This is a genomic window from Cnuella takakiae, assembly GCF_001953305.1.
Classification (GTDB): domain Bacteria; phylum Bacteroidota; class Bacteroidia; order Chitinophagales; family Chitinophagaceae; genus Flavisolibacter; species Flavisolibacter takakiae.
Genome location: NZ_MTFE01000010.1, coordinates 3,431,477 through 3,473,301 on the forward strand (window position 1 = coordinate 3,431,477; position 41,825 = coordinate 3,473,301).

The window sequence follows — 41,825 nt, forward strand, 5'->3', positions numbered from 1 at the left end:
CAGTACTACTTTCAGGGGATCGAATACTACCATGCGGCGCAGGGCAATTTTGTTCAGGTGTTCGCGAACACAAAACTCAAGCAAACCTACATCCACAATATTTTCCCGCTTGGCTATACCCACACGGTCGCAGAAATCGCGGAAGGCCTCGGGGGTATACCCACGGCGGCGCATACCACTGATGGTAGGCATCCGGGGATCGTCCCATCCGTCTACATGCTTATCGTTTACCAGTTGGAGCAGTTTGCGTTTGCTCATCACCGTATAGGTAAGGTTGCGGCGGGCAAACTCGTACTGGTGTGAAGGAAAGATTTCCAGTTTTTCAATAAACCAATCGTACAGCTCGCGGTGGGGCACAAACTCCAGCGTACAAATAGAGTGGGTTACATGTTCGATGCTATCGCTTTGGCCATGTGCAAAATCGTACATGGGGTAAATGCACCATGCATCGCCGGTACGGTGGTGATGGGCATGCTTGATGCGGTAAATAATAGGATCGCGCATCAGCATATTGGGGTGCGCCATATCGATACGGGCACGCAACACTTTTTCGCCGTCCTTGTATTTGCCGGCACGCATTTCCGAAAATAGCCGGAGGTTCTCCTCAATGCTGCGGTTGCGGTAGGGGCTGTCCTTACCGGGTTCGGTATGCGAACCTTTGAGGCTGGCGATTTCTTCTGCCGAGAGGTCGTCAACGTACGCAAAGCCCTTTTCAATCAGTTTTACGGCAAAGCCATACAGCTGCTCAAAATAATCAGAAGCATAGAGCTCATTTTTCCATTCAAAACCCAGCCAGGCCACATCCTGCTTGATGCTTTCCACGTATTCCGTTTCTTCCGTTACAGGGTTGGTATCGTCAAAACGCAGGTTGGTATAACCGCCAAAACGCTTGCTCAATCCAAAGTTGAGACAGATGCTGGTGGCATGGCCAATATGGAGGTAACCGTTGGGTTCGGGCGGAAAGCGGGTAACAATTGACTGGTATTTCCCGCTCTTCAGGTCGGCTTCGATGATTTCTTCTATGAAATTGAGGCTTTTCTCTTCGCTCATAATGTTCTGTTGGGCGTGCAAAGATAGGTCTTTGGCCTTTCGTGCCGTTCACCTTAACCGGCACACAAAAGCTGTATATCCCTAATAGTGGCCAGAAAAATAAACCCAATCAGGGTATATAAAAATACCCATTAGGCAATGCAACATGTAACGCACACACATTTATTAAGCAAAAATTTAATTATTAACCCTTAGCTCCTGCAAGTGCAAGCACCCATTTGTCCGATATTATGCCGCTTTTTTATAAAGTGTTTTCCTTACCAAAGTACATTCGTATCAGTTCCAATAAACCTATTGATAATGCCAAAGTTCAACATTCTGAACACCTTAGGACCTACCCTCCTGTGCTTAACATCTTTGATATTTGCAGCTCCCGCAAATGCCCAACTTAAAGTGGGCGACAATCCTACCAGCATTCATAAATCCAGCATCCTGGAACTGGAAAGTAACCGGCAGGGGTTATTACTGCCGCGCCTCTCCGATACTGCCGCCATCAATACGCTTACGCCACCCAATGGTATGCTGATCTATCTGACTTCAGATAACAGCCTCCGCATTCGTAGTGCAGGAGCCTGGAAGAAGCTGGCCAATATGACCGAAGCATCCGCAAACTGGTCGTTGGTAGGTAATGAAGGCACCGATCCTGCTACACAATTCCTGGGAACCAAAGACAACCAGCCTCTTACCATCAAAACAAATAATACAACACGCATGGTTGTGAATGCCAATGGTAATGTAGGGATTGGTACCGCTTCTCCAAGTGCAACCTTAAATGTTGATGGTACCGTCAAGCTGGAGAACCTGGCTGCAGGCACCACCGAGCAGGAAGTATTGGTAATTGATGCCAATGGTTCGGTACTTCGCCGCTCCCTTCCTTCCTCCGCATTTGAAAATGCCATCAAAGCCATCAATAGCATCCAAACCCAATCCATCAGTCTTACCGCTGCTGCAAGCACTACCTATAATACCGTTACAGTAACCAATACGGCAGCCGATAGCACCATTGCCATTTACCTGCCTGTACAGGATGGCCAAAACCAATCAAACAAGCCATATGGTTTGCTAACCTATGCCGACTGGCAAAAAATTGAAAGTGCCGTACAGGATGTTCAGGCCGGGGCAGTAGCTAGCCAGTCGAACGCAAACGGCATCAGCATAACTACCAATGGTACCACCCGCACCATTCAGTTGCATCCCGCCGATGCTACCAATGCTGGTGTTGTGACCACTTCAGCCCAAACACTTGCGGGTACCAAAACATTCCAGGATGGCATTATTTTGAACAATCCACTGACCCTTTACAATACCAACAGTAATACCTCTGCTGATTCAGTTCTGGTAATAAATAATGGCGTAGTAGAAACAAGAAAAGTTAGCGCTGCAGCATTTGGCGATGCCATTCGGAGCATCAATGGCAATACAGAGGCAGCCCAGACGCTTGCTTTTGGCACCACTGGTACCGACCTTAATATTGCAACTGCGGGAGGCAATACCATCAACCTGAATGTTCCCTCGGCCTCTGCCTCGGCAAGAGGTGTGGTAACCACCGCCACCCAAACCTTTGCCGGTGAAAAAACCTTTCAGGACAATTTTGCCGCCGCCGCCAAGGCAATGGTAGGCAGCACGGGTGCAGCCAACAGCACCATTCAGGTTGCCGGCTCAATGGCACTGGCCATCCGCACTATTACCGCAGATGCAACCGCCGCCGATTCCGACAATACCATTTTGGCCAATACTTCGAGCGGTCCAATCACCCTTACGTTGCCTGCCGCAACCAACATGACTGGCCGTATCTACAGCATTAAAAAAATTGGCAATGGAGGTATTGACAATGCGCTGACCATCACTCCTACGGGTGCCACCATCGATGGCGGCAACAATCTTATCATTTACAACGACTGGACCTTTGTAACCCTCCAAACCGATGGTACCAACTGGTACATCATCAAGAAATAAGCATCGTGGCAGAAAGCCATCCGGTTGATTTCTGTTATCCTGGAAAAACCATAGAAGCAATGTTGCGCACAATCATTTTGTTTAGCTCCCTGCTGATGGCATTCGCAAATAATGTTTGCGCCCAGCAGCTATCGCTTGGCAATGCACCTGCCCGCCTGACCAAATCGGCGGTGCTGGAGCTTAGCGCCGAAAACCAGGGTCTGCTTCTGCCGCGCCTTACTGATACCATCGCCATCAACAACCTCAATCCCCCTGATGGCATGGTCATCTTTTTTGTTCCTACAAAAGAGTTGATGATCCGGGGAAACAATAGCTGGTCTTCATTGGTTATGGCCGGAAGCCTCGCCAATTACTGGTCGGTGAATGGCAACACCTTGGGTAGCCAAAGCTGGCTGGGAACCACGGATAATTATGCGCTACCATTTATTACCAATAACCTGGAACGCATGCGGCTAACCTCGGCAGGCCGACTGGGAGTTGGGACTACCACACCTGGCAGCGTACTCCATGTGTTTGGCACCAATCCGCTAAGTTTGACGGGTGTACAGGCCGGCACTACAAGCAACAGCGACAGTATTTTGAGCATCAATAATGGCTTAGTGCAAAAACTCCCTATTGGCAGTTTCCAGGCGCCGATTAGTGGGACCGGGTTTGTAAAAGCTGCCGGCACCGCACTGAGCTACGATAACAATAGTTACACGGTAGCCAACCCTTCGATTACTGCGGGTACCAAAACAAAGATCACTTATGACAGCAAAGGCCTGGTAACCAGCGGCACCGATGCCAGTACCACGGATATTGCGGAGGGCACCAACCTCTACTTTAATGAGGGTAGGGTACGGAGCACTCTGCTTTCCGGACTTTCCACAAGTGTGAGTAGCCCTGTTACGGGCACCGACAACCTGTTAAACGGCATTGGTAAACTGCAGGGACAAATCAATACCCTCAACAATGCCGGCTTCCTTACCGGTAATCAGACCATCACGCTTTCCGGCGATGTTACCGGAAGCGGTACCACGGCTATCAGTACGACCATCCGGAACAGTGCTGTTACATATGCCAAGATGCAGAACGTTTCTGCAACCAACCGCCTGCTGGGACGCGCTTCAACAGGCGCGGGCCTGGTAGAGGAAATCACCATTGGTTCTGGTTTGAGCCTGTCGGGTACTACCCTGTCGGTAAACCCTTCCACCCAATGGAACACTACGGGTAATAGCGGCACAACCTGGAATAATAACTTCCTGGGCACTACCGATGCTTCCGGATGGAGGCTGCGCACCAATAACCAGCAACGTATGGTTGTGGACAGCATCGGGCGCATGGGAATAGGCCTTCCCGACCCGACAACGGTACTTTCCCTGCGCGACACACTGGAAATCCGAAGAACAGGTGCTGTTTCTGCCCTCCTGTTTTCGCAGACGGCAGGTACCGGCGATTTCCGGATTGGCGCTGATGGGGGTGATATATTCTGGCAGGGTGGCGGCAACCGCAACCTGCAAATGGGTGCCTTCTGGGGCATTGTGCTCCAGGGCGACCGGCAAACCGCGAGCTTTCCTGGATTTTCCCCCGGAACAACCGGAATCAATGTCTCCATTCCTTCCGCTAGGGCAAGCAATATTCCACTTATGATTCAAGGCGTCGGCACCCAGGGCGCAAACCTCACCGAATGGCGCAACGCATCAAACGCTGCCATGAGCGTGGTGAACCCTTCAGGCTTCCTCGGCATTGGCACCTCAAATCCTACCTCGCTGCTCCATGTATTTGGCACCAACCCATTGCGCCTAAATGGGGTCCAGGTGGGCGGCATGACCACAGCCGACAGCGTGTTGACCATCCGGAATGGAGTAGTACAGAAGCTGCCCGTGGGCTCTTTTGCCAGCAGTAATAACCTGTGGAGCACCACAGGAAACGCAGGTACCGGGTGGGCGACAAACTTTATAGGCACTACTGATAATAATGGATTCCGGGTGCGCACCAATAACACCCACAGGATGGTGATTGACAGTCTTGGTAATGTGGGTATTGGCACTGCCCCGGCTTTTGACGCATTGAGCCCGGAAAAATTGCTGGTGGATGCCGGCTCCAGCACCTATACGCCCATACTGGCAACAGGTGACTATAATGGCTATTTCCAGGTGAATGTCCAAAACAATAATGGCGGAACAAGGGCCAGCTCCGACCTGGTAGCTACCGCCAATAATGGTACGGAAACCACCAATTTTGTAAATCTTGGCATTAATGGTTCGGGTTATGTATACCAAAACGGCAGCCCCATTGAAACCGGAAAGGCCAATGATGGCTACCTGCTTTCGGCCGGGCAGGACCTGTATATAGTAAACAACAACGCAGCAAAAGACATCATTGTACTTACAGGGGGCACAGCGTCTACCAATGAGTCGATGCGGGTAACAGCCAGCGGCCGGGTAGGAATTGGCACATCGGCACCCGCAACCGGTACCAAGCTGGATGTAAATGGTGCGGTCAAGCTGGGAGCAAAAGGAACAACCATTTCCAACGTCATGGCTTTTGAGGGTACAATTACCAATGGTACCACCATTACTGCTGGAAACTTTGCCGATTTTACTTATACCCTTCCTACGACAAATACACTTGCAGCAGCAAAGGGTGTTGTTTCCGTTTCGCCGGCTTTCGATCTTCCTTCCGGACTCAGCATCGCGTTTGCAAGGGTTATATCCACCACGCAGTTGAAGATCCGCATTCAAAATATCAATTCAACCACCGCCCAAACAATCAATGGTGGCAGCAAACTTTATATTTCTGTAGTTGATTTTTAATGCGGGCATTTACCATTTATACCAGCCTTTTCCTGATCTCCCTACTTTTTGGCAGGGGGGCCAAGGCCCAACCGGGAATCTACATTCCTGAAGGCGCCCAGGTATTTCTGGCTTCAGACACGGCATCCTTTTTTGCCGATGTAGTGTTACGAGGGAATTTAGGCATTGGCAGGAATGGGGTAGTGAATTTTACTGGAAGGCAATGGTTAAACTATGCCGATGCCCGCATCTCGGATGCTAACAGGAAAACCAACGATTCGGGAGGCAATAGCGGCAGCATCCGTTTTGCAGCAACCCTTTGGCGGCAGCAACTGTCGGGAGGATTCAATGCCGCTACCCAGCGGGGACCTGTTTTGGCACAACTTATATTGAGCAATCCGCTAGGGGTTAATCTGTTGGAATCGGCAACAAAAGTTGCCCACACACTTGAACTGCAGCGCGGCCTCTTTTACCTCAACGGGCAAACTTTTGTGATGGGTCATAAGCAACCCGGTAGCATTAAAGGTTATGACGAGGAGCACTTCCTGGTAACGGGTGATGCCCCAGGTTCAGGCACGCTGGTGCGGGAGGGACTGCAAAACCGGTTGGGGCCTGTGGTTTTTCCTTTAGGAACAGGTAAGGGGGGCTATGCTCCTCTTGCCGTCCGCCTGCTGAGCGATGAGCCAGACGACTTTGCCGCATCCTTATTCAACCAGGTTCGCTCCAATGGGGTAAATGGTTTTATCCTTTTCGAGCAAACGGTTAATAAAACATGGGAATTGGGCAAGTTGAACCGGCCAGGTATAGATGCCGTACAGGTTAGCCTACAGCACCAACTGCGCGACGGAGGGGACGATTATTTGCGCAACCAGGAAAGGGCTTTTGTATCCTTATATAAAAATAATAACTGGGATACCGTTTCTCCCTCCCTGGCAAGTAAGGGTGTCCTTGTAAGCGGCAAGCCGCTGGCAAATGCCGCAACACATACCAGGGTACTTGTTAATGGCATTGGGGAGGCTACCTATTTTACCAAAATGGCCCTTCCTGATACCACACGCAGGATGGCCCTTGACCTATATGGCTATCGCATTGATGCCGGCCACACCCATATTGGCTGGGGTGTGCAACCGGAAAGAAATGTGCACAGCTATATCGTGCAAAGATGGTTTTCCAACAACAGTTCCCGGGTTGCGGTGGATACGCTGGCTTCAAAGGCTTCCAACAGGTTTTCCAACAATCACCTGTATTACCAAACCACCGATAACAACAATTATCCAGGCATCACTTACTACCAATTGCGTATTCGCTATTTAGACGGGTCGGAAGGTTATAGTGAAGTCATTGCCATTGCAGGAATTGCAGGTCAATTGGATATGCACTTATGGCCCAACCCAACACCGGATTACACTTACCTGAGCATCAGCACGGCAATGCCTGTAAAAAATCTGGTAATCTGGGATATGTTAGGGCAAAAGCTGTATGAAGAGGATATTGCCGGCCGACGAATTATCAGGCTGAACCTGAAACCTTTTGCCCAAACCATGTTCGTAGTAGGCATCATCAGTCCTGCCGGCAAATTGCTGGCTTCTGAAAAGGTGATCAGGCAAATCCAGTAAGGTAATGCCTTGCATAGCGGTAAAAGGTCAGAACAACAGGTAACCAGAGCATTGGTGCTTTCGTTCAGGTACTCACTATTTGATCGCCAAACTTTGTAAATACCATCTTTTGAAATTTGCCTTATTAGCCGGCAATACGACCATTCAACCGGAAATAGAAATGAGACATCCTGATCATATTGACGCTTTGGTTTATTTAAGCCTTTCTATCCTTTAATTCCTGTTTATTTTTGCAGGGCAATGATGAAGACAGGCAAGCAAGGTGTTGCAGATTGGATTTTGGTACTGCTTTTTTTGATTTCACCCTTTACCCCCGCCTTGGCCCAGAAAGTCATCAAGGGCAATATCAGGGAAGCACAGAGCGGCGAAACCATCCCATTTGCATCCATTCGTTTTAAGGCTTCGGGCTCCGGAATGCTCGCCGATTCGGCAGGTAGTTTTATGCTGCGCCTGTCGCAATGGCCCAAGGACACCTTGGAGATAACCTCTGTAGGCTTCCAGGACTACCGCTATTTTGTTGACCCGGCACAGGTTGTGGGCGATACGCTTTTCCTCAACATCCGCATGATTGAAGGGCGGTTCAATACCGGCGTGACGGTAAGGGCAAAAGGAAACCGTGGACTGTGGATGTGGCGACGAATAGTACAGCACAAGGCCCAGAACGACCGCTATCGTTTTCGCAACTTCGGCTACGAGTTGTACAACAAGCTGGAACTGGACATCAAAAACGTGAACAAGGAAAAGCTATCCGACAGCCGTATGCTGCGGAAGTTCCAGTTCATCTTCGACCAGATAGATACATCCGAAGGGGCGGCCTACCTGCCCGCTTATCTTACCGAGGCATTGTCGGATTATTATTATTCCAAAGAACCCCTGCGTCGCCGCGAAGTATTTAAGGCCACCAAGACACTTGGTTTTAAAAATGAAAGCGTTTCCAAGTTGCTGGGCGGCATGGACCAGAATGTAAACTTCTATAACAACTTTATTCCTGTTTTCGATAAGCAATTTGTAAGCCCCATCTCAGACAATGGCGATGCTTATTACACCTATAAAATTGCAGATACCCAGTACGTGGCCGGCCGCAGGCTGGTGCATTTTTTCTTTACACCGAAACGCAAGGGCGAAAACACTTTTGAAGGCGATTGCTGGGTTCAGGATACCAGCTTTGCCATCCAGAAGATGAACCTCCGGTTATCGAAGGAAGCCAATATCAATTTCCTCCACAAAATGAACCTGATACAGGAATACCAGCTGATCAACGACAGCACCTGGTTCCTGTCCCGGGACAAGTGGGTGATAGATGTGGCGCCTTTTGGCAAAAACAACCTTTCCTTTATCGGCCGGAAAACAACTACCTACCGCAACGTGGTAGTGAACGATGCTTACGTGGATGCGGAACTAGCTAAAAACAAGGTGCTGGAAGAATCGGTACTACCCGAGGTGGCCGCAGAAAAGCCGGATAGCTTCTGGATCGAAAGCCGCCACGAGGAGCTCACCAAATCGGAACAGGGCATCTACAATATGGTGGACTCGCTGATGAACATGCCGCAGTATAAAACCTATAGAAATACTCTCTACTTCCTGACGGTGGGATACAAAAACATCGGCAATTACGAAATCGGCCCCTGGTTTAACTGGCTTAGCTACAACAGCTACGAAGGTTTCCGCACCCGCTTCGACCTGGGCACCAACACCCGCTTCAGCAAGCAGGTGTACCTGCACGGATACCTGGCTTATGGCTTTACCGACAGGCAGGTAAAGTTCCAGGCAGACGGACGCTACCTTTTTAAACGCAACCCACGCCGCCAACTATACCTCTCCTGGCGCAGGGATATCGATTTCGGGCAGAACTATTACGGGGATATAACACAGGACAACATATTTGCACTGGCCATCCGCAAGCAAGGAGTACCCATCAAGTTTATCAGCATAGAAGACAAACGTGCCGAATACACCCATGGCTGGCGCAACGGTTTTGCCGTTTCCCTTTCAGGCGTACATAAAACCTTTAATCCCCTGCGCAACCTGCCACCCAAGGAACAGTTCCTTAAAGATCCACAAGCCGACCTGTCTACCTTTGAGGCCGGTGTGCGCATCCGCTATGCTTACCTGGAACGTTTCCTGGAGTCTACCTTCAGCCGCATCAGCCTGGGCTCAGTCTATCCTATTGTTGATTTCCGCTATACCCGTGGCATTTCGGGTGTAGGCAATAGCGGGTACGACTATTCCAGGCTATTTCTTTCCGTTTCCGATTACGCCAAGGTGGCGCCGTTGGGCAATATTTATTACAACCTGTTTGCAGGCCGTACGTATGGTAACCTTCCTTATATACTACTGGATGTTGCGCCGGGCAACGAAATATATTATTACAACCGCAATGCCTTCAACCTGATGAATCGTTACGAGTACATTCAGGACCGGTATGCGGGTGCTTTCTTTGAACACAATTATGGAACAGGCCTGTTCCGGTTCCTGCCTATTACCCGCAAGCTCAAGCTTCGCCAATTGTGGACGGCTAAAGCCTTATGGGGCGGCTTATCGGAGGCCAATAAGGGGCTCAACTTCACCACCGGCCATCCATTCCGTTCTTTAGATGGCAAAACCTACCTGGAACTGGGTACCGGGGTGGACAATATTCTGAAAGTGCTCCGCCTTGATTTTGTTTGGAAAATTTTGCCCTGGGAAGTTAATACTGCTGCCCATCCCAGGTTTGGTGCTTTTGCCAGCTTCAAGGTCAATTTTTAAACAGACCGGCCAGTGCAGTTACATAGATGCGTGCATTAGCTATTATAGAAAGGATAATTCCGCAATGTATGTTTGGTAAGGAGGTAATTGTAAAAATTAGCCGCTGAGGAGCTTTATTTTGGAAGTATGAACAAGTGATTGAAGCAGGCCTTGTTTTGCCTTTTATCCCTGGTAGTACGGCAACCGATCTATAAAAGCGCCTTCTTAACGTCAGGTTGTTTTACATTTTCATTCCCATTATGAATCTGCAAACAATGCCCATGCAACATCAAACAGCCGAAACCAATGCCAACAGGTTAACCATTGCTTTATTCAGCATCTACCTGGCTGCCTTGTGTTGGATATTACTGCTTAAATTGGGCGTTAAGTTTTCGTACATGAATAACAGGCGGGTAAACCTGGTTCCTTTTCGCAACATACTACAAGACCATGGCAGGATCGCCAACAGTGAGATCCTCATGAATGTCTTGATCTTTGTTCCCCTGGGCTTATATGCAGGAATCCTGTTTTCCAGGTGGAGTTTTAAGAAGAAAGTCCTGTTCTTTTTCCTGGTAAGTTTTATTGTTGAAAGCCTGCAATATATCCTGGCCATTGGTTCGTTTGATGCTACGGATATTATCACCAATACCACCGGCGGCATCCTTGGTTTATTGACCTACATCATATTGGCCAAAACCTTAAACAACCGGTTTAAAGCACAAAAAGTCATCAACATAATTGCAGTCTTGGGAACCGTATTGATGGTCCTTTTTTTAGGCTTGCTGAAATTGAACATGCTCCCGGTAAGATACCAGTAAGTAATGGCTAGTTACCTACTGATACAGTACATAACTACCCTAAACAGCACCAATATTTTTCAAACCTGCGGAAAAAGGATCCTTTGATTTGGTAAGATGATCAAGGTTGGGTATACAGCAGGAAGGTTTTTTAAAGAAAGTTCTCTCCTGCTTTGCTTACACCTGTTTCTTTGGCGCTGTTTTTTCACTCTTTCCGGTAAATACCTGACCATGGAAAACAAACCTTTAAAGGCAGACCCACACGATCACCACAACCAATTACCAAAAGATGTACTGAACACCGCCCAGGACCCGGACTCTTTCCGTGATCCTTTAGAGGTGGAAAAAGAAAAGGACCCCAACATTGAAAGACTTACGCCACAGACAAACCGACAGGATCAGCTCCCTGGTAAAAAGGATGTATAGCAAAAAAGGATTCCAAATGGAATCCTTTTTTGTTGGCCTGTTTTCAAAATCAGGCGTTTGTATTGTTGCTGCTCACTTTTTTGTGGATCTCAACATTCTGGAAAAACGCACCGGTATTGTCATCGGCATATAAACCATAGGCATCTACCAGGGTTCCGCGGTGGCCATCGGTAGTTTCAATGGCATAAAGGATAGACATATCATCCGGATTGGATGGGCCCTCAAAGCGGAAAAAGTTGACGGCTTTCACTTCTTCGGGTTTGTACTTGCGGCCATTGCCATCATCGAGGCTCACCAGCCGGTCCTGTTCTACCCGGTATTGTTCGGTATATCCTTCCGACTCCAGGCGGTTCATACATTTCTGGAGATCGGTCATATACGTAGTTCTGTCGTTGGCTGCAGATGGTTCCATATTTCTCGTTTTATCATATATAGGCATAAGCTGTGCCAACCTGCTGTGCCTGTTTTTGTTGTTGAAAACTGCTTAATAAATTCAATCAAGCTGCCTCTTCCGCAGCTGCTTCCAGCACATTCTCTGTAGCAGGCACGGGGCTTTTCTTAACCCGGGCAATATCAATCGGGTCACCAAAAAGAAAAAACAGTTTACTCCGCCAGCCCTGGGCTTGTTTTATATCCTGCCACATCTCTTTGTACTCGTGGAAATTAATGTACAGCGGGTTGGCTTTGTCTTCAATATTGGAAGTAATGCCATACACGGGTTGCTCCGTCTCGGCTTGGTAGGTTCCAAACATGCGATCCCAAATGATAAAGGTGGCCCCGTAATTTTTGTTGATGTACAGCTCCTGCGAGCCATGGTGCACCCGGTGGTTGGAAGGGGTAGCAAAAATGTACTCGATGGCAGGATGCAATTTGCGGATATACTCGGTATGTACCCAAAACTGGAACAACACGGCAATCTGGTTCACCACGAAAAAGATAATGGGATGAAAACCGATCAGTGCCACCGGCAAAAAGAAGATCAGTTTCAAATGCTGCACCCAGCTAAGGCGGAAAGAAACGGTCAGGTTGTAAAACTCGCTACTATGGTGTACTACGTGGGTTGCCCACCAAAACCTTTGCTGGTGCGATATGCGGTGTGCCCAGTAGCTGCATAAATCGAATATGATGTAACAGGGAATAAAGGTCCACCAGTTAAAAGCCATCCGCCAGGGAAGGGCGTTGTACATCCCGATCACCAGGTAAAACAAGGAAACCTTCAGCAGGAAATTTATGATGACATTACCCACCCCAACACAGATGGAGCCAATGGTTTCTTTTTTATCGTACAGGTGCCGGTTTTGGCGGTACGAAATAAACCACTCCAACAGTACAAAGAAGAACATGATAGGCGCGGCCCAGATGATGATATTGGGCGAGCGGTCTTCAATTTCATGAATGAGGGATAAGGGTATTTCGGGCGCACCAAACAGAGGGCCGGAGAGCAGAGTCCACATGATTAAATATTATACGGGCTACCAATCAGAGGGTAAAGGTTTGATAATTATTGAGAAGGCACCCGCTGTAAGATAATATCCTTCAACTGGTGCAACAGAAATAAAATCAACAGCGGTTGTACCGGTCCCGTATATACTCTGCTACATCCTCCGGGTCGGCGCCTACTTCCTGAACTGCCCGCAATATGTCTTCCAGCGCGCAATCCAGCTTGCGGGAAAGCCGGCTCAGGGTATCTTCATCAATGTTGCGGCAGTTGTATCGGTCGGACAATGCAGGGGAATGGCTATGGTACATGGGTAAGGCTTTGCGCCTACTATGCTAAAATCATACCGCACAGGTTTGGGCAGCTGATCATCTGTATTGTTACAATGAGTTGGGCCCCAATACCCCCCTTCGGCTGGGTTCTTTACTGGTAAATAAAGAGGCAGCTATTTCAAATATTCCAAACACCAGGTGGGGCCAGAATACCAGGTCGGCAAATCCAAAAAGCCAAGGCGAAACCGCCAGCAAGATGCCGGCTCCCAGGTCAAGCTTCAGGTGGGTTGCCATAGAAAGCGTGCGAAATGCGCCCCACTCGTAATCGGTCCAGACACTATACACTACCATACCCGCACCCAACAGGAAGGGCACCCAAAAGTCGGCACCCATTTCAGTGGTCCACAAAAAGAAGGGCGAAAAGACGAGGGCAATTCCGGTAAGATAGTCCAGCAGACCATGAATTTTGGTGGGTAAAAATCGCATAAAAGAGGTTTTTTAGTTATTGATATGCTTACAACTTTCTGCAAGACAAGACTGTGAGGAAGGCCAAATTTCCTGCCACTAAAAACCTCAAGCAGCTTGCATGGCCTTAGTTTCCGCTTGGAGCACAGGAAGTACAGAACGGCCGAAATCAGAGATAAACAGTTCTTGTTCCCGGTTCACATTGTGCAGGATGATGCGTTCAAAACCCAGCGAGATATCGCTCCGGATCCACTCCAGGTGCTCCTCGAGGTCAGCGGAAATACGGACCATTTCTTTTACCTCATCTGGTTGTACAAAGGCTCCCACCGCATCAAATTGGGGCACCGTAGCCAAGTCGCCAAGCACTGTACCGGAAAATATATTTGTCCGCCACTGGTCGTGGGCACCTGCAAGGGCTTGCTCATAGCTCTTGTGATATGACAACTGGCATTTCAGGTACATGGGTTTACCTTCTCCCCCACCCTCCTTGAAAGCCTGTACCGTTCTTTTCAACTCTTCATAAGGTTTGTGGATGGTAATCATGCCATCTGCCCAACTGCCTGCCCACCGGGCGGTTTCTTCTGTAACGGCCGCGCAGAGTAAAAGGGGTTTCTGTTTAGGCAGGGTGTACAAACGGGCATTTTCTACTGTCACCCTTCCATGGTGGGTTACGGTTTCGCCCACCAGCAGCCGTCGCATTACCTGCACACATTCTTCCAGCCGTGCATTGCGTTCCTCCTTGATGGGCCACTTTTCGCCCGTTATGCTTTCGTTTAATGCCTCACCGCTGCCCAGTGAAATCCAGAACCGGCCGGGGAAAAGCTCACCAAGGGTGGCTACCGCTTGTGCCACCACTGCTGGATGGTACCGGTAGCCAGGAGTACAAACCACGCCGTAAGGCAGAGCCGTTGCCTGCATGGCGGCGCCCAGCCAGGCAAAAGAAAACCCGCTTTGGCCCTGCCGCTCGCTCCAGGGATGAAAATGATCAGAGGAATTGATGGCGCCAAAACCTGCTGACTCAGCCATTTGTGCCAACCGCAGCAGTTCGCTGGGTGCAAATTGTTCGTGTGATGCGTGGTAGCCTATTATTGCCATGAGGAGTGATAAATATTTATGAGGTTGATTCTTATTGGTCAAAAAAAGCAGTCCAGCATTAATTCCTGAAATTCTGGGTGATCATAAGGCCATAAAAGCCACCATCCAAAACAGCAATGCCCACCCTTCGGAAGGCAGGGTTGAGGATATTTGCACGGTGGCCGGGCGACTGCATCAGCCCGGTATGACAGCGGTTGAGGCTGGGCCCAAGGGCCAGGTTTTCGCCTGCTGTAATAAATGGCACCTTGAATTTGCGAATCCTATCCGCGGGGCTTAGGCCTTCGGGGTTGATATGGGCAAAATAGCCGCGGGTAAACATATCTTTCGAATGAGCCCTGGCAACAGGCAGCAACTGCGGATCAGCTTTCAGCGGCTGCAACCCCGCTTTTATCCGTTCCTCGTTAACCAGTTGCAACATTTCACGTTCCAATTCGGGACGGGCTGTTGCGGTTTTCACCTTAAAGGCAAGATCTACCGACTCGTGGCTGCCTTCGCCGGCAGGCATCCGTACCACTGCCTTACCCAAAGCATCCTTAAGGTTTGGGCTGAGCGACCGCTCCAGCCAACCTGCCTGTCGGCTAAGTGAAAGCGCCAGGGTACTGTTGCGTGCAGCATCGGTCAGCAGGCTTTTGATGGGCAGAGCCAGCAATAAGGCTGCTATAATGGTTGCCGAAATCCAACCCCGCAATATCCCAGGCAAGATGCCCAGGGCTTTGTTGATGCCGCTGGCATGTGCGCCGGGATCCACTTCCCGCAAAAAAGCGTGCAATAATGCCGACAAAAGCAGGTGCACCACCAAGACCGTAACCAGCAAGGCTACCGGTACTGACCAGGTACCCAGTGCAGGAATCCAGCGCTCAAGCAGTCCTACCGCCTCATCAAACAGGGATAATCCAATCAGCAGGCTGCCCAGCCAGGTGATCAGGGTTACCCACCCCTCTATAAAGCCCCGCCTGAACCCGCCGATTACAGAAAACAGCACAATGGCTCCAAGCAATATGTCAACGGTGTTCATCGCAACCTTTTTTCACAAGTACCAAGACAAAAAACATGCAATGCCTTGCTGGGGCCTATACACCCCAAATACCAGATCACCAGGAAACGAAGATTTTAAGTAAAACACAGCCAAAGGATCTTACCAACGGCAAAAAAAAACCGCACCGGCAGCGCCGGTGCGGATAAACAAAAGCGAACAGAACTGATTAATTGTTAGCGATCACCTGGGCGCCAAGAGCCTGTGCACCGGTACCGCCTACATTACCACGGGCAAAAACGGTGTAGATCTTTCCGGCAGTTACGGCCACATTGGGCAGGGCCAGCACCACGGTATTGGTTCCGGCAAGGCGTACCTCCAGGTTATAGGTTCCTGCGTCTACAGGAGTAAAGGCAGAAAGGGAAGTATTTGCCGACTGGTCGTTGAAGGCCCGGTTAGCAAAAAGTACAGGTCCGCCGGTTACGGCAATATCCACTGCCGGTGCATTGGGACTAAAATGCAGGAATCGAAGATGTGCTTTTCCAGCGGCAGGTGTTGCCAGGTTGTCTTCCAACACAGCAGCCTTTAATTTGCTGACACTGTCGATGGCAAAAACAGAGTACACTTTACCACCTTCAAAGTTGAGGTTGGCATCAATCACGTTTACATTGGTACCGGCAGGCGACACTTTTACATTATTGCTGCCTGCGTTAACTGCCACATACGGGGTATTGCTGGGAAAGGCCAATGCCTGGACGGCCACTTGGTTATTTACCCGGATATCAACTGCAGGAGCATCGGGGGAGGCATGCAACACCATTACACGGGGCGGAACGACTTCACCTTCGCCATTATCGGTTTTAGAACAGCTGGCGAGGGCGCCAAGGAAAAATGTAGCTAATGCCAAACGGAACATTGGTTTCATAAAAACAGGGTTTTGTAAGGGTGATACAATAGGTTCAACCTTTAAACAAGAAAATTCAAAATAAGTTTAATACCTGTGGAAAAGCGTTTATACCTGATTGGTATACGTAGGCATCTGCGCCTGATTACAATAAAAAAGGCCCCGCTGTAGCAGGGCCTTGTATACCAGAAGTAAGCTTTAGAGTTTGGGGGAGGTACCCGGCAGGATCATGCCTTTGAATGAAGGACCCACCAGTTGCTCGTTGGCATTGATGATCCGGGGATCTTCAATTACAGCAGGCTGACCTTTAGGTGCAATCCGGGGACCATAATTGCCGGTAGTGATATACTTAACCACGCTGGCTAGACAGCTTTCCGACAGGTCGCCCCAGTTTTTGTCAATGCCATCAGCCACCTGGCGGTCAACGGCAAATCCATCAAAATAGTTGCCCTGGCCAAGTTTATTGGTGCTGCGGGAAGATACCGGGAACACATACCAGTCCCCAACCGGTACCGCAAAATAACCTACCGGCTTGCCATAAGTATTGCTGGGACCAACAAGCTTAACATCCATATAGGGCTTCAGGTTATTGATCAGCAACTCGCTCGCCGATGCCGAGTTGTTCGATACAATTACAAAGAGGCGGGGCAAATTGAGACTACCTTCTTTCCGCACCAGGGTTGTCTGGTTGAAGCGGGCATATTTGTCGTTATACTTTTGCGTCATCAGCTCACCACCATTTGCCGAGGAAGGCAGCAGGTAACCTGCCAGCGAGTTTTGCAGCGACACATAACCACCCCCGTTATACCGGAGGTCTAATACCAGGTCGTTTACACCCTGGCTGGCAAAACGGCTGAAGCTTTGCTGGAAGCGGTTCTTAATGGCCGTAGTATCGCCCAGGAAGGAATTGAACACCAGGTAGCCGATCTTCTTGCCGCCGGTATTGTACACGGTGTCCAGCGCAACAGGCTGCTCCTGGTACTCGGTTGCAGCAAGGGTCAGATCGGTGGTGGTTCCATCAGGTTTTTCAAACCGGAACTGGGTATTGGTGCTCTCGTAAACGGCGCTCACAATAGCCTTTGAATTCGTACTCCGGATATTGTCATTGCCATTTAAGGCCACAATGCGCCAGCCTCGTTTAACGCCAGCCCTTCCGGCAGGGGAAAGCGGTTCTACATTGCGTACCCGCAGGTCGCCTTCTTTTAAGAAGAATACATTCAATCCAAAATCGCCGGCAATACCGGAGCTCACATTATCCCACTCGGTTTGCTTCACCGCAAAGCTCCACCGGTCCACTGCCTTGGAAAAACCGGGCTCTATGCTGTACTGCCTGATGGCGGTCATTAACTCAACCGGGCTGGCATAAGTGCGGGCCTGGAAGGTAGCGGGAATCTGGTTGTACCACAGGTACAGGTCACGGGAATAGAGCAGGGCCGTGTCTTTTATTTTATCGGCCTCCGAAACCGTGGGGGTGGTGGGAGTAGGTGTTGTTGGGTTAGCATTGGGGTCTTCCTGTTCTTTCTGGCAACCCACAAGGGTCATCAGTCCCAGGGCAAGGGGCAGGATCCACCGGCTTTTGTGTAGTATCATGTTGTGCAGGATAAATTTAAGTAAACCAAAAACGGCTTCTTTGCCCTTAAATTACAAACCAACCGCCATTTTGATCACCTTTAACTTTTTTCTCCCATCCACAAACCCCTGTACCCCTGCTTATGCTGGCACAAAATTGTTAGGTCTTCCGTTAAAAACATGAAAGAAGAACAAAACAACCAGCATCAGGAAAACCGTCATGGTGATCCAAGCCAGGGCCGGCAGGGTATTGACAAAGCACCCGGCGAAGAAACGCCCACCAACCCTGTGCAATTTGAACAGGATGCTTTCAAAGGGAAAAAAGTAGATGCCGACCCCGAGCAGGAATCGGACAAGCCGGCAGGACAGGAATCGATTTAAAGTAAGAGGGAATTGGTGATTCGAGATTGGTTTCGGGAGATTAAGAAATTGCTGTTGGGAAATGCACTTTTAATAGCGGCAGACTCACCGGCAAGAAAAGTAGTAAAGCCCTGTTGGCTTTGATGGTATCATCAGGGTTGGGCATTTACTACTGCTGCATCCTTTTTAATGCACCTTAAAAAAACAGGTGCATTCCTGGTTCCATTTGTCTTGAACCTAAACGGCACATATTCCTGAACCTGAAAAGGGATCGCCAATTCCCCATTTCCTTCTTTTCACTTTGAAGCAGCCGTTCAGCATTGACGAAATACTGGCCCGCATTGAGGCGGCCGTGCGCCCCTTTCCCAAGGCGGCGCTTTTTGAGCTGTATGAGCGGGGCTACCAATCGATTTTTGAACAACTGGTAGCTTGTATCATTTCCATCCGTACCCTGGATGAAACCACCATACCTGTTGCTCTGAAATTGTTTGGCCTTGCCCGTACACCTGCCGACCTGAAAGCCCTGCCTGAAGCACTACTCGAAACTTTGTTAATCGGCTCCACCTTTCCGGGACAAAAAGCCCAAACCCTGTTGCGAATTGCAGCTACGGCTTTGCAATTTTCTGGCGGCAACCTGCCGGCAAGCCCTGAAGTTCTTACCGGCATCAAAGGCGTAGGCCCCAAATGCGCAAACCTTGCATTAGGCATTACCGGCATGGTGCCTGCAATTGGGGTGGACATTCATGTGCACCGCGTTAGTAACCGCTGGGGCTATGTGCACACCAAAACGCCGGAACAAACCCTGGGTGTTTTAGAAGGCCAGCTTCCCTGCGAGCATTGGGTAACCATCAACCGGTTGCTGGTGCCTTTTGGCAAACATATCTGTACAGGCATACTCCCTCATTGCAGCACCTGCCCTGTGCTGGAATTTTGCCAGCAGGTAGGTGTAACCAGGCATCGATGAAGGTAAAACGGCAGTTGTTTTTTCGGGCAAAGCCACTTTCAGCATTTCCAGCAAAAGCCATTTTCAACCAAAAGTTTAAAGGTCCAATTTGCTGTAGCCACTTTCTTTGCAGCCAGGCAGCCACAGCAGCCTGCATCCTTACCCTTCACCAAACGAACCAACATGAAAAGACAACTCACCCAACTCCTGGAGCAATGGAACCTGCCCCCACTGGCCTGGAACCTGATCCTTTTGTTGCTGGCCTTAGTAACCGGGCTGGTGGTAAAAGGATTTCTATCCCTATTTATTCGTAAAAAGACAGAAGGCGAAGGCAACTACTCCCTGTTCCGCTCTATCAGCCGGCACCTTGGCCGCATTCTGGGCATTTTCCTGCCCTTGCTGGTACTCAACTTCCTATTACCCCTGATGGAAATGCCCCCTTCCATTCTGAACAGGGTAGCCAAACTGGTGGAAATTGGGCTGATCATTACCTTTTCTGCCCTGCTCATCCGGTCCATCAACGTGGTGCAGGACTTCGTGATGTACCGTTATGACTACACCAAGACCGACAACCTGAAAGAAAGGAAGATAAGAACCCAGTTACTTTACCTCCGCCAGGTGATTACCGGGTTTATCGTGCTGCTCACCATTGCGGCCATCTTGCTTTCTTTCGACACCATGCGCCGGCTGGGTGCGGGACTGCTTACCGGTGTGGGCATTGGTGGCATTGTTGTGGGCTTTGCCGCACAGCGCTCTCTGGCCAACCTGCTGGCGGGTTTCCAAATTGCGTTTACCCAGCCTATCCGCATTGATGATGTGGTGGTAGTAGAAGGGGAATGGGGAAGAGTGGAAGAAATCACCTTGACCTATGTAGTAGTGAGCATCTGGGACGAGCGCAGGCTGATACTACCCATCACCTATTTTATAGAAAAACCTTTTCAGAACTGGACACGCACTTCCTCGCAGATTATCGGAACCGTGTTTTTGTATGCCGATTACAATTTGCCCATGGATCCGCTGCGGGCGGAGTTGGACCGGCTGTTGGACAATCACCCTTTATGGGATAAGCGGGTTAAAGTGCTGCAGGTTACCAATACCACTGGCCAGCACATCGAGATCAGGATACTGGTAAGTGCAGCAAACTCGGGACAGGCTTTTGATCTTCGCTGTTTTGTACGCGAACAAATGGTGGCATTTATCAACCGGGAATTCCCGGGCAGCTTGCCCCGCACCCGTGGGGAGTTGGAAATGTCGCATGTAAACGATGACAACCAGGGAAATAGAAAAAAAGATGAGTTAAGTTAGCAAACATTAAAATTTTTCAACATTTTTATACCAAAGCTCAACTTTGGTGTCATGATTGCGGTGTAACGCATAAGCACCAGAAAACGCCATTTATAGCATTTTTTCCTCATCCGTAAGCGCAACCCACCCTGAAAACTTACTGGCACTTATTTGGCGTAAAGGGCTATATCATTTCTTAACCTACAAAATTGTAAGGATCATGGCTGAAAACCGAAACCAGGGTGCGGACAATGGAGGCCAAAAGGGCACTTCACGCCGCGGATTTGCTTCTATGGACCCACAGCGCCAACGTGAAATTGCCTCCGCAGGTGGCCGTGCTGCACACCGCCAGGGTGTAGCACACGAATGGAGCTCCGATGAGGCCCGTGAAGCTGGCCGTAAAGGAGGCCAGAACTCGCATGGTGGCGGCCGCCGCAACACCAACGGCGAGCGTGGCTCAGATCGCGAACGTTAACCAAACCAGACAGCAGAACTTGCTGAAGTGCGCCGGGCAACCAGCGCACTTTTTTTATTTACCAGTATATACCCGCACCCAGTCTGCAATGAGGGTTCCGGGTACAATCTGCGAAGGATCGGGGTTGCCAAAGAAAGCACCGCCAACAGCAAGGTTTAAAACAACCCGCTGACTTTTTCGGTACATATTCGGAATTAGCCCTCCCGATTTCACCTCGATAAGTTTTCCATCCAGGTAAAAAGAAAGGGTGCTTTTTTCCCAGATCAGCTCGTAAACATGCCAGCAGTCGGTAAGGCTGGAAGTTGTGGTGATATACCCTTCGGTATTGGCAGCCTGGTTTACACCAGCCCTGCGGCCATACCAGTAAGCAGTGGAAAACTTAAAGGGCTCATGGCCACGGGCTTCCATAATGTCTATTTCACCTTGTGTGGGCCAGGGATCGCCATAGCTCCAGAAGGCTGGCCACATGCCATACCCTGAAGGCAGTTTCAACCTTGCCACCATCCGAACTTTGGGTGTTGCAGGAGAGGCAGAAAAGCTGGTCTTAGATTCGATGCGACCCGAGGTAAACGCAAAATCCTTAGGTGTTGCATCAAAAGGTAAGGTGGGACCCTTAGCTGCTTCGCGCCGGGCAATGATGGATAATAGCCCACCTTCTGTTTGCAGGTTGGCAGCCTGGTACAATTGCAACTCGTAATTGTAGGCGCCACCATTCCAGATGTTCCACTTTTCTAACCCACCACTGAATTCGTCTGCAAATGCAAGGGTCCAACCGCCACTGAGCAGGCTTGCTTCTGTTGGATTGTAATCACAGTCGCCAACGGCAGCAATGAGGCCTGTACTGGCCACGGGTTTGTTTTTTGAAAGGGCGGTTTCAGGGGCCATGGTTTGGGGCTGTTGCAATTCTTTGGTGCAACTGAACAAACATAAGACGGCAAATGCAATGGAGGCGGTGCGGCAGGTAGTTGGCATGATGGCTTTTAATTAGGTGTGCCTACAAGATACAAGTGAAAAACAGCAAGGAAAAGCTTAGACGTTTAGTAATATACATCCTCACCAATTGCCCCGGCCAAACTACGGCTTTTGTTGCACCAAGGCGGATGCGTACCCATCAACTTGCAAAAAGAGAATGACTAGCTTCGCAGCATGGACATTGCAGCATTGTTGGAGCAACTGGCACAAATGGGCAGCGAAGCCAACCGGAAGGGTATGGCCCGTTTTGCCATCAATACGGAAAAGGCCTGGGGCATACCTGTGCACCGGTTGCGCAGCCTTGCCAAAACCATTGGTAAAGACCTGGAGCTCTCAGAAGCCTTATGGCAATCTGGATTTCACGAAGCGCGCCTCCTCTCCTTCTTTGTGCTGCCACCTGCAGCCTGTACACCCCAGCTTATGGCGGAGAGGCTGTCACAAATCAACAGCTGGGACCTTTGCGACCAGGCATGTGCCGTTTTTGCAACCCACCCTGAGGCACTTCAGATAGCAATGGTATGGTGTCAAAAGACAGCCGAATTTGAAAAAAGAGCAGGCTTTTCTTTAATGGCATGCGCAGCAGTACACCAAAAGAAAACAGCCGACAAAGCCTTGCTGCCCTTGCTAAACATCATTGAACAGCATGCTACCGACCCCAGGCGATATGTGTACAAGGCGGTGAATTGGGCTTTGCGGCAAATAGGAAAACGCAGTCTTTTCCTGAACGGGGCCGCAGTGCAATCAGCCTTTCGCATCCGCGAAATACCGGACAAAACAGCCCGCTGGATAGCTTCGGACGCACTTCGGGAATTGACCGGGACTGGTGTACAACTACGTTTGGCAGGAAAAAGCCAGGTGAAGCAAAATGCATCCATAGCGTAATTCTTCAGGAGATTAAAACCACCACCCGGTTTACTTCACGGCAATATCCTTCCAACCTTCAGCACGGATGAATTAACTTGCGGCCCCCTATGGATATTGGATTCACCTACCTGGTTTTATTGTGTGTGGCTGCGTTCTGCGCCGGTTTTGTGGATGCGATAGTGGGTGGCGGCGGACTGATTCAAACCCCGGCTGCCCTGGTGATCCTTCCCGGCCTGCCGGTAGTGAATGTCATTGGTTCGCTGAAGATTCCTGCTTTCAGTGGCACGGGCATAGCTACCGCCCAGTACCTTCGGAAGGTGGCAGTTCAATGGAAATTGATACTGCTTGTTTGCACCCTGGCCTTTTGCGCCTCCTTTGCAGGTTCGCAGGTGCTGACCCTGGTGCCCAACGATTTTATGAAACCGGTACTGCTGGTGGTGCTTTCGCTGGTAGCCGTTTATACTTACACCAAAAAATCATTTGGCCAGGCACAGCAAAAAAGCCTGGCGCCCGGCAAGGAAATGCTGGTGGCCGCGATATCCGCCATTTCCATTGGTTTTTACGATGGCTTTATTGGTCCCGGCACAGGATCCTTCCTCGTTCTGGCATTTGTTGGGCTCCTTCATTTCGACTTCCTGAAAGCTTCGGCACACGCCAAGCTGGTAAATTTGAGTACTAACCTGGGTTCTATTTTCCTGTTCCTGCTAAAAGGCAAGATCATCTGGGCCATTGCCCTGCCGATGGCCTGCGCCAATGCGCTGGGCGGTTTTGTAGGCGCACGGCTGGCTATTGCAAAAGGCAATGGCTTTATCCGCATCTTCTTCCTGCTGGTAGTTGTGGGCACCCTTTTGCGCTTTTTGTATGATGTAGTGAAATGAACCGTGGCCTTGTTGGTGCTTAAAAGCCGCAAGCGCAGTGCTCTTGCAAAAAGCAATTCAAGTACTTAGAAAGATGCAGTTTAACCTTTGCACATCACATTATGGCTAGCACAACTGCGCCCCCATTATGTTACCATCTTCTTTTTGTGAGTTGAATGATCACCTGCCCTGCTACCCTTGCAGCTTATAGCTGAAAGCTTGTGGCTAACTCTTCCTTAAAATGAAAACAGAATCCAGTAAAGCAGCCCCAACTAAGCACTGCTGAACATTAAATCCCCCTACCTTCGGCGCATTAACGAATAGCTTGTATGCAACAGATCACCGTAATAGGGGCCGGCACCATGGGTAACGGCATAGCCCATGTATTTGCACAAAATGGATTTGCCGTAACCCTGGTAGATGTATCAGAAGCACAGCTGCAAAAAGCCCTGCAAACCATAGGTAAAAACCTCGACCGGCAGGTAACCAAAGGAAGCCTGGAGCCGGCACAAAAAGAAAGCACGCTTCATAATATCCGCACCAATAGTTCGCTGGCGGCAGGTGTTGCTACTGCCAGCCTCGTAGTGGAAGCCGCCACCGAAAACATCGAACTCAAAAAGAATATCTTCCGGCAACTGGACGAACATGCGCCCAAGGAGTGCATCCTCGCGACCAACACTTCTTCCATTTCCATCACCCAAATTGCAGCCGTAACCCAAAGGCCCCGACAGGTAATTGGGATGCACTTTATGAACCCTGTGCCGGTGATGAAACTGGTGGAAATCATCAACGGTTATGCAACCGAGGCAAGCGTTACAGAACGCATTGTTGCCTTGAGCAAAGAACTGTGTAAAGTACCCTGCGTAGTAAACGATTATCCCGGTTTTATAGCCAACCGCATCCTGATGCCCATGATCAACGAAGCGATCTACAGCCTTTATGAAGGTGTGGCTGGAGTGGATGCCATTGATACGGTAATGAAGTTGGGTATGGCACATCCGATGGGGCCGCTCCAACTTGCAGATTTTATCGGCCTGGATGTTTGCCTTTCCATTTTGCGGGTGCTGCACGATGGGTTTGGCAATCCCAAATACGCTCCCTGTCCCCTGCTTGTGAACATGGTAACTGCAGGAAAGCTGGGCGCCAAAAGTGGTGAAGGCTTTTATACCTATACACCCGGCAGCAAGGAACTGGTGGTAAGTGAGAGGTTTAAATAAACACAACAACAAAGTACGGTTGCCAATTCCGCAGCATATTTTATGCTACTAGAAGTTGATAAAGGTCCAGGTATCACGAGTTTCCTTTTTAGCAGTTACATCATTAACTAAAAGCTTACAGGCCACAACCGAATATTGCCTTTCAAAAACTTACTGGCATATCAACCGTTGCAGGTTAATGCTATGATGTCGGTTTTGGGTAGAAATGAACTACGGGAGTAAGTACTTTATTCCTTTCCAGGAAATGATCCGCAATCGACCTCGGAATTACATTCACCCCAAAATTCATTTTTATGATGCAGGAACTCCCTCCTCCGATGCAGCTGATGCAACTCAGCTTTGCATTTATGGTATCCCGCTCCATCAGTGTTGCAGCCGAATTCTTTATTGCAGACAAACTAACAGAACGACCCAAAACAGCAACAGAGCTGGCTGGTGAAACAGGGCTGCATGCCCGGTCGCTGTACCGGATGCTCAGGGCCTGCGCCAGCTACGGTGTATTTGCCGAAGATGAGCAGGGGCGCTTTATGCTCACGCCCATGGCCGAACTGTTGCGCAGCGACCAGCCCGGCAACCTGCGGGCATTTACCGCCATGATGAACTCGGTTTGGCAATACCAATCCTGGGCTGAAATGGACCATGCGGTAAAAACAGGCCAACCTGCATTCGACAAGGTTTTTAGAATGCCCTTTTTTGAATTTTGTGAAAAAACGGAAAGAGCAGGCCGAGAGTTTAACGAGGCCATGACCAGCAATAGCGCCTATACCAGTGAAATTTTCCTGAACGCTTACAATTTTACGGGGTTTACTAAAGTAGTAGATGTTGGTGGCGGCCATGGCATTTTGCTGGCATCCCTGCTACAGCGCAATCCGCACCTCAGCGGCATACTCTACGAAATGCCCGCACTGGCCGCAGCAGCAAGTGAATTGATGCAGCAGTACAGTGTTGCCGACCGGTGTGAACAGGTAGGTGGAGATTTTTTTGCCTCAGTGCCCGAGGGGGGCGACCTATATATCTTAAAACACATCATCCACGACTGGAATGATGAACAGTGTACCCGCATCCTTTCCAATTGCCGCAAATCCATGAAGCAGGGCGGAAAGGTATTGGTAATAGAAATGGTGGTACCCGAAGGCAATACGCCTTCACTTGCCAAACTGCTGGACCTGCAAATGCTGGTGTGCCTGCCCGGCTGTGAACGTACAGAAACAGAATACAGGGCATTGTTCAAAAAAGGGGGTCTTTCTTTAAGCAGGATCCTGCCCATGCCCTCACCTTTCAGCATCATTGAAGCGGTGCCCATAGAAAACTATTCCGAAGAACCTTCCCTTGATTGGAAAGTGGAACCGCAAATGGGCTCAATGCAACCAACGGAACAATAAAAACAAAGGCCGCCAAACTGGGCGGCCTTTTTCATGCCCCTTTGCAGAAACTCCCTAACTTCCCGCCCCGGCCAAAAAGCCTACCTCCTGCCATGGCATTGCCCATACCTGAAATACGCACCGTAAACAGTACCCGCTATGTAACCCCTTTGCGGGAAGGCGGCTCCCTGCCCGCCATCGTGGAAGCTGATGATGGATTTTTGTATGCCCTTAAATTCCGGGGTGCCGGCCAGGGACTAAAAGCCCTGATTGCAGAACTGATCGGTGGCGAGCTGGCCCGCTTGCTGGGATTGAAAGTCCCGGAAATTGTTTTTGCGGAAGTTGATCCTGCCTTTGGCCGCACCGAACCAGATGAAGAAATCCAGGACCTCCTGAAAAGAAGTGCCGGACTCAACCTGGCCCTGCACTACCTCTCAGGCGCTATCACTTTCGATCCCGTGGTGACCAAGGTAGACCCTATGCTCGCATCCATCATTGTATGGCTTGACATCCTGATCACCAATGTGGACCGCACGGTGCGCAATACCAATATGCTGATGTGGCAAAAGGAACTCTGGCTGATTGACCATGGAGCCTCCCTGTATTTTCACCACAGCTGGGACAACTGGCAGGAACAGGCCTTGCGCCCTTTTGCCGCCATCAAAGATCATGTACTGCTGCCCAGGGCCAGTGTGCTGGATGCAGCCCACGAGCATTGCATGGCTGCCCTTAGCCCGGAACATATAAAAGAAATTGTCGCCCTTGTACCCGCAGCCTGGCTGGAGCAGCAGGGCGAAGATGCCGATGCCAACCGACAGGTATATATCGATTTTCTCACCACAAGGTTGCAACACGCCGCCAGTTTTGTAAAAGTAGCACAAGATGCAAGAGCAGCACTTATTTGAGTACGCCGTTATTCGCGTCGTACCCAAGGTGGAGCGCGAGGAGTTTATGAATGTGGGCGTCATTCTGTATTGTAAAAAACAACGTTACCTGCAGGCAAGGATACACCTCAACGAAGGTAGGCTGCAAACCTTTGCGCCCGCTCTCGACCTTGCCGAAATAACGGCCTACCTCGAAGCCTTATTGCGCATTACCCATGGTCAAAAGGAAGGCGGTCCCATTGCCATCCTGGATGCTGCGGCCCGCTTCCGCTGGCTTACTGCGGTGCGTAGTACGGTGGTACAAACTTCCCGGATTCACCCGGGCTTTTGTGCCCACCTGGAGGACAAACTAGCAAAGCTGCTGCTTGATTATTGCGGATAATGAAATCGATTAGCGGCTACGATTAAGTTAGTTTGCTAAAGAATTACTTCCAGCCATAAAGCAGGAAAGTAGGCAGGTTTGACTTTTATAATTAGCAGCCGACAAAGCAACATTTATACAATGCCTAAAGGGAGGATCTATAACCCAGCGGTGTTAGACAGCAACCTGCAAATGACACCTTTCCGGAGTTATATATACATCAGTGTTCAATTGCTTTTTTGCTATAGGAATGAAGCCCCTTTGATATGTGATCGTTCATGATCTTTTGGTCATTTTGATATTAGTGCTACTGCTCAAATGGAATAACCGTAATCCATACACGTATAAGTTATTACCCTAACACAAAGGCCAAGAAAAGGAAGAGCAACCCCTCTTTATGCACAAGCCACTAACCTAAGTTTGCTCATGTAGCAGAAAACTGTAATTTCCTGCTATGACCTTCCTCATTGTGCTTGCCTGCCTGCTCCTGCTGATCCTCTTAGTCAGCTGGGGCAAATTCAACCCCTTTCTCGCTTTGCTATTTACTGCCATTGCCGCCGGTCTGCTCCTAGGTATTCCGCCAGCTAAGCTGCCTGCATCCATACAAAAGGGTATCGGCGACACCTTGGGATCTATCGTGCTGATCATTTCCTTTGGCGCCATGCTGGGCAAACTGGTTTCCGATAGTGGTGCGGCCCAAAAAATGGCTGCCGTACTGGCTAAAGCTTTCGGTATTAACAACATCAACTGGGCGCTCCTGGTTACGGGTTTTGTGGTTGGCATTCCCATGTTTTACAACGTGGGTTTTGTTTTGCTGGTACCCCTGTTGTTTTCTATTACCTACCAATACCGTTTGCCCGTTGTATATGTAGGATTACCCATGCTGGCAGCGCTTTCTGTGATGCACGGATTTTTACCGCCCCATCCCTCCCCGGTAGCACTGGCAGCACAGTTTAATGCTTCGCTGGGCCTTACACTTATTTACGGGCTGATCATCGCCACACCTGCCGTACTGCTGGCGGGACCGCTCTTTGCCCGCACCCTAAAGGGCATGCAGGCAAAACCGCTCGAGAGCTTCCGGCCAAATGAGTTGCCTTCCGAACAACTCCCCGGCACCTTCAATGCTTTTATATCGGCACTGTTACCGGTGGTATTGCTTGCAGCTACAGCAGCCCTGCCCTACCTGCAGGTAAATGCGCCTGCGGCAAAAGGCTGGTTACAGTTCTTTAGCGATCCTACCATCCTTTTATTATTGTCTTTACTGATCGCACTCTATTCGTTGGGTATCGCCCAGGGCAAAAGCATCAAAACCGTGATGGTATCTTTTGCCGATGCCATGAAAGATGTTACGCCTTTATTGCTGATCATAGGCGGAGCAGGTGCCCTGAAGCAGGTATTGATAGATAGTGGGGTGAGCACACAGATAGCTGCTGGCATGAGCAATTTGAGCCTGCCGCCCCTGGTGCTGGGCTGGCTTATAGCAGCAATTATTCGCATTGCCGTAGGTTCGGCCACTGTTGCCGGCCTTACCGCTGCAGGCATCATCGCACCGCTGGTAACACAGGGGGGAGTTACCCCCGAACTAATGGTGCTTTCCGTTGGTGCTGGCAGCCTTGTTTGTTCGCACGTCAACGACTCTGGATTTTGGATGTACAAGGAATATTTCAACCTGAGCATCCGGGATACCTTTCGTTCCTGGACCCTGATGGAAACCATTGTGGCATTTGCAGGTTTGGGCGGGGTACTGGTGCTGGATAGGTTTGTATAGGAAAAATGGCTGGCAACTGCAGCATTTAAAAGGCAGAAATAACAAGGGCACGTAAATTCATTAAAACTATTGCTCATGCACCCACTTAAAATAGCCTCCGTACAATTTGAACACCGCAATGGCGACAAGGCCTATAACCTTGGGGTGATTGATAGCATTGCTGCAAAAGCCGCCGCTGAGGGTGCAGAAATGGTTTGCTTTCATGAGTGTTCCATTACCGGATATGCTTTTGCAAGAAAACTGAGCAGGGATGAATTGCTGGATATTGCAGAACCCATCCCGAATGGACCTTCTGTACAGCAACTCATTGCCATTGCACGGGCTCATGGGGTAGCCATACTTGCGGGCCTCTTTGAAACAGACGATACCGGCAAAATTTATAAAGGCTATGTATGTGTAGATGGCCACGGGCTCGTAGCGCAATACCGCAAACTGCACCCCTTCATCAATGCTCATATTACGCCCGGCGACCGCTATTGCGTGTTTGATTATAAAGGCTGGAAGTGCGGCATCCTGATTTGTTATGACAACAACGTTGTGGAAAATGTGCGGGCCACTGCCCTGCTTGGTGCCGATATCATCTTTATGCCCCATGTAACGATGTGCACGCCATCCACCCGGCCAGGTGCAGGCTTTGTTGATCCGGCATTGTGGCAAAAAAGGGAAGCCGATCCCACCTCCCTGCGGCTGGAGTTCCAGGGCGCCAAGGGCAGGCAATGGCTGATGAAATGGCTGCCTTCACGGGCTGCGGATAACGGGGTGTACGTTGTTTTTTCCAATGCTATCGGTATGGACGATGACCAATTGAAAAACGGCTGTTCCATGATCCTGGACCCCCATGGTGATATCTTGGCAGAATGCCAGAAGTTGGACGACGATTTTGTTATTGCCACCTGTACACCTGAAAAAAGGCAACAAGCCGGTGGGGTACGCTACACCCGTGCCCGCCGTCCCGAACTGTACCGGGACATTATCGGCGCTCCACATACTGCGGAGCAGAAAGTGGCCTGGTTGAAGTGAGTTTGAAGTTTGGGGTTTGGATTTTGGAGGTTGGAGATAGGGGTTAGAGGTTTAAAGGATATAGCATATAACCCTTTGACTTTAGCGTAAGAGAATCCATTCAGGCGCCATCCAACCAAAAACCAAAAACTAAAAACACCCACCCCCTAACTCCAAACCCCAAACCCTATATCCTAACCGCCTACCTTTGGGGCGATCATGAACCAACCGCAACGCAAAGGCTTTTTCCAGCGAAAAGAATCACTGGCTCCGCTGAGTATAGCCGAATATCGCTTCTACATATTTACCCGCTTTTTTTACATCATGGCACTCCGCATGGTGGCTACGGTGGTGGCTTACCAGTTGTTCCAGATTACCCGAAGTTCTTTTTCCATCGGTTTGGTGGGACTGTCGGAGTTTGTGCCGGTTTTTGCCCTGGCGCTGTATGCTGGCCATGTCATTGACCGGTCGGATAAACGTACGCTGCTGCTGAAAGGCATTCTTGGTTACAGTATTTGCGTAGCAGCCCTGGTGGTATTATCCATGCCCCAAGTTGCCAAAAGTTTGGGGCAACAAAAAACTACCTGGCTTATATACGGCGTTGTTTTCTTCACCGGTATGATCCGGTCTTTTGCAGGTCCTACCTCCAATGCGATCCTCGCCCAATTGGTACCCAAGGACATCCTGCATTATGCGGCCAATTTCAGCAGCACCACCTGGCTGGTCGCTTCTATTACCGGGCATGCCACAGCAGGATTTTTCATCGCGTGGTTTGGTGTTAACACCACCTTTATCATTATCCTGGCTTATATACTGATTGCCGCATTTTTTGTATCCCGCATCAGCCGCAAACCCATTGCCCACAATAATGTGCACGCCAAGGTATGGGACAGCGTGAAGGAAGGACTTCAGTTTGTGTTCCGGCACAAAATCATGCTGGGAGCCATTTCGCTTGATCTATTTGCGGTATTGTTTGGCGGTGCTGTAGCCCTGATACCCGAATTTGCAGAACGCATTCTCAACGTTGGCCCCATTGGTTTTGGATGGCTTAATGCAGCCATCGACATTGGGTCGGGTGCAATGATTACCCTGTTTACTTTTTTCCCTTTGAGGCGCAACCAGGGCAAATACCTGATGTACGCAGTTGCAGGGTTTGGCATTTGCATCATCGTTTTTGGCCTCTCCGACATTTACTGGATTTCCTTTGTTGCCCTGGTGATAGCCGGTATGCTCGATGGCATTTCGGTGTTGGTGAGGGGTACGGTATTACAGCTTACCACCCCCGACGAAATGCGCGGCCGTGTTAGTTCAGTTAACTCCATGTTCATCAACAGCAGTAATGAGCTGGGCCAGTTTGAAAGCGGCTTTGTAGCACGCATTATGGGGGCACGCCCGGCAGTAATATTTGGCGGTTGTATGACCCTGCTGGTGGTGATCATCACCTGGTTCAAAGCACCGGGTTTGCGCAAGTTTGAATATTGATCTGGCCAGAAAGCAATGGTTTTTACCAATAAAAAAGGTTGAAGGGTATTCCTTCAACCTTTTTTATTGGTAAAAACCATGAGCCTTAAACAATGGTCACTTTCGTTTCGGCGGTAGCCGGGCTGATCACTTTTCTATTTTGCGCTACCCTGTTGGCAGGAAAGCCTCCCATTTCAGCATGGGCCATTACCCTCTCCTTTGGGTGCCTGGTAAATACAATAGATTTCATCTTCGGTAAAAAAGCTTTCAACCCACTGGATGCGGGGACCGAGTTCATTTAATACACCGCAGGCTTTTTGGGAATTAGCCAGCAATTGTTCCGTTGTAAGATTGCCTGCACCCGGCAATTCACTTTCGATTACATACTTTGGCAATGCAAATTTTTTGCTACATAAGGCAGCAAATCATTTCAATTGCTTGCTCAGTTTGTCCAAAACGAAAAAGGTGATGGGACAAAAGCTGGCATTCTTTAATGTTAGGGGCTGGCGCTTGATGATCACATCTTCATCCGTATAAGGAAAGCGGGCACAATCGGAAGGGCGCACATCGTAAATAGAACAGGCATTATCGCTTCCTAAGAAAGGACAGGGTGATTTTTTCACCACAAAGTCTCCATCCTCGTCCACATTCAGGTAGGTTTCAATAAACAGGCTTTCCTTCATGCCCAGGTGCTTGCTGATCCGCTTGACATCAGGCGTTTTAAAACGCGGTGAGTAGTTTTTACAGCAGGCGGCACATTGCAGGCAATCAATCTTTTCGAATGCTTCCTCATGCAGTTCAGGCAGCCGTTTCAGCACCTTGTTTTTATCGGCACGCTGCAGCATTCCCTTAAACAGCTTCAACTCCTCTTTTCCTGCAACGGTCATGGGATTTGATTTTACAATTAGCTTAAAAAAGACTGATTATTCATTGTTGATAATCCATTGCCATGCAGTATATAAATAATCAATAATGAATAACCAGTAATCTTTCCTTCTAACCCAAAGCTTCCAGGCTCTCTTCAATAGCCTTGATCTTCTGCTCGGCATCACTTCTTTTCTTGCGCTCAGCCTCCACCACTTCTGGCTTAGCGTTTTGGACAAAGCGTTCGTTTGATAGTTTTTTATCAACGGAAATCAAGAATCCTCGCTGATACTCCAGGTCCTTCAACAACTGATCTTTTTGCGCAGCGGTATCCAGTTGCACCTCTGTTTCCAGGTACAGCTTATCGGTTCCCAGCACCACGGCAATGCTGCCGGCTACTGCATCCTGTACAAAAGAAAAGGCCTCGGCATTTACCTGTTTCAATAGCAGGCCTTCAAAAAGCGAATAGTTGGCTTCTGCAGCGGTTTGTACATGGAGCTTGATGCTATCCTTTGGTTTCAATTGGTTTTTAACCCTTGCATCGCGGATAGCGGTGATCAATGATTTTAGCAGTTCGCCTTGCGCCAACACGGCATCGCGCTCTACACCGATGCTTTCTGCAACGGGTTCAAACTGCCTGATGGTAAGATCATCTCCATCTGCTCGCTCGCGCAATTGGTGGTAAATCTCCTCTGTAACAAAAGGCATGAAGGGATGCAGGAGTTGCATCAATTGTTCAAAATAATCAAGGGTGCAGCTATACAGGTGGCCGTCGATGGGTTGGCCAAAAGGCGGTTTAACCCACTCGAGGTACCAGCTACAGAAATCATCCCATATCAGGCTGTAGATGGTTTTTAAAGCTTCGCTGAGGCGGAACTCGCTGTACATTTTCTCTACCTGTTCGCGTACTGTTGCCAGGCGGGCGGCAAACCAGTCGGCGGCAAAAGCTGCTTTCCGGAAATCTTCCTCGTTGCGGTCGTACTGGGCAATACCATTGGCTTCCCAAAGCTTTACAAGTTTGAGGGCATTCCACAATTTGTTATTAAAACTGCGGCCCTGGTCGCAGCTGCTGTCATCAAACAGGAGGTCGTTACCGGCGGGCGCAGAAATCAAAATACCAAAACGTACAGCATCGGCACCAAAGCGTTCAATCAGCTCCAGCAGGTCGGGCGAGTTGCCCAGGCTTTTGCTCATTTTGCGGCCCTGCTTATCGCGCACCATACCGGTAAAGTACACGTGCTCGAAAGGCCGTTCGTTTTTATATTCCATACCCGCCATGATCATGCGGGCAACCCAGAAGAAGATGATATCCTGGCCGGTAACCAGTACGTTGGTGGGGTAATAATAATTGATCTCTTCGTTGCCGGGCTGGGTGATACCATTGAATACTTCCATGGGCCACAGCCAGGAGGAGAACCAGGTATCCAGCACGTCTTCGTCCTGGGTAAGGGTGCCACCGGCAGGCTGTCCGAAAGTAGTTTGGAACAGCTGGTTTGCTTCCGATTCGGTAGCGGCTACTACAAAGCGGCCATCGGCATCATACCACGCAGGTATGCGCTGGCCCCACCATAGCTGGCGGCTGATACACCAATCTTTTACATTTTCGAGCCAGTATTTATAGGTGGCCATGAAGCGCTCTTCGGGGTGAATTTTTACCTCACCTGAAGTAACGGCGCCAAGCGCTTTACCTGCCATTTCCTTCATTTGCACAAACCACTGTGTGGAAATGCGGGGCTCCACCACGGCGCTGGTACGTTGCGAAAAGCCAAGACGGGTGCTGTATTCTTCTTCTTTTACCAACAGGCCTTCTTCCTGTAGCTGGGCTACTACAGCCTTGCGGGCTTCAAAGCGGTCCATGCCTACAAATACTTCCGCGGCGGCACTCAAGGTACCATCGGCATTGAGGGTGTCTATAATGGGAAGGCTGTGTTTCAGGCCCAGGTTGTAATCGTTGATATCGTGGGCGGGTGTAACCTTCAACGCACCGGTACCAAATGCAGGGTCCACATATTCATCAAAGATGATGGGAACGGCACGGTTCACCAGGGGCACCAGCACCTGCTTACCACGGAGATGGGCAAAGCGTTCATCATTGGGGTTAACACATACTGCAGTATCGCCCATAATGGTTTCCGGGCGCTGGGTAGCGATGGTAATATAATCTTCGCTGTCAGCAACTTTATATTTTACGTAGTACAGTTTACCTTGAATATCCTTGTACTCAACTTCTTCATCGCTCAGGGCTGTTTGTGCCGCAGGGTCCCAGTTGATCATGCGGGCGCCGCGGTAGATCATCCCTTTGTTGTACAGGTCAACAAACACCTTAATAACTGCCTGGTAATAGTGCTCGTCCATTGTAAAGGTTGCACGCTCCCAGTCAACAGAGCAACCAAGTTTCTTTATCTGGTGGTAAATGATACCGCCATACTTGTCCTTCCATTCAAAAGCATGTTTGAGAAAGTTCTCGCGGGTGAGGTCGGCCTTCCTGATGCCTTTTTCTTTTTCCAGCAGTTGCACTACCTTGGCTTCGGTGGCAATGGAAGCATGGTCCGAACCGGGTACCCAGCAGGCATTAAATCCGCTCATGCGGGCCTTGCGCACCAGCACATCCTGCACTGTTTCGTTGAGGGTATGCCCCATGTGCAACACACCGGTCACGTTGGGCGGGGGTATTACTACCGTAAAAGGCTTTCGGCTATCGGGGGTGCTGTGAAAGTACCGCTTGTTCATCCAGTGCTGGTACCATTGTTCCTCTACCTGTGCGGGTTCGAAGTTTTTGCTCAGTGTGCTCATGCTAAAAAAATAGGTGGGCAAAAATACAAAATTGCGAGGGGGTGGCGGTGCTTAAAATACAAAAGTTCAAAGCAGTGCTACAGGTGCAGCTACCGGCTTTGAACTTTTAACTATGGAATAAAGACTTTATGGGCTTAATCCTGGGCACCCATCTTTTCCTGAACCTCTTTGCAGATGTAGGTATTGCCCTGTGTTACTTCAATAATGGCGTGAACCATTTCCTGAAAGGAAGAATTTTTGGTGACATATCCCTTTGCACCTAAGGAGAGCATGTTGCGGGCATAACCGGGCTGGTCGTTTACCGACACCCCGATGATGTGAATATCGGGATGCTTCCGGACAATTTTACGGGTAGCTTCGAAGCCATTTACCGGCGCCATGTTGATATCCATCAACATAACATCAGGTTGGTGCAATGCAGCCGTCTCAATTGCCTCGGCGCCCGAAGCGCATTCTCCTATTACATCCAGCCTTTCATCCCTACCCAGCAAAAACCGCCAGGTTTCCCGAATCATTTGGTGATCATCTACGATCACAATCCGTATTTTTCGCGGTTGCATACAGCAGTTCCATTTATATTGATTCTGCTGCAATTAACCGCCATTGCAAGGAGAAAGACAGAATAATAAGTACCTATAAAAACTACTTACGTAGTTAGCTTTGATCTTGGTTTAAAACACCCAAATCAATCGGTGTTGAAACAAAAATAGGGCCTAGCTCTCAAAATCCAACTGACTGTTATTAATAAAGTTCACCAGCGCGGCGGCGTTTTTAAGATTCAGTTTTTTCAAAATATTATAGCGGTGCACTTCAACCGTCTTTACGGAAATATTGAGGGCGTCGGCAATCTCTTTTGAAGAGTGCCCTTTCTTGATATAGGCGATGATTTCAATTTCGCGCTGGGAAAGAGAATTCAATCCAGTCTGCGGATCATCGCCGCTGATTACCTGCTCAGAAAGAATGTTCTTGATCTCATCGCAGATGTACTTTCTTCCGCTTTGGATTTCCAGGATGGCCTTGAACATCTCTTCGCGGGAAGAGTTTTTGGTCACATAACCCATTGCGCCCTTCTGCATCATTTTTCGGGCATAGGTAGGCTGGGTATGTAAGGAAACACCCAACACCTTGCTGGCAGGCGAATATTTGCGGATTTGCTGGGTAGCTTCAATACCATTCATGCCGGGCAGGTTGATATCCATGATGACAACCTGTGGACGCAGCTTCTTGGCCAGTTCCACCGCTTCTTCCCCACTGCCGCTTTCTGCTACCACGGTAAAACGGGGGTCGGTGTTCAGGATAAAACTCCAGGTTTCACGAACCAGGGTGTGGTCATCTGCAATCAGGATCGAGATCTTGTCCATAGTTATTGGAACTTTAGTGTATAGGAATATGAATTTTCAGGGTGCACCCTTTTCCTGGTGCGGCAATGATCTGCAGGTTTCCTTTGACCAAATATACTCTGTTGCGTATGTTTTTAAGGCCAATACCGGATTTAATACCATTTGGATCAAAACCAATTCCATTATCTGATACATGAAGCAAAACGGCATCGCCACTTTGCTTCAGTTTTACTACTACTTCTGTTGCTTTTGCATGCCTGATGATGTTGCTCATGGCTTCCTGAACAATGCGGAAGATGGTTACTTTCCGGCTTTCATCAAGCAGGTTATCAAGGGCTTCATCACAGCTAAACCTTATCCGCATTTTGCGGGTCAGGTTGATGTTGCCAATCAGGTCGCGGATAGAAGCAATCAACCCCAGATCGCCAATACTGGGATCCATCAGCGAGCGCGAAAGCTGCCTGATCTCGTTGATCACCAGAATGATGTTAGCACTAGCTTTTTGGATCAATTCATCTTTCAGGTCCGCATTATTCTGGGCCATTTCCAGGTACAGCTTTGTTGTGGTCAGCACCTGGTTCACGTTGTCGTGCAGCTCCCTGCCTATCTCGGCTCTTTCCTGCTCCTGCGTATCGATGGTAGCCTGACTGATCAACCTTTGGCGGTCCAGTTCCTGCTCCAGCAACTCCGCCTCCAGCCTTTTTCTTTCGCTGATGTCCTGTGCCGCTCCTATCATCCGCAGCGGCTTCCCACTTTCATCCCGGATGATAACACCACGGTCCTGGAGGAATACATCGTTACCATCGTCGCGGTGAAAGCGGTACTCCACATCGAAGGTATCGTTCTTGTTATCTGCCAGTATCTTATCGATCACTTCCATGACCTTGGCCCGGTCGTCAGGGTGAATACGTCCCAGCCAGTCGTGCACGTTGGCGGCAACAAGGCCCGGCTCTATACCATACAACCTGCGCAGGGCTTCGGGGCTGCGGTAATAACTCCCGGTGGTTATATTCCAGTCCCAGATAAGGTCGTGAGTAGCCTGCATCACATTATCAAACCGCTCGTTGGCCAGCCTTATTTGTTCCAGTGCCTGGTGGTGTAAAACCAATACCCGCATCAGGTTCTGCATCCGGTATAAGGCATTCCACTCAGCATGCAATAACCCCCTGTCATTACCAATAAACACTTGCAGCGATGCGATCAGGTTGCCTTCGTTATCAACGGCAGGCAAACTTAACAACTGTTTAGCTTCAAATCCTTTCCATTCGGCCATCAACAACTTTCTATCGGCCAACTCCAAGGAATGTGTTGTCAAACCCTTACGCAGTGGAGATTTTAACCATTTGTCTTTATTGCTCCGGGCAAAGGAATTAATCCAATTCTGAACGCCAACCGGAAGCCTTAGCCCGATGGTCTGTTCGCTGTTCCGGTCAGGGAAAATGACTATGGCCACCCGAAGGTGTTTATGTAATTGCTCGAGGCCGCCGGCAATATTTTCCAGCACTATTTGCATGCTGGTATCGGGTTTGGAGGAAAGGGCAAAGATCCGCAACTCCAATTCCTGCACTTCCTGCTGGTACTGTTGTTCGGTGATGTCTTGCATGGCGCCAATCATGCGATAGGCCTTGCCTTCGGCATTGCGCAGGATAAAAGCCTTTTCCAGCACATAGGCAAAACTGCCGTCCTGACGCCTGTAGCGAAAAGCATTTTCCCAGGAGGTTTCTGTGGGTGATTGCAAGGCATGCTCCAGGCTTTCCAACACCCGCTCCCGGTCATCCGGGTGCAGGCAATCTACGGTATGCTTCCAGGGCAAAGTATTGCCAGGTGGCAGGTACCAGCCCAAAACGTCTTTATAATGATCCGACCATAATATCTGCCCTTCATGGATGTTCATGTCCCACACAATATCGTTGGTGGCATTCATCACATATTTGAAGCGCTCCGAACTGGCCCGCAGTTCTTCTTCCGCCAATCTTTTCTGGGTAACGTCTTCTGCGGTAATTAGGGTAATAGAACGATGGCCTTCCCAAAAGCTAAAACCGGTAATATTTACCCACAGGCTGGAGCCATCCTTTTTGAGGTGCTGCCAAACGGCACTTGCATTAATAGGACTGTTGCCATTCTGTACAATATTTTGCATCACCAGCGCCTGGTCTTCTTTAGGCCTGATATCAAGGATGGTTAACTGCTTGAATTCTTCAGGGCTATACCCATACTGCGCCACGGCGGCTTCGTTTACATCCAGAAACCGGAGTGTTTCCCGGTCGAAGGTCCACATAGCCAGCGGGTTTTTGTGGAACAGCACCCGGTATTTTTCCTCTGCCAGTTTCCGGTGGGTGATATTCACATGGGTGCCTACCATCCGTAAAGGGCGGCCATTTTCTTCGCGGTCGATGATCATACCCCGAGCATGTATCCACAGGTAGTGACCCTGCCCATGCCGCAAGCGGTATTCGCTATCATAAGAATGCGCAGGACTATTGGCATGCAGTACCCTGTGTTTGCGCATGGGCTCAATGTCTTCGGGATGCAACAGCTGCTCATAATCCTTGAGGGAAGTGCCAATTTCCCCTGGCGCATAGCCCATCATCCGGTACCAGGCATCGGAATAAAAAACCTGGTCTTTTCCCATGTCCCAGTCCCAAATCCCGGATTGGGTATCTTCGAGTGCAAACTGCCAACGATGCCCCACAACCGTTGCGGGTTGCACCTGTCCTGCAGGGTCCTCAGGAAGCTTGGTGGCGAGTATCAAACTGCCGGCAATGGAACCATCGGCACCAAAAACAGGGAGGTAGCGCAGCAACAGGTGCACTTCAGAACCAGGCAGTTCACAAACCAACTGCCGCTCCTGTGCCTTACCGGAAAATACCAGTTGAAACAATTCTTCCAGATAGCGGGTGTTACCCGGCACCACTGCAAAGTCCAATATATTGCGGCCCAGTTCAATCTTTTTACCCAACACAATTTCCATCCCCCTTGCCGCTTCAGGAGTAAACATGCGGATAAACAACTGCAGGTCTACCAATATGGCTGCATCCTCCTGTTGGTTCATGCGCTGCAGGGCCATATCCCATTGAAGTGGAAACAGTCCATCTGGAGCATCAACCTTTTCGCGGAAACAAAGCATTACACCTTTAAAGGCATTGGAAGCCACACCGCGCATCCTTACCCGCCAGTTGGATTGGTCGGTAAAGGAAAGGGTTGTATCCCTGACCTCGTTGTGGCGTGCATGGATAAAAGCTGCATCAAAAGCCGTTGCGGCTTCGGGCAGCAAACAGTCAGAAAAGTGCTGGCCTTTTTGGGGTACCAGGCCAGCAGTAGTTAAGAGGAAAGTGGTAGCTGCCGGGGAAACCCAAACGGTATTGCCTGAAGTATCCAGCAATACCAGGTTGGTGCCGGGTTCTTCCAGCACGAAGGATAAAAGATCCGATGCAGGCAACCCTAAACCGGGTGCTGCATCAGGAACAGGTTTCCCCTCGGTATGGGACCCGGACAAGGATGTATGAGTAGGATGAGTTGCCAAAAACCAGTATTGATAAAAGCCTAAGAAGCGGCAAATTACATGATAAGCATTAGTTATATTCACTCTTTGAGCAATACGTTTGCCAGATAAGTGTTTTCCCTAAAACACCAGATAAAAAGATTAGGATAGCACAATTAATAAATTGAAAAAGGCGCTACAAGTCTTAGGATATAAAAAATAAAAACGGATGGATCGGCAAATAACACAGTGGTTTAGCCCGGCATTGCAACAGGAAATGCCCATCGCCACCTATGGGCACTATGGTTTTGCATTATTGATGTTGCCAACGGCTGCCGCCGACTTCCTGGAGTACGAGCGGTTTGGGTTGATGGACGCCATTGCCCCTTTTATCGACGGCGGAAAGGTGAAAGTATTTTCCATCAACAGCATCAACAACCAAAGCTGGATGAACCAAAACATGGCCGGCAACGATAAAGCCATCCGCCACCAGCAGTTCAACCAGTATGTATACGAAGAAGTAATACCCTTTGTGCGGCATCATACAAGCCAGGATACCCCCATCATTACCTGCGGTGCTTCCTTTGGTGCCCTCCATAGCATGAATCTTTTTCTAAAAAGACCCGACCTGCTGCAGGGAACCCTGGCCATGAGCGGAGTGTACGATCTTACGGAATATACCCGCGGGCATTTTGATATGGATGTTTATTTCAACAGCCCGCAGCACTACCTGCCCAACCTTCACGACCACCATGTGCTGGAGCAGATCAGGCATTCGGGGCATATCCACATTTTTTCGGGCAGCGGCGCTTACGAAGCACCCGATGCAGCCCGGAGCTTTGCACAGGTTTTATACGATAAAGGCATTAACTACGAACTGGATATCTGGGGCAGCGAATGGCCCCACGAATGGCATACCTGGCGTACTGTTTTACCACATTACCTCGCAACAAGGTGGCAACAAACATTTAGGAACATGTGGCAAATACAGGAAAGCGCCATTGGTACAAAATAAAAGTGCAGGATAAAAGAAAGTAGGAAGCAGGTTTAGGCTAGTTGCTCTACAGTGGCACCGATGCCCCGTTCGGTAATGGCATCGCACATGGGTTTGAGTTCATCGTAACTGCCTTCTTTAACAGCATATTTTCCGCGGAAGTGAATGATGTAGGCGCACTGCTCGGCCTGCTCGTAGCTGTGGCCGCAAACCTCCACCAGGGTTTCAATGACCCACTCGAAAGTGTTGACGTCATCATTCCACACAACAAGGCTAAAGGGTTTATCCTCATCCACCAGGACCTCCTCCTGGGCAAAGGGACTGCTGTATTCCTTTGTGTGGGGCATGGGGCAAATTTAGGGAATTAGGTTTGGGAGACCAGCTTTAGGATTCCGCATTTTAGATTTTGGAGGGTGCAGGCTGCTGTTTGCATGGGCAGTTCCAATCCCTGTATAAGGAGCACCTACAAACAAAAAGAACCGCCCCCA

General features: G+C 49.5%; 38 protein-coding genes. 20 read left to right on the plus strand and 18 right to left on the minus strand.

The annotated features are described in order from the left end of the window. Positions 1-1,050, minus strand: a 1,050-nt coding sequence (gene glnS, locus BUE76_RS25165; RefSeq protein ID WP_254049533.1) for a glutamine--tRNA ligase, incomplete at its 3' end; no start/stop codon positions are given. Between the two features lie 300 nt (positions 1,051-1,350). On the opposite strand from glnS, the gene BUE76_RS14970 reads away from it, so the two are divergent. The 6 genes from BUE76_RS14970 to BUE76_RS24230 all read left to right on the plus strand — a co-directional run bounded on the left by BUE76_RS14970 (position 1,351) and on the right by BUE76_RS24230 (position 11,343). Next, positions 1,351-3,006 (plus strand): hypothetical protein, encoded by a 1,656-nt coding sequence (locus tag BUE76_RS14970; RefSeq protein ID WP_073041299.1) that lies wholly within the window; start codon positions 1,351-1,353, stop codon positions 3,004-3,006. A 59-nt stretch (positions 3,007-3,065) separates the two neighbouring features. Next, positions 3,066-5,801, plus strand: a complete 2,736-nt coding sequence (locus tag BUE76_RS14975; protein ID WP_073041301.1) for a hypothetical protein — start codon at positions 3,066-3,068, stop codon at positions 5,799-5,801. Beyond that, positions 5,801-7,396 (plus strand): hypothetical protein, encoded by a 1,596-nt coding sequence (locus tag BUE76_RS14980; RefSeq protein ID WP_073041304.1) that lies wholly within the window; start codon positions 5,801-5,803, stop codon positions 7,394-7,396. Before BUE76_RS14975 ends, BUE76_RS14980 begins: the two co-directional genes overlap by 1 nt. 318 nt (positions 7,397-7,714) lie before the next feature. After that, on the plus strand, positions 7,715-10,141 hold the full coding sequence (locus tag BUE76_RS14985; RefSeq protein ID WP_245798320.1) for a DUF5686 family protein: 2,427 nt from the start codon (positions 7,715-7,717) through the stop codon (positions 10,139-10,141). Positions 10,142-10,401: 260 nt separating this feature from the next. Further along, the gene (locus BUE76_RS14990) at positions 10,402-10,938 is read left to right on the plus strand and encodes a VanZ family protein (RefSeq protein ID WP_073041576.1); all 537 of its coding nucleotides are present in this window, start codon (positions 10,402-10,404) and stop codon (positions 10,936-10,938) included. A gap of 210 nt (positions 10,939-11,148) precedes the next feature. Further along, positions 11,149-11,343: a hypothetical protein gene (locus BUE76_RS24230; protein WP_143157236.1), complete on the plus strand. Its 195-nt coding sequence runs from the start codon at positions 11,149-11,151 to the stop codon at positions 11,341-11,343. 49 nt (positions 11,344-11,392) lie between these two features. Here BUE76_RS24230 and BUE76_RS15000 read toward each other — a convergent pair whose 3' ends face one another. From BUE76_RS15000 to BUE76_RS15035, 8 genes are all read right to left on the minus strand, one after another. After that, complete coding sequence (locus BUE76_RS15000) at positions 11,393-11,755, minus strand: hypothetical protein (RefSeq protein WP_143157237.1); 363 nt, start codon at positions 11,753-11,755, stop codon at positions 11,393-11,395. A gap of 85 nt (positions 11,756-11,840) precedes the next feature. Then, a complete protein-coding gene (locus BUE76_RS15005) occupies positions 11,841-12,797 on the minus strand; it encodes a sterol desaturase family protein (protein WP_083596408.1) in 957 nt (318 codons plus the stop codon). 106 nt (positions 12,798-12,903) lie between these two features. Beyond that, positions 12,904-13,092, minus strand: a complete 189-nt coding sequence (locus tag BUE76_RS15010) for a hypothetical protein (RefSeq protein ID WP_073041311.1) — start codon at positions 13,090-13,092, stop codon at positions 12,904-12,906. 69 nt (positions 13,093-13,161) lie between these two features. Beyond that, entirely contained in the window at positions 13,162-13,539 is a 378-nt protein-coding gene (locus BUE76_RS15015; protein WP_073041313.1) for an SPW repeat domain-containing protein, read from the minus strand. An 87-nt stretch (positions 13,540-13,626) separates the two neighbouring features. Continuing rightward, positions 13,627-14,613, minus strand: coding sequence for a TIGR03885 family FMN-dependent LLM class oxidoreductase (locus tag BUE76_RS15020; protein ID WP_073041315.1), 987 nt, complete (start codon positions 14,611-14,613; stop codon positions 13,627-13,629). A gap of 58 nt (positions 14,614-14,671) precedes the next feature. Next, positions 14,672-15,628, minus strand: a complete 957-nt coding sequence (locus tag BUE76_RS15025) for a CvpA family protein (protein WP_073041318.1) — start codon at positions 15,626-15,628, stop codon at positions 14,672-14,674. Positions 15,629-15,815: 187 nt separating this feature from the next. Then, a complete protein-coding gene (locus BUE76_RS15030) occupies positions 15,816-16,511 on the minus strand; it encodes a DUF4397 domain-containing protein (protein ID WP_073041320.1) in 696 nt (231 codons plus the stop codon). Between the two features lie 177 nt (positions 16,512-16,688). Next, a complete protein-coding gene (locus BUE76_RS15035) occupies positions 16,689-18,080 on the minus strand; it encodes a S41 family peptidase (RefSeq protein WP_073041322.1) in 1,392 nt (463 codons plus the stop codon). A 159-nt stretch (positions 18,081-18,239) separates the two neighbouring features. Between BUE76_RS15035 and BUE76_RS15040 the strand changes: the two genes are divergently transcribed. The 4 genes from BUE76_RS15040 to BUE76_RS15055 all read left to right on the plus strand — a co-directional run bounded on the left by BUE76_RS15040 (position 18,240) and on the right by BUE76_RS15055 (position 21,121). Further along, positions 18,240-18,440 (plus strand): hypothetical protein, encoded by a 201-nt coding sequence (locus BUE76_RS15040; RefSeq protein ID WP_073041324.1) that lies wholly within the window; start codon positions 18,240-18,242, stop codon positions 18,438-18,440. 280 nt (positions 18,441-18,720) lie between these two features. Then, positions 18,721-19,383 (plus strand): endonuclease III domain-containing protein, encoded by a 663-nt coding sequence (locus tag BUE76_RS15045; RefSeq protein ID WP_073041326.1) that lies wholly within the window; start codon positions 18,721-18,723, stop codon positions 19,381-19,383. 162 nt (positions 19,384-19,545) lie between these two features. Further along, complete coding sequence (locus BUE76_RS15050; RefSeq protein ID WP_073041328.1) at positions 19,546-20,667, plus strand: mechanosensitive ion channel family protein; 1,122 nt, start codon at positions 19,546-19,548, stop codon at positions 20,665-20,667. 199 nt (positions 20,668-20,866) lie between these two features. Further along, positions 20,867-21,121, plus strand: coding sequence for a KGG domain-containing protein (locus BUE76_RS15055; protein ID WP_073041330.1), 255 nt, complete (start codon positions 20,867-20,869; stop codon positions 21,119-21,121). A 54-nt stretch (positions 21,122-21,175) separates the two neighbouring features. Here BUE76_RS15055 and BUE76_RS15060 read toward each other — a convergent pair whose 3' ends face one another. Further along, positions 21,176-22,093: a glycoside hydrolase family 16 protein gene (locus BUE76_RS15060; protein WP_073041332.1), complete on the minus strand. Its 918-nt coding sequence runs from the start codon at positions 22,091-22,093 to the stop codon at positions 21,176-21,178. A gap of 174 nt (positions 22,094-22,267) precedes the next feature. Between BUE76_RS15060 and BUE76_RS15065 the strand changes: the two genes are divergently transcribed. The 9 genes from BUE76_RS15065 (at position 22,268) to BUE76_RS15105 (ending at position 31,886) form a co-directional block, all read left to right on the plus strand. Further along, the gene (locus BUE76_RS15065) at positions 22,268-22,975 is read left to right on the plus strand and encodes a DNA alkylation repair protein (protein ID WP_073041334.1); all 708 of its coding nucleotides are present in this window, start codon (positions 22,268-22,270) and stop codon (positions 22,973-22,975) included. 89 nt (positions 22,976-23,064) lie between these two features. Beyond that, positions 23,065-23,835: a TSUP family transporter gene (locus BUE76_RS15070; RefSeq protein WP_073041335.1), complete on the plus strand. Its 771-nt coding sequence runs from the start codon at positions 23,065-23,067 to the stop codon at positions 23,833-23,835. A gap of 308 nt (positions 23,836-24,143) precedes the next feature. Then, a complete protein-coding gene (locus BUE76_RS15075; protein WP_073041338.1) occupies positions 24,144-25,031 on the plus strand; it encodes a 3-hydroxybutyryl-CoA dehydrogenase in 888 nt (295 codons plus the stop codon). 293 nt (positions 25,032-25,324) lie between these two features. Beyond that, positions 25,325-26,413 (plus strand): methyltransferase, encoded by a 1,089-nt coding sequence (locus BUE76_RS15080; RefSeq protein WP_083596409.1) that lies wholly within the window; start codon positions 25,325-25,327, stop codon positions 26,411-26,413. A 92-nt stretch (positions 26,414-26,505) separates the two neighbouring features. Continuing rightward, on the plus strand, positions 26,506-27,297 hold the full coding sequence (locus tag BUE76_RS15085; protein WP_073041580.1) for a HipA family kinase: 792 nt from the start codon (positions 26,506-26,508) through the stop codon (positions 27,295-27,297). Further along, positions 27,275-27,658 carry a DUF3037 domain-containing protein gene (locus BUE76_RS15090; protein ID WP_073041341.1) on the plus strand — a complete coding sequence of 128 codons (384 nt, stop codon included), beginning with the start codon at positions 27,275-27,277 and terminating at the stop codon, positions 27,656-27,658. The genes BUE76_RS15085 and BUE76_RS15090 overlap by 23 nt, the downstream gene beginning before the upstream one ends. Positions 27,659-28,091: 433 nt before the next feature. Next, positions 28,092-29,405, plus strand: coding sequence for a gluconate:H+ symporter (locus BUE76_RS15095; protein WP_073041343.1), 1,314 nt, complete (start codon positions 28,092-28,094; stop codon positions 29,403-29,405). Between the two features lie 75 nt (positions 29,406-29,480). Then, positions 29,481-30,425: a nitrilase family protein gene (locus BUE76_RS15100; RefSeq protein ID WP_073041344.1), complete on the plus strand. Its 945-nt coding sequence runs from the start codon at positions 29,481-29,483 to the stop codon at positions 30,423-30,425. 198 nt (positions 30,426-30,623) lie between these two features. Beyond that, entirely contained in the window at positions 30,624-31,886 is a 1,263-nt protein-coding gene (locus tag BUE76_RS15105; protein ID WP_073041346.1) for an MFS transporter, read from the plus strand. Positions 31,887-31,971: 85 nt separating this feature from the next. On the opposite strand, the gene BUE76_RS25170 is transcribed toward BUE76_RS15105, so the two are convergent. The 7 genes from BUE76_RS25170 to BUE76_RS15135 all read right to left on the minus strand — a co-directional run bounded on the left by BUE76_RS25170 (position 31,972) and on the right by BUE76_RS15135 (position 40,358). Beyond that, the gene (locus tag BUE76_RS25170) at positions 31,972-32,115 is read right to left on the minus strand and encodes a hypothetical protein (protein ID WP_254049548.1); all 144 of its coding nucleotides are present in this window, start codon (positions 32,113-32,115) and stop codon (positions 31,972-31,974) included. Next, positions 32,060-32,260: a DUF4242 domain-containing protein gene (locus BUE76_RS25175; RefSeq protein WP_245798321.1), complete on the minus strand. Its 201-nt coding sequence runs from the start codon at positions 32,258-32,260 to the stop codon at positions 32,060-32,062. The genes BUE76_RS25170 and BUE76_RS25175 overlap by 56 nt, the downstream gene beginning before the upstream one ends. 30 nt (positions 32,261-32,290) lie before the next feature. Then, positions 32,291-32,752 (minus strand): YkgJ family cysteine cluster protein, encoded by a 462-nt coding sequence (locus tag BUE76_RS15115; RefSeq protein WP_073041348.1) that lies wholly within the window; start codon positions 32,750-32,752, stop codon positions 32,291-32,293. Between the two features lie 109 nt (positions 32,753-32,861). Beyond that, positions 32,862-35,522 carry a valine--tRNA ligase gene (locus tag BUE76_RS15120; RefSeq protein WP_073041582.1) on the minus strand — a complete coding sequence of 887 codons (2,661 nt, stop codon included), beginning with the start codon at positions 35,520-35,522 and terminating at the stop codon, positions 32,862-32,864. 134 nt (positions 35,523-35,656) lie between these two features. Continuing rightward, the gene (locus BUE76_RS15125; RefSeq protein WP_083596410.1) at positions 35,657-36,082 is read right to left on the minus strand and encodes a response regulator; all 426 of its coding nucleotides are present in this window, start codon (positions 36,080-36,082) and stop codon (positions 35,657-35,659) included. 153 nt (positions 36,083-36,235) lie between these two features. Next, the gene (locus tag BUE76_RS15130; protein ID WP_073041352.1) at positions 36,236-36,883 is read right to left on the minus strand and encodes a response regulator; all 648 of its coding nucleotides are present in this window, start codon (positions 36,881-36,883) and stop codon (positions 36,236-36,238) included. Positions 36,884-36,896: 13 nt separating this feature from the next. Beyond that, positions 36,897-40,358, minus strand: a complete 3,462-nt coding sequence (locus BUE76_RS15135) for a PAS domain-containing protein (protein ID WP_143157238.1) — start codon at positions 40,356-40,358, stop codon at positions 36,897-36,899. Between the two features lie 214 nt (positions 40,359-40,572). On the opposite strand from BUE76_RS15135, the gene BUE76_RS15140 reads away from it, so the two are divergent. Continuing rightward, positions 40,573-41,358: an esterase family protein gene (locus tag BUE76_RS15140; protein ID WP_073041356.1), complete on the plus strand. Its 786-nt coding sequence runs from the start codon at positions 40,573-40,575 to the stop codon at positions 41,356-41,358. Between the two features lie 32 nt (positions 41,359-41,390). Here the strand turns inward: BUE76_RS15140 and BUE76_RS15145 are convergent, their stop codons facing one another. Further along, positions 41,391-41,684 carry an ATP-dependent Clp protease adaptor ClpS gene (locus tag BUE76_RS15145; protein ID WP_073041358.1) on the minus strand — a complete coding sequence of 98 codons (294 nt, stop codon included), beginning with the start codon at positions 41,682-41,684 and terminating at the stop codon, positions 41,391-41,393. Positions 41,685-41,825: the final 141 nt, after the last annotated feature.

What these genes read in the sequence shown, in the direction of transcription:
- BUE76_RS15070 (WP_073041335.1), top strand. Translation starts at nt 23,065, where the DNA reads ATGGATATTGGATTCACCTACCTGGTTTTATTGTGTGTGGCTGCGTTC.
- BUE76_RS15100 (WP_073041344.1), top strand. Translation starts at nt 29,481, where the DNA reads ATGCACCCACTTAAAATAGCCTCCGTACAATTTGAACACCGCAATGGC.
- BUE76_RS15050 (WP_073041328.1), top strand. Translation starts at nt 19,546, where the DNA reads ATGAAAAGACAACTCACCCAACTCCTGGAGCAATGGAACCTGCCCCCA.
- BUE76_RS15065 (WP_073041334.1), top strand. Translation starts at nt 22,268, where the DNA reads ATGGACATTGCAGCATTGTTGGAGCAACTGGCACAAATGGGCAGCGAA.
- BUE76_RS15020 (WP_073041315.1), bottom strand. Translation starts at nt 14,613, where the DNA reads ATGGCAATAATAGGCTACCACGCATCACACGAACAATTTGCACCCAGC.
- BUE76_RS15010 (WP_073041311.1), bottom strand. Translation starts at nt 13,092, where the DNA reads ATGTACCATAGCCATTCCCCTGCATTGTCCGACCGATACAACTGCCGC.
- BUE76_RS15060 (WP_073041332.1), bottom strand. Translation starts at nt 22,093, where the DNA reads ATGCCAACTACCTGCCGCACCGCCTCCATTGCATTTGCCGTCTTATGT.
- BUE76_RS15005 (WP_083596408.1), bottom strand. Translation starts at nt 12,797, where the DNA reads ATGTGGACTCTGCTCTCCGGCCCTCTGTTTGGTGCGCCCGAAATACCC.
- BUE76_RS15095 (WP_073041343.1), top strand. Translation starts at nt 28,092, where the DNA reads ATGACCTTCCTCATTGTGCTTGCCTGCCTGCTCCTGCTGATCCTCTTA.
- BUE76_RS14980 (WP_073041304.1), top strand. Translation starts at nt 5,801, where the DNA reads ATGCGGGCATTTACCATTTATACCAGCCTTTTCCTGATCTCCCTACTT.
- BUE76_RS15080 (WP_083596409.1), top strand. Translation starts at nt 25,325, where the DNA reads ATGATGCAGGAACTCCCTCCTCCGATGCAGCTGATGCAACTCAGCTTT.
- BUE76_RS15105 (WP_073041346.1), top strand. Translation starts at nt 30,624, where the DNA reads ATGAACCAACCGCAACGCAAAGGCTTTTTCCAGCGAAAAGAATCACTG.
- BUE76_RS15075 (WP_073041338.1), top strand. Translation starts at nt 24,144, where the DNA reads ATGCAACAGATCACCGTAATAGGGGCCGGCACCATGGGTAACGGCATA.
- BUE76_RS24230 (WP_143157236.1), top strand. Translation starts at nt 11,149, where the DNA reads ATGGAAAACAAACCTTTAAAGGCAGACCCACACGATCACCACAACCAA.
- BUE76_RS14990 (WP_073041576.1), top strand. Translation starts at nt 10,402, where the DNA reads ATGCAACATCAAACAGCCGAAACCAATGCCAACAGGTTAACCATTGCT.
- BUE76_RS15120 (WP_073041582.1), bottom strand. Translation starts at nt 35,522, where the DNA reads ATGAGCACACTGAGCAAAAACTTCGAACCCGCACAGGTAGAGGAACAA.
- BUE76_RS15000 (WP_143157237.1), bottom strand. Translation starts at nt 11,755, where the DNA reads ATGGAACCATCTGCAGCCAACGACAGAACTACGTATATGACCGATCTC.
- BUE76_RS14970 (WP_073041299.1), top strand. Translation starts at nt 1,351, where the DNA reads ATGCCAAAGTTCAACATTCTGAACACCTTAGGACCTACCCTCCTGTGC.
- BUE76_RS15125 (WP_083596410.1), bottom strand. Translation starts at nt 36,082, where the DNA reads ATGCAACCGCGAAAAATACGGATTGTGATCGTAGATGATCACCAAATG.
- BUE76_RS14975 (WP_073041301.1), top strand. Translation starts at nt 3,066, where the DNA reads ATGTTGCGCACAATCATTTTGTTTAGCTCCCTGCTGATGGCATTCGCA.
- BUE76_RS15055 (WP_073041330.1), top strand. Translation starts at nt 20,867, where the DNA reads ATGGCTGAAAACCGAAACCAGGGTGCGGACAATGGAGGCCAAAAGGGC.
- BUE76_RS15025 (WP_073041318.1), bottom strand. Translation starts at nt 15,628, where the DNA reads ATGAACACCGTTGACATATTGCTTGGAGCCATTGTGCTGTTTTCTGTA.
- BUE76_RS15140 (WP_073041356.1), top strand. Translation starts at nt 40,573, where the DNA reads ATGGATCGGCAAATAACACAGTGGTTTAGCCCGGCATTGCAACAGGAA.
- BUE76_RS15035 (WP_073041322.1), bottom strand. Translation starts at nt 18,080, where the DNA reads ATGATACTACACAAAAGCCGGTGGATCCTGCCCCTTGCCCTGGGACTG.
- BUE76_RS15090 (WP_073041341.1), top strand. Translation starts at nt 27,275, where the DNA reads ATGCAAGAGCAGCACTTATTTGAGTACGCCGTTATTCGCGTCGTACCC.
- BUE76_RS15085 (WP_073041580.1), top strand. Translation starts at nt 26,506, where the DNA reads ATGGCATTGCCCATACCTGAAATACGCACCGTAAACAGTACCCGCTAT.
- BUE76_RS15030 (WP_073041320.1), bottom strand. Translation starts at nt 16,511, where the DNA reads ATGAAACCAATGTTCCGTTTGGCATTAGCTACATTTTTCCTTGGCGCC.
- BUE76_RS15015 (WP_073041313.1), bottom strand. Translation starts at nt 13,539, where the DNA reads ATGCGATTTTTACCCACCAAAATTCATGGTCTGCTGGACTATCTTACC.
- BUE76_RS15040 (WP_073041324.1), top strand. Translation starts at nt 18,240, where the DNA reads ATGAAAGAAGAACAAAACAACCAGCATCAGGAAAACCGTCATGGTGAT.
- BUE76_RS15115 (WP_073041348.1), bottom strand. Translation starts at nt 32,752, where the DNA reads ATGACCGTTGCAGGAAAAGAGGAGTTGAAGCTGTTTAAGGGAATGCTG.
- BUE76_RS25170 (WP_254049548.1), bottom strand. Translation starts at nt 32,115, where the DNA reads ATGAAATCTATTGTATTTACCAGGCACCCAAAGGAGAGGGTAATGGCC.
- BUE76_RS15130 (WP_073041352.1), bottom strand. Translation starts at nt 36,883, where the DNA reads ATGGACAAGATCTCGATCCTGATTGCAGATGACCACACCCTGGTTCGT.
- BUE76_RS15145 (WP_073041358.1), bottom strand. Translation starts at nt 41,684, where the DNA reads ATGCCCCACACAAAGGAATACAGCAGTCCCTTTGCCCAGGAGGAGGTC.